The following is a 54,679-nucleotide window of genomic DNA, read 5'->3' as shown; positions in this document are numbered from 1 at the left end:
GACTCGGCCTTCGCCATGGCGTGCTGGTGCATCCCAGTGCCTACGGCGACGACCATTCGCTGCTGCTGCATGCCCTGCAGTCGCAGCCGGCGCTGCGCGGTGTCGTCGTGGTGCGACCCGGCAGCGCGCTGCCGCTCGGCGATCTGCATGCCAGGGGCGTGCGCGGCGCCCGCTTCAGTCATCGCAGCGGCGCCGGCGCCAACTTCAGCGGCAGTGCCTCCTTCGACGACCTGCGCGCCCTGGCGCCCGCGCTCGCCGATGCGGGGTTGCATGCCGAACTCTGGACCGACTGCCAGGCCCTCCCGGCGATTGCCGACGCGCTGCAGGACCTGCCCGTGCCGGTGGTGATCGACCACATGGGCGGCTTCGATGCGAAGGCCGGCGTCGACGAGCCGGGCTTCCGCGTGCTGCTGGATCTGCTCGCCAGCGGCAAGGTCTGGGTCAAGCTGTGCGCGTACCGCAACCTGCTGAACGAGGCCGACTGGGACGCGGGCCGTGCCTTCCAGCAGAAGATGCTCGAAGCAAATCCGCAGCAGCTGGTGTGGGGCAGCGACTGGCCCCACCTGCGCGTGAACCCGGTGCCGGACGCCACACAGTTGCTGGACATGTTCATGGCCTGGGCCGGCAACGACGCGCTCGTGCAGCGCGTGCTGATCGACAACCCCGAGCGGCTCTACCGCTGAAGGCCCGGGATGAGCCTCGGCAAGGTACTGGTCACGGCAGGATCCGTGAAGGGATGCGAGCCCGCGCTGCAGCTGATGCGCGATGCGGGCTGCGTGGTGCAACTCGCGACTCCGCCGCTTCCACTGCATGAGGACTGGCTGCTGACCCAGAGCCGCGATGCCGCTGCCCTGATCTTCGCGATGGAGCCCGTCTCGGCGCGGCTGCTGGCCAACGCCCCGCAGCTGCGCATCGTGGCGCGCCCGGGCGTGGGCTACGACACGGTGGACCTCGACGCCGCAACGCGGCAGGGCGTCGCCGTCACCATCGCCGAGGGCACCAACCACGAGAGCGTGGCCGACTTCACCTTCGCGCTGCTGCTCGGCGCCGCGCGCGGCCTGCTTCCGGCTGCGGGCAGCGTGCAGCAGCAGGAATGGACGCGCGTCACCGGCACCGAGGTGTGGGGCAAGACGCTGGCCCTGGTGGGCCTGGGCCGCATCGGCCAGGCCGTTGCCCGGCGCGCGCGCGGCTTCGACATGCGCGTGCTCGCGGTCAGCCGCAAGCGCGACGAGGACCTGGCGCACCGCCTGGGCCTCAGCTACGTGGACCTGGACACGGCCCTGCGCGAGGCCGACTTCCTCTCGCTGCACGCGCCGCTGACGCCGCAGACTGCGAACCTGCTGGACGCCGGTGCCATCGCGCGGATGAAGCCGGGCGCCTACCTGGTCAACACCTCGCGCGGGGGCCTGGTGGACGAGGCGGCGCTGGCGGCCGCCGTGCGTGCGGGCCACCTGGCCGGGGCCGCCGTCGACGTGCTGCGCCAGCAGGGCGCGGGCAGCACCAGCCCACTCATCGGCGTGCCCGGCATCGTGGTCACGCCGCACATGGCGACCTTCTCGCGCGAGGCCATGCACCGCGTGGCCATGGCGGCCGCGAAGGCCGTGGTGACGCGCCTGCAGGGCGGCCGGCCCGCGGGCCTGGTCAATCCGCAGGCGCTGGACGCCGCATAGCAGCTATGACGCCGCGGGGGTACCGCGGCGCGCAGGCGCTGCCCAGAATGCCGCCAGACCACGATCACAGGAGACACGCATGAAGCATTGGTTCGGCGCTGCCATGGCGCTGGCGGGCGCATTGTTTGCCGTGCAGGCGGGCGCCCAGGAATTCCCCCGCCAGCCCGTGAAGCTGGTCGTGCCCTTCGCCGCGGGCGGTCCGGCCGACATCCAGGCCCGCTGGCTCGGCGTGAAGCTCGGCGCGGCCCTGGGGCAGCCGGTGGTGATCGACAACCGCGCGGGCGCCGGCGGCGTGCTGGGTGCGCAGGCCGTGATCAATGCGCCGGCCGACGGGCACACGCTGCTCTTCGCCTCGGTGGGTGCCGTCGCCATCGCGCCCTACCTGATGGACAAGCAGCCCTACGACGTCGCGCGGGACCTGGCACCGGTGATCCGCGTCGCCACCGCGCCCATGGTGCTGGTGAGTTCGGCCACCGGCCGCCACCGCGACCTGGCCGCCCTGGTGGCCGACGCCAAGGCGCATCCCGGCAAGGTCAGCTTTGCGAGCGCGGGGCCGGGCACGACGACCCAGCTGGGTTCCGAACTGCTCAAGCGCGAGGTGGGGGCCGAGATGATCCACATTCCCTACAAGGGCGCGGCCCCGGCGCTCACCGATGTCATGGCTGGCACGGTGGACGTGATGTTCGCCGACGCGCCGGTGGTGCTGCCTTACATCAAGGGCGGCAAGCTGCGCGCCCTGGCGGTGGGCACGCCGACACGCGTCGAGGGCCTGCCCGATGTGCCCACCACGGCCGAGGGCGGCTACAGGAACGTGCTGGCCTCCACCTGGTACGGCGTGCTGGCGCCGGCCAAGACCCCGCCGGCCGTGGTCAAGCGCCTCAACAGTGCCATCGGCACCGTGCTGGCTTCGCCCGACGCCGCCAGCTTCTTCGGCAGCCAAGCGCTGATCGTCAACGGCGGCACGCCCGAGGAATTCGGCAGCTTCGTGGCCAGCGAGTCGAAGCGCTGGACCGCACTGGCCAAGGCGGCCGGCGTGCGGATGGACTGACTCCCCATGGCCATCGCATTCACGACCATCAAGCAGGTCACGGCGCAGCTGTACGACCGCTCGCTGCGCGGCATCCCCAAGGACACCGAGGCAGCCCTGCGCAGCGCCGATGCGCGCGAGCGCAACGAGACCGCGCGCCACACGCTGCGCGTCATGCTCCAGAGTGCCGAGGCGGCGCAGCGCGAGCAGCACTTCATCTGCTCCGACGCGGGCGTGCCGGTCTACTTCGTCAAGGTAGGCGTGCAGGCACAGTTCGCCGGCAACCTGCGCCGGGCGATCACCGAAGGCTTCGCGGAACTGGTGGGCACCATCCAGCCGCCGCTGCTGCCGCATGTGACGCATCCGCTGACGCTGGAGCGCGGCTACCGAGGCAAGGGCATGCCCATCGTCACCTTCGACCTGGTGGACGACTGCGACCATGTGGAGATCACCTGCTCGCCCAAGGCGCTGGGTTCGGGCCGATGGGCGGCGCTGGAGATCTTCAGCTTTCCCGACCTGAAGACCATCGAGGAATTCGTGCTGGACACGGTCATCCAGGCCGGTGCCCAGCCCTGCCCGCCGGTGGTGATTGGCGTGGGCATCGGCGGCACCTTCGACTACGCAGCCAAGATGGCCAAGGAAGCGACGCTGCGCCCCATCGGCACGGCGCACGCCGAGCCGATGGTGGCCGACATGGAGCGGCGCCTGGTGCAGGCCGTGAACCAGACCGGTTTCGGGCCCATGGGCACCGGCGGCGACAGCACCGCGATGGCGGTGCATGTGGACTACTGCGCCGGTCACGGCTTCACGCCCGTGGCCGTGGCCTTCAACTGCTGGATCAACCGGCGTACCCGCGCGCGGCTCTTCAACGACGGCCGCGTCGAGATCCTGGAGTGACGCCATGGCCGTCCGCGAACACCGACTGAGCTTTCCGCTCTCCGAAGCCGATGCCCGCAACCTGCGCGCCGGCGACCTCGTCACGCTCGACGGCGAGATCGTGATCACCGCCGGCATGCCCACGCACGAGCGGCTGCTGCGCTGCCTGGACGGGCAGGAGCCGCTGCCCATGCAGCTCCAGGAGGCCTCGGTCATGCACCTGGGTAGCTTCAGCCGCGACATGGGCGAACGCTTCGAGGTGCTGTACCTCAACCCGACGACCAGCACCCGCTTCAACCCGTTCATGCCGCGGCTGCTGCGCGGCTTCCGCTGGCATGCGGTGGGCGGCAAGGGCGGGCTGGATGCGGCCTCGGCCGAGGCGCTGCAGGAAGTCGGCGGCGTGTACCTGTCCTTCCTGGGCGGCGGATGCACGCTACTCTCGCACGCGGTGCAGGACGTGGTGGAAGTGGGCTGGCGCGACATGCTCACCCACTACCGTCTGGTGCGGCTGAAGGTGCAGGGCCTGGGGCCCGCGACCGTCGGCATCGACGCCCACGGGCGCAGCCTCTACGACGAGGAAAAGGCCGCGGTGCAGGCGCGGCGCGCGGCCATCGTCGCGCAGATGGCCGCGGCCCGAGGCTGATCGACGGGGGCCGATGCGCCCCCGCTCACACCTGCTCAGCCGTCGATGGGCTCCGTGGCCTGGAACGAGGGCCGCCGCATCAGCTCCGCATGCCAGGCCGCCAGCTGCGGCGCGGTGCTGCGCCAGCCCAGCGCATCGAAGCGGTAGTCGATGTAGCCCAATGCGCAGCCCACCGTGAGCGTGCCGATGGAGAACGGCGCCGCACGCAGGGCGGCGGCCTCGGCATCCAGCAGCAGCAGCGACGAACGCACCTTCAGCGCGAAGGCGTCGAGCAGGCCCTGCAGCGGCTGCGCACGCTCACGTTCGTTGCGCCACAGGATCAGGGCATCCAGCAGCCCGTCGCCGAAGGCATGCCAGCGCAGGGCCTGCCAGCGGGCCTCACCCTCCGCAGGGAAGATCGTGCCCCCCGCCAGCGTGTCCAGGTATTCGCAGATCACCACCGAGTCGAACAGCACCGAGCCGTCCTCCCGCACCAGCGTCGGGATCTTGGACAGCGGGTTCACCGCCATGATCTCCGGGTTGGGCTTGAGCATCGCCGCGACGGAGCGCACCAGATGCAGCCGGTCCACCAGGCCGAGCTCGTGCGCGCACACCATCACCTTGCGCACGTAGGGCGACTTGGGCGACCAGTGCAGGGTCAGTGGGCCGGTCATCAGATCACCTCCTTCTGGCGCAGTGCGGCGATGTCGGCCTGCGCATAGCCCAGCTCGGACAGGATGTCCGCGCTGTGCTCGCCCAGCAGCGGCGGGGCCGAGCGGATGGGCAGGGCCGCACCGTCGAACTGCATGGGGCTGGCCACCAGGGGCACATCCACACCGGTGGGATGCGGCACGTGCTGCAGCAGCCCGCGCGCCTTCACCTGCGGTTCCTCGAACACCTGGGCGACGTTGTTGATCGGGCCGCAGGGCACGCCTGCGGCGTCCAGGGCGGCGATCAGCGGTTCGCGCTCCCACTGGGCAAATGCCTCGCGCAGCAGCGCCGAGAGTTCGGCGATGTTGCGCACGCGTTGGGCGTTGGTCGCAAAGCGCGCGTCGGCCGCCCATTCGGGATGCGCGAACACCTGGCAGAGCTTGGCGAACTGCCCGTCGTTGCCCACCACCAGGATCACGTCGCCGTCGGCGCAGGCATAGACGTCCTGCGGCTGGATGTTCGGGTGCGCATTGCCATTGCGTTGGGGCACCTTGTCGGAGACCAGGTAGTTCATTGCCTGGTTGGCCAGCGTGGCGACCTGCACGTCCAGCATGGCGATGTCGATGTAGCCGCCCACGCCGGTCTCGTTGCGGCGGGCCAGCGCGGCCAGCACGGAGACGGCGGTGTACATGCCCGTCATCAGGTCCACGATGGGCACGCCCACTTTCTGCGGGCCGGCGCCCGGCTTGCCGTCCTTCTCGCCCGTCACGCTCATCAGGCCGCCCATGGCCTGGATCAGGAAGTCGTAGGCGGGCTGGTCGCGGCGCGGTCCGGTCTGGCCGAAGCCGGTGACCGAGCAGTAGATGAGCCGCGGGTTGATCTTGCGCAGCGAGGCCTCGTCCAGCCCGTAGCGGGCCAGCGTGCCAGCCTTGTAGTTCTCCAGCACGATGTCGGAGCGCAGCGCGAGTTCGCGGACGATCTGCTGGCCTTCTGGCTTCTCCAGGCTCACCGTGATCGAGCGCTTGCCGCGGTTCACGGCCAGGTAGTAGCCGGCCTCGCGGGTGTCGCGGCCTTCGGCGTCCTTGAGGAAGGGCGGGCCCCAGCTGCGCGTGTCGTCGCCCGCCCCGGGCCGTTCGATCTTGATGACCTCGGCGCCGAGGTCCGCCAGGATCTGGCCGGCCCAGGGCGCCGCCAGGATGCGGCTGAGGTCGAGGACCCGGACGTGCGACAACGGGCCGGCGGCGGTGCTCATGGGCAGATCTCCTTCACGATGGCCCATTCTCGGAAGGGGCCCTTCAGGCGACTACCGCGGCGGCTGCAACGCTGGGATGCGCGTGCGCGCATACCAGCCTGCGGCCCTCAGCCTTCAGACGCCCTTGGCCAGCTCCAGCTTGGCGATGGCGTTGCGGTGCACCTCGTCCGGGCCGTCCACCAGCCGCACGGTGCGCTGGTGCGCATAGGCTTCGGCCAGCCAGAAGTCCTGGCTCACGCCGCCGCCGCCGTGGGCCTGGATGGCCCAGTCCACCACCTTGCACGACATGTTGGGCGCCACCACCTTGATCATGGCGATGTCGGCGCGCGCCACCTTGTTGCCCACTGTGTCCATCTTCCAGGCCGCATTGAGCGTCAGCAGGCGGGCCTGGTCGATCATGCAGCGAGACTCGGCGATGCGTTCGTGCCACACCGACTGCTCGGCCAGCGGCTTGCCGAAGGCGATGCGCTTGCGCAGGCGATCGCACATCAGCTCCAGCGCGCGTTCGGCCGCGCCGATGGAGCGCATGCAGTGGTGGATGCGGCCTGGGCCCAGGCGGCCCTGGGCGATCTCGAAGCCGCGTCCCTCGCCCAGCAGGATGTTGTCGACCGGCACGCGCACATCCTCGAGCAGCACCTCCATGTGGCCATGCGGCGCGTCGTCGTAACCGAAGACCGACAGGTGGCGCAGTACCGTCACGCCGGGGGTGTCGCGCGGCACCAGCACCATGGACTGCTGCGCATGCCGCGGCGCGTCCGGGTCGGTCTTGCCCATCACGATGAAGATGCGGCAGCGCGGGCTGCCCGCGCCCGACGAGAACCACTTGCGGCCGTTGATCACGTAGTGGTCGCCGTCGCGGCGGATCGAGCACTGGATGTTGGTGGCGTCCGACGAGGCGACCGCGGGCTCGGTCATCAGGAAGGCCGAGCGGATCTCGCCGGCCAGCAGCGGCACCAGCCACTGCTTTTTTTGCTCAGCGGTGCCGTAGCGCTCGATCGTCTCCATGTTGCCGGTGTCCGGCGCGGAGCAGTTGAACACCTCGCTGGACCAATGGACCCGGCCCATGACCTCGCACAGCGGCGCGTAGTCGAGGTTGGAGACGCCGCCGTGGCCTTCATAGGGATGCGGCAGGAACATGTTCCAGAGGCCCGCCTCGCGCGCCTTGGGCTTGAGCTCCTCGATCAGCGGCACCGTCTGCCACGGGTCGCAGGCGCGCCGGAAGGCGTCCATCTCGCGGTGGTAGCGCTCCTCGTTGGGATAGATGTGCTGGTCGAAGAAGGCCTTGAGGCGCTGGAGCAGGTCGGCGGCTTTGGGGGATGGATCGGCGAACATGAGGATTCCTTTGGATGACCGCGCGATTGAACCGGCAGTGGCGTTTCCTGTCGATCACGCCAGCGACAGCGCGGGTGGATTCAACGACCCGTGAACACCGGCGGGCGCTTCTCGGCGAAGGCGCGCTGGGCTTCCTTGGCATCCTCGGTCCTGGCGATCTGGGCCGTCATGTCCTGTTCGTAGCGATAGCCATCGCGCAGGCTCATGTCCTCGATGGTGTTGAGCGTGTGCTTGAACATGCGCGTGGCGATGGGGCTCTTCGATGCGACGCTGCGTGCGATCGACAGGGCCTTGGGCATCAGCTCGTCGGGCGGCACGCAGGCCTCCACGATGCCCAGGCGGTACATCTCTGCGCCATCGACGCGCGTGCCCGTGAGGGCCATGAAGCGCAGGCGCGAGTGGCTGAAGAGGCGCATGGCATGGCGGCCGCCGCCGAGCAGGCCGACGTCCACCTCGGGCATGCCCAGCGTCGCCTTCTCCGATGCGACCAGGATGTCGCTGGAGGCCGCCATGGCCAGGCCCGAGCCGAGCGCTGCGCCGTTGATGGCCACCACCACCGGCTTGGCGCATTCGCGGATGGCGTGGAAGCATTCGCGGGTGCGGCGCGAATGGGCCGGCAAATCTCCGGGCCCCTTGATGACGTCCTTGCGGCCCTTGAGGTCGGCGCCGGCGCAGAACACCTTGCCGGCGCCCGTCAGCACCACGGCGCGCACTTCGTCCATTTCGGAGATGCGGTCCAGCGCCAGGGTGAGCTCGTCGTTGAGCGTGCGCGTGAGGGCATTCACCGGCGGCGCGTTCAAAGTGAGGGTGGCGACGAAGTCCTCGATCTGCACTTCGAGCTGGGTCAGGTCGTTCATGGTTGGCTCCTGGGTTGTTCGGTTCAATCGATGCGGGCACCGGAGGTCTCGATGACCTTCTTCCACTTGGCGGCCTCGCTGCGCACCAGTGCTGCCATCTCCTCTGGCGTGCTGCCCTGGGGCACCACGCCGTTGGCGGCGAACTGCTCCTTCAGCTCGGGCGACGCCAGCACGGCGTTGATCTCGCGATTCAGCCTGTCGATCACGGCGCGCGGCGTGTTCTTCGGCACCGAGATGTAGTTGACCGGGGCGGCGTCGAAGCCCTTGAGCGTCTGCGCGATCGGCGGCACGCCGGGCAACAGGGGCGACGGCTTGGCCGTGGCCACGCCGAGCGGCCGCAAGGCGCCGCTGTCGATGTGCGGCTTGTAGGCCGCGATGCTGTCGATGGCCATCTGGACCTGGCCGGAGAGCAGGTCGGCCAGCGCAGGCCCGGTGCCGCGGTAGGGAATGTGCATGATCGAGACGCCCGCGGCCTGCTTGAAGAGCTCGCCCGCCAGATGGCTGCTGGCGCCCTGGCCGGCACTGGCGAAGTTGACCTTGCCAGGGTTGGCCTTGGCGTAGGCGATGAGTTCCTCGATGGAGTGCACGGGCAGGTTCTTGTTGACCACCAGGACGTTGGGGACGATCGCCACTTCCGACACCGGCACCAGGTCATGCACCGGGTCGTAGGGCGGCCTGGCCATGAGGTAGGGACTGGTCATCTGGGGACCCGGCGTGGTGTACAGCAAGGTGTGGCCGTCGGCTGGCGCCTTGGCGACGATGTCCGCACCCAGCACGGCTCCCGCGCCCGGCTTGTTGTCGACCACCACGGGCTGGCCCAGCCGCTTGGCCAGAGGCGCCGCGATGGCCCGCGCGACGAAGTCGGCACCGCCGCCGGGTGCGAAGGGAACCACCATCCGCAGCGGCTTGGTGGGAAAGTCCTGCGCGCCTGCGCTGCAGGCAATGGCGGCGCACAACAACGCGGCGGTCCTGGCAAAAAGCTTTTTCATCGCGTTCAACGGGGCTTGTAGGTGACGCCGCAGCCCGGCCCGGGCGGCAATCGAAGTTGGCCGTGTTGCACCGGTAGCGGTGTGAAGGGGTCGTCCTGTAGGTGCAGGTGTTCCGACAGCTCGCAGGCATAGGGCAGGCGCCGAACGACGCTGGCGGCCTGCAAGGCCATGGCCTGGAGCAGCGACGGGCCGAAGGCGGCACCGACGCGGCAGCCCACCTCGCCCGCCTCGCACAGGCGCACCGCCTGCACAAAGCGCCGGATGCCGCCCAGATTGGTGACCTTGAGGTTGATGACGTCCACGGCCCGCTCGGCCACCAGCCTGAACACGTCACGCACGCTCTGCGCGCTCTCGTCGGCCTCGATGGCCACCGGCAGCGTGCGCGTGAGCAGGGCCAGGCCGGCGAAGTCGGCGGCGGGCACCGGCTGCTCGATCAGGGCGATGTCGTAGCGCTCCATGCGACGGAAGGCCGCGATCATCTGCTTGGCGTTGTACGACTGGTTGGGGTCTAGGGTGAGGGCGACCGCCTCGCCCGCGGCGGCGCGCACGGCGGCGATCCGCTGCACGTCCAGGTCGGTGTCGCCCGAGAGCTTGAGCTTGAGCTGCCCGTAGCCTTCGGCCGCCAGTCGGCCCGCCAGGACGGCCATCTCGTCGGGCGCCTTGATCGGCAGGATGCGCGACAGCGGCACCGCATCGCGCAGCTTGCCGCCGAGCAGCACGTGCACCGGCACGCCCAGGCGGCGCGCCAGCAGGTCGTGCAGCGCCATGTCGATGGCGGCCTTCACCGTCGGCTGGTAGGCGAGCAGCGCGTCGATCTCTTCCATGGTGCCGGCCAGGTCGTCCACGGCACGGCCCACCAGGCGTGGCGCCAGGAAGGCAAGCCCGGCCTGAGCTCCTGCGCCGTGCGTGGAGATGGCCGGGATGGCATGGCAATAGCCCATGCCTTCGTTCCCGTCCTCGTCCTGCAGGCGCAACACCTGCCCTTCGAGCGACGGCACCTGGGCGCGCGCGAACTTCCATTGCGGGTCGGCCAGCGCCTGGGTGCACGGTTCGACGGTGGCGGCGACGATCTTCATCGGGCCGCTGCTCATTGAATCGTGATCTTGGCCTTGGCGATGATGTCCCGCCACTTTTCCGACTCGGCCTGCATCAGCTGCTGGTACTCGTTGCCGGTGGACGTCATCGGCAAGGCGCCCTGCAGCAGGTACTGCTGCCGGGTGTCGGGCGCATCGACGGCGGCGATGAAGGCGTCGCGCAGCTTCGCCGCGATGGGCGCGGGCACGCCCTTGGGCGCCACGATGCCGTAGGTGGTTTCCATCACCACGCCGGGCAGCCCCTTTTCGGCTGTGGTCGGCACGTTCGGCAGTTGCGGCGCGCGGCTCTTGGAGGCCACCGCCAGCGCCTTGAGCGAGCCGCTGTTGACGTGCGCGAGCACCGGCAGCAGGTCGACCATGGCCACGTCGACCTCGCCGCCCAGCAGGCCGGTGATGGCGGGTGCCGCGCCCTTGTAGGGCACATGCAGCAGGCTGACGCCCGCCTGGTCGTCGAAGATCTCCATGCCGATGTGCGGCGTGGTGCCGGGGCCGGCCGAGCTGTAGCTCAGCTTGCCCGGCGCCGCCTTGGCCTTCTTGACCAGGGCGTCCAGCGAGTCGATGCCCGACTTGGTGTTGACCACGATCACGCTGGGAATGCGGGCCACGAGCGTGAGGTACTGCAGGTCGCCGAGCGTGTACGGCGCCTTCATGAGGTTGGGCATGCCGACCAGCGGGCCGGGTGCCACCAGGGCGAAGGTGTAGCCGTCGGGCGTGGCCTTGGCCGTCGCGTCGACGCCGATGGTGCCGCCGGCGCCCGCGCGGTTGTCCACCACCACGGGCTGGCCCAGGCGGGCGCCCACCTTGGTGGCGAGCAGGCGGGCGATGGCGTCGGTGGGCCCGCCCGCGGCATAGGGGACGATCAGCTTGATGGGCCGGGCCGGCCAGTCCTCGGCATGGGCGGCAGGGCTGGCAGCGAGACTGCAGGCGAGTGCCAGGGCGGCAGTCGCGCGGTACGAGGGACGGCCTTGGCCCATGATGCTTGTCTCCTTGGATTGGCTCTGCAGGCAGTCTAGGAGGCACCCTCTTCGCGAGCTATGCACCGATCGTGCAAGGCTGTTATGCGGGCGCGAGCAAGCGGGTCGATGCCCTGCTCAGGGCGCGAAGGCCGTCCCATAATCGCCGCCCATGCACAAGCCTAGAGCCACCGACTTCGCGCTGGACATCGCCGCCGACCTGCAGAAGTGGCGCTCCTTCGTGGCCATCGGCGAGCTCGGCAGCCTGACGCGGGCTGCGCTTTTTCTGGACAGCAACCAGTCCTTCCTGAGCCGTCAGGTCAATGCGCTGGAGCGCGAATGCGGCACGCGGCTCTTCAACCGCACGGGCCGTGGCGTGGAGCTGTCGGAGGCGGGTCAGCGCCTGTTCCCCCAGGTCAAGGACCTGCTGGAGCGCGCCCAGGCGCTGGAGCACGACATCCGCGCCGACCTGCGCGAGCCCGTGGGCACCGTGACGCTGGGCAGCCTGCCCTCCATCGGCACCATCCTCACGGGCCGGCTCTTCGCGGCCGTTCGCGCGCGCCTGCCGGGCGTGAGCCTCAAGGTGCTGGAAGGCTCCAGCGGCCAGGTGGAGGAATGGCTCACCGACGCGCGTGTCGACATCGCCATCCTCTACCGCTATGCCCCCACGCTGCCCGAAGGGGAAGAAGCGCTCGCGACGGTGGACAGCTACCTGATCGGCCCGCGCGACGACCGGCTCACGGCGAATGGACAGGTTCCGTTCGCGAGCCTCGATGGGTTGCCCTTCATCCTGCCCAGCGCGCCCAACGGGCTGCGCACGGCGCTCGATGCCGGCGCGCGGCATGCGCGCATCGCGCTGGCGCCGGTGATCGAGGCGGATTCACTGCCGCTGCAGAAGCAGCTCACGGCCCAGGAAGGGCTCTACACGGTGCTGCCGCTGCACGCCGTGTGGCAGGAGGTGCAGGAAGGCCGACTGCAGGCCGCGCGCATCGTCGAGCCGCCCTTCCAGCGCACCGTCGCCCTGGCCTTCTCGCGGTCCAAGGGGCCGTCGAGTGCGGTCACGGCGGTGACGGGGCACATCGTGCGCATCGTCGGCGAGATGGCGACACAGGGGATGTGGCGCTCCTGATCGGCCGGATGCCGCGCCACTGATACCCGGCGCGCGGGGCGCGGCCCTGTTCGGGGCCGAGTCCCCAGCGCCGGGCCGGCTTCAGTCGGCCTCGTCGTGCTTCGGCCGGTCCTTCGCGACCTGCACCAGATCGCGGGCCGAGAGGGCATCGCCCTGTTTCGGCACGAAGCCGACCTGCAGCCCGAAGATGCCGGCGATCTTCTCCAGCGTGTCCAGCGTCGGGTTGGCCTTGTCGGCCTCGATGCGGCGCAGGATCTGCACGCTGAGCCCGCGGTGCCGGGCAAACTCCGGCTGGGTCAGCCGGCTGATGCGGCGCATGGCGGCCACGGCCTGGCCGATGGACAGGCGACCACTGCTCACCGCTTCATAGAAGGCATCGCGGTACTGCCGCTCAAAGTCGGCGTCGGCGCGGGTGCGGCGCTTGTCCATGGCGTCACGCGATTCCGCCGCCGGCAGGCAGCAGGGCCGACAGTGCGGCGAGCTGCTCGCTCTGGCGGTCGATGGTGGCGCGGCAGGCGTCGATGACGGCGGCCTCCACGCCGCAATGCGCGGCAGTCGCAGGCAGCTCGGCGACCACGTCGGCAAAGGCCCGCAGGGCGGCCACGATGCGCGGCCGTTCGTCGTCCGGCACGTCCAGCATGGCCAGCACCTGCGTCCACGTGTCCTGCACACGGCCGGTCGAATCGCGCCAGTGGCAGCTGCGCACGATCAGCTCGCTGTCCAGGAACATGGGCGCGAAGTCGAACAGCGGCGTGAGCTGCACACGGCCATCGGCCAGGCGCTGCACCGCGGTGTTGCGCGCATGGTTGTCGGTGTTGCGCATCGCGAGGTTCAGCACGTCGCGCTTGAAGAATTCGATGGTCTCGGCCAACGGGTCGGACACCACCGCCCGCAGCGCGCGCAGCAACTGCTGCTGGTCGGCGGCGATGCCGAAGCCGCGCAGGTCGGCCAGGCTGGCGAGGCTCTCCTGGTGCAGCCGGTGCACGCGCCCGCCCTGCACCTCGCGGTCGAAGCGACGCAGCAGGAGCATGTCGCCATGCAGCACGGGCTCGGCACCGGTGCGCAGGCCGCAAGCGGCGGCCAGGCGCAGGTAGGCGGCTTCGTTGCGCAGCACGGTGCGGTCCTCCTGGGCCGGGCCCCGCGGCAGCTTGAGCAGCCAGTGGGCCTGCGCGTCCTCGTCGGGGAGCGCCATGTCGGCGAACCAGCGGCCATCGGCGTCGGTGCTCAGCAGGAACTTGGGCGCCACGCCCTGCACGCCGGTGGTGCCGGAGGCCAGCATGGCATGCATGGAGAGATGGTCCAGCACATCGGCGCTGTGGGCGTGCAGGTCCTGCAGCGCGAAGCCGCGGCTGCTCGCGGGATCCGGGTTGCGCCGCACATGCTCGGCGAAGAACGCGACTGCGCTTTGCAGGCGCAGGCAGCCGATGGGATTGAAGGCGCCGGCCATGACGAGCGGCAGCACGAGGTGCTCGTCGTCCTGCAGGTGCAGCTGCGAGAGCAGGTACTTGCGCCCCCTGCCCTGTGGCACGAGGTCGTAGAGAAAGGCGGGTGCCCGGCGGTCGGCCTCCGGGCCCGACGGTCCTTCGCGGTAGCGGTCCGGTGCCATGTTCACCGGCAGGCGCAGCGACACCGGGCAGGGGTCGGATGTGCCGAAGACGTAGTCGGGCAGGTAGTCGATGCGGCAGCGATCCGGGCCCAGGGCGCGAAGCTCCGCCGCGGGCAGCCAGCTGCCCGCACGGTGAATCTCGATGAACGTGGTCCGATCGCGCATTTTGGCGATCATGATAGTCAAAATGATCGCGTAGAACGCACATATGGCCTATCAGGATAGGGCAAATCATCGGCCTACCTCGGGCCGGTCCGCAATGCTCTTCAGCCCACCCGGCTCGCAATCAACACCGCATTGGTCCCGCCAAAGGCGAAGGCGTTGGACATCACATGCCGGATGCCGCCGGCCGCGCGCGGGGCCAGGCCATGCACCAGGTCCACGCCCAGGGCGGCATCGGGCGCGGTGGCGCTGGCGGGCAACTGGCCCAGGTCCATGGCGCGCAGGGCGCACAGCAGTTCGATGGCGCCACCGCCGCCCATGATGTGGCCGTGCAGCGTCTTGGTGGCGCTCACCGGCACGCCGCGCGCGCCGAAGATCTCTGCCAGCGTGGCGGCCTCGGCCGCGTCGCCGGCCACCGTGCCGGTGCCGTGCGCGTTCACATGGCCGATGTCGCTGGCCGCGAGGCCGGCATCCGCCAGCGCGGCCCGCACCGCGCGCACCTGGCCATCGCTGTTCGGGTTGCTGATGTGCACCGCATCGCAGCTGGTGCCGTAGCCCGCCAGCAGCGCGCGGACGTCCACGCCGCGGCGTTCGGCCGAGGCCACCGATTCGATGATGACCGCGCCCGAGCCTTCGCCCAGCGCGAAGCCGGCCCGGTCGGCCGAGAAGGGGCGGCAGGTGTGGGCGGCATGCGCCTCCAGCGGCGCCAGCACGCGCATGGCCTGCCAGCTGGCGATCACGCCCGGCGTCAGCAGCGCCTCGTGGCCGCCGGCGATGGCCACGTCCACCCAGCCGCCGCGCACGGCCCGCATGGCCTCGCCGATGGCCACCGCCGACGAGGCGCAGGCGCAGGCATAGCCGACGGCCGACGCCCGTGCGCCGAAGGCCAGGGCCAGTTCGGCCACGGCTGCATTGGGCATGGTCGTCAGCACCGTGGTGGGCCGCAGGCGGCGCTTGCGGCCGTAGAGCTGCTCGGTGGACTGGTCGAAGCTGCTCGCGCCGCCCATGCCCGTGCCCCAGAACACACCCAGGCGCTCGGGGGCCGGCTGGCGGCTGGCGTCGAACAGGCCGGCCTGCTCCGCGGCCTCGAAGGCGGCGCTCAGGGCCATGGCCGTGCCGCGGTCGAGGGTCACGCCCGAGGGCGCGCGGCTCTTGCGTTCGTCGAACTCGCTGCAGGCCGCCACGCCGACGGTGAAGCGCTCCACGCCGTCGATGACGACCTCGCGCGGTGCGATGGCGCACTGGTTGCCGGCCAGGGCCAGGTCCAGCGCCTGGACGCTGGTGCCCAGCGGGCTGACCAGCCCCATGCCGGTGATGGCGACAGGCGTGCTCATCGGTGTCCTTCTGCGCGCATGCTCAGGCGTGGGCCGGCGTGGCGTTGCCGGTCTGCTGGGCCATGTGCGCGTCGATGGCGGCGCACAGGTCGCCCAGGGTGATGCCGGCCTCGCGCGGGTCCAGCCGCTCCTCGGGCAGGCGCAGCTTGAGCGCGTCCTCGACCGAGAAGATGAATTCCATCAGCGCCAGGGAATCGAGGCCGAGGTCGGCCAGCGGCACCTCGGGGCGCAGCAGCGCGGGGTCGCAGCGGTGCTCTTCCTGGGCGATGCGGGCGATGGTCTGGAAGGTGGTCGACGGCATGGTTCAGCTCGGGTTGCAGGTGGAAGGAGCGCGGCCTTCGGCCACGGCGCGGGCGAACTCGATCGTCTCTTCGGCCACCTGGCGGCGGTCGTTGTCGATCGAGATCATGTGGTAGCTGTTCTCGAGCACCACCGTGTGCAGCGGTGCGTGCTTGAGGCCATGGGCCAGCAGATCGATGTTGGAAAGGCTGGCCACCTCGTCCTCGCGGGCGTGCAGGGCCAGCACGGGGCAGCGCACGCGGTCGAGGCTGCGGCGTACGGCCCGGCGCAGGCGGTCGTATTCGCGCAGATGGGCCACGCCGATGGCGGCGCAGCCGGCGCGGGAGATCTGGCGGTCCTTGAGCTCCTGCACGATCCACTCGCGCACGCGCTGGTTCTTGACGCCATAGGGCGCGCGCTCGCGGTAGCGCCACAGGCGGCCCAGCGGCGTGTACAGGGCCAGCGGCAGCAGCCAGCGGCTGCGGCCCACGCTCCAGCCGTCCATGCGCAGCGTGGTGGACATCAGCACCACGCCGGCCGCGGCCTGCCCCAGCCGGGCCACGGCCGCCAGGGCCAGTGCGGCGCCGGCCGAGATGCCGGCCAGCAGCACCGTGCCGTACTGCTGCCTGAGCTGCGCGAACTCGGCGCAGACCCGGTCCACCCACTGGTCGAAGCCGGTGGTGCGCTGGCCATCGGCATCGAAGGAGTAGCCCGCGATGTGGGGCGCACTCACGTGCCAGCCGCTTCGGCGCAGCGAGGACTGCAGGTGCAGCAGTTCGTCGGCGGTGCTGCACAGGCCGGGCAGCAGCAGGACGGCGCCGCGCACGGGGGACGCAGCAGCGTCGGACAGGAAGGATGCGGTCATCGTCGGCTCCACGGACCCCTGCCTCGTGCGGGCGGGCCATCCGTCGTTGGGGCCGCAGATTACGCAGCGCTGCCTGAAGAAAGTCCCAAGAAATCCTGAAGACTTCTTCAGGCGGAAAACGGGCCTGCAAAGGCATACTGCCTGCCCCATGTGCCCGCCATTGCCCACTCCCGATGCGCATCCTCCTGGTTGAAGACGACCGCAAGGCCGCCCGCGTGCTGGCGCGCGGCCTGCAGGAGGAGGGCTTCGTGGTCGACGTGGTCCATTCGGCCGAAGAGGCGGACGAAGAGGCCTTCGTCACCGCCTACGGCCTCATCGTGCTCGACCGCATGCTGCCCGGCCAGGACGGCCTGAGCTGGTGCCGCGACCTGCGCGAGCGCGGCGTGACCACGCCCGTGCTCATGCTCACGGCCCGCGATGCATTGGTGGACCGCGTGGAAGGCCTCAACCTCGGCGCCGACGACTACCTGACCAAGCCCTTCGCCTTCGACGAACTGCTGGCCCGTGCGCGGGCCCTGCTGCGCCGCTCGGACCTGGCCCGGCCCTCGGTGCTGGTCGTCGGTGCGCTGCGGCTCGATCCGCTCAGCCATGCCCTCACCGGCCATGGCCAGCCCATCGACCTCACGCAGAAGGAGTTCGCGCTGCTGCACATCCTGATGCGGCATCCGGGCGAGGTGGTGAGCCGGGCCCGCATCGCCGAGCAGATCTGGAAGGACGATCTGCTCGCCATCGACAACCTCATCGACGTGCACATGGGCAACCTGCGGCGCAAGCTGGAGGGCATCGCCGATCCTTCCATCGTCACCGTGCGCGGGCGCGGCTTCCGGCTGGACGTGGGGACGGCCGCATGACCATGCTGAGCTTCCGCCGGCGCCTGGCCATGGTGCACTTCGCCGTCGTGTCGCTGGTGATGGCGGTGGTGGCGGCCGTGGGCATCTGGGCCTTCTCGACCGACCTGCGCGGCGACCTGGACGATGCCATCCTGGCGCTGGCCGAGCTGGAGTCCGGCATGCTGGCCGTGGCCGAGCCGGGCACGCCCGCCGTCGTGCACGAGGCCGCGCGCAACCGCGGGCCTTCGTATGCGCGGGTGGATCGCCTGGTGCAGGTGGTGGACAAGGACGGGCAGGTGGTGGCACGCAGTGCCAACATGGGATCGGCCACGCTGCCGGTGCCGGCCGACCTGCGGGCCCAACTGGTCGGCGGCGGCCCGCTCTACGAGGACCTGGAGCGCTTTGCCGGCGAACCCACGCGGGTGGTGTCGGTGCCGGTGCCCAACCGGCCCGATCTGATGGCCGTGCAGGTCGCCGCCTCGCTGGAGGACCTGAACCACGCCGTGGCCAGTGCCGGCGTCATGATGCTGCTGCTGACCGTGGTGCTGATCCTGGCGCTGGGCATCGCGGGCGAACTGCTCACGCGCCGTGTCTTCAATGCCATCGACGACATCGTGGAGCAGGCGCGCCGCATCGGCCAGCGCAACCTGGCCAGCCGGCTGCCGCACCCCGGCGTGCCCGACGAGATCGGGCGGCTGGTGGACACGCTCAACGAGATGCTCGATCGCCTGGAGCGCGGCATCGAGGCGCAGCGCAACTTCACGGCCGATGCCTCGCACGAGCTGCGCTCGCCGCTGTCGCGGCTGCGGGCCGAGCTGGAGATCGCGCTGCGCCGCCCGCGCGATGCCGCCAGCTATGTGGAGACGCTGCATTCCGCGCTGGACGAGGTGGAATCGCTCACCCTGCTTGTGGAAGAACTGCTGGTGCTGGCCCGCCTGGATGCCGGCCAGGAGCGCGGCGAGATGGAATCGCTGTCGCTGGCCGACCTGGTGCGCGAGACCATGCGGCGCATGGCGCCCGTCGCACGCCAGCGCCAGGTGGTGCTGACGGTGAGCGAAGGCGCCGACGTGCAGGCCGTGTCGGCCCGCGTGCCGGTGCAGCTCGCCCTGACCAACCTGATCGACAACGCCATCAAGTACTCGCCGCAGGGCGGTGCCGTCAACGTGAGCCTGCTGGCCGATGCGTCCGCCCGCGAGGCCATCGTGCGGGTGACGGACGACGGCCCCGGCATCGAGCCCAGCGACCTGCCGCACCTGTTCGAGCGCTTCTACCGCGGCGCCCGCGCCCGCGAGGCGGCGGCCGGCCTGGGCCTGGGCCTGTCGCTGGCGCAGGCCGTGATGCATGCCCACGGCGCGCGGCTGGAGGCGGGCAATGCGCCGGGTGGCGGGGCGCGCTTCGACCTGCGGCTGCCGATGGTGGCGGCCGCCTGAGTACGTCGGCGGGCGCCATGGCTCCTGCAGACGCCGGCCTGCCGACGCTGCGGTCCTTGCGCGCGGTCATGGCGGTGGCCGCGCACGGCAGCACGACCGCCGCGGCCGGGTCGCTGCACCTGTCGCAGCCCACCGTGGCGCGGGCCATCGTGCAGATGGAAGCGGCACTGGGCCTGCGCCTCTTCGAACGCAGCCGCCAGGGCATGCGGCCGACCGCGCAGGGCGCGCCGCTCTTCGCGCGCATGCGCGAGACGCTGGCCCACCTCGCGCGTGCGGATGCCGGGCCCTGGCGGACGGCCGTCGGGGGCGGTCGCCTGGCCGCCCAGGTGAGCGAGCGCCAGTTGGACGTTGTCGTGCTGCTGGCTACGGCCGGCAGCCAGCGGCGCGCGGCGGCGCGGCTGGGCATGGCGCAGGCGTCGGTGCAGCAGGCACTGGCGCAGGTCGAACACCTGGCGGGCGAGCCGCTGTTCGACCGCCTGGCCGGCGGCCTGCGCCCGACCAGCCGCGGCGCCTGGGTGGCCCACCATGCGGCGCTGGCGTTGCGCGAGATGCAGGCGCTGGCAGAAGATGCCGCCGCCGCCCGCGGTCGCCTGCGGGGCCGCCTGGCCATCGGCACGCTGCCCTACTCCACCGGGGCCGTGGTCTCCGCGGCGCTGCAGCACGTCAGTGCGCGCTGGCCCGAGCTGCAGCTGTCGGTGGTGGACGGCACCTACGACACGCTGCGCAGCAGCCTGCAGCAGGCGCAGATCGACATCATGGTGGGCGCGCTGCGGCCCCAGGTGCCGGCGGACCTGCGGCAGGTGCAGCTCTTCCACGACCCGCTGGCGTTTCTGGTGCGCGCCGGCCACCCGCTGCTGGCGCGTCGCCGGCTGCGCCTGGCCGACCTGCGGCGTGCCCAATGGGTGCTGCCGATGGCGGGCTCGCCCGCCTGGGAGGCGCTGGCCCGTGCCTTCGATGCCCACGACCTGCCCGCCCCGAGCGGCGTGCACATCAACAGTCCGGCGCTGATCGCCACGCTGCTGCAGCAGAGCGACCGGCTGGCGGTGGCGCCGCCGAGCCAGTGGCATGGCGAGCTTCAGGCCGGGCTGCTCGCGACGCTCCAGGTCGCGCTGCCGCATCCGCCGCGGGCCATCGGCTTCACCGTGCGCACCGGCTTCGCGCCGACCCCCGCTCTCGCGGCCTTCCAGGAGGCCCTGGCCGCCGCGGCGACCCGGCAGGGGTGACAGGCAGAACGCATCGAAAGGGGCGTGCGCGCATGGTTGTGCGCGGCGCCTGACGGCATCCTGCGAAGCTCGGGCTGGAGCCCGCATCGACAGGAGACGACATGATTCCAAGCAACACCGGGTGCACACGGCAGCCCGCACAACCCGGCCGGCGGCGAGCCCTGGCGGCTGCGCTGGCCGCTGGCGCCTTGCCCTGGCTGCCATGGGCCGCGCGGGCCCAGTCCGCATCGAAGGGGCCGGTGCGCGTCATCGTGCCGCATCCGCCCGGCGGGCCGGCCGACCAGATCGCGCGGATCACGGCGCAGGGGCTGCAGCAGGCGCTCGGCACGCCCTTCCTGGTCGACAACCGCCCGGGCGGCGGCGGCATGCTCGGCGCCCAGGCCGTGGCCCAGGCGCGGCCCGATGGCGAGACGCTGCTCGTCAACGCCTCGGTGCACGTCACCTATCCCGCGCTGTTCAAGCATGTCGGCTTCGACGTGATCGAGGACTTCGCGCCCATCACGCAGCTCACCCGCGTGCCGATGCTGCTGCTGGTGAATCCGCAACTGCCGGTGCGCGATGTGCGGGGCCTCATCGCCTATGCCAAGGCGCATCCGGGGGCGCTCTCCTTCGGCTCTTCGGGCAACGCGGGCGCCGCCCATCTGGCGGGCGAACTGCTCAAGCAGCTCGCGGGCGTGGACATGGTGCACGTGCCCTACCGGGGCGCGGCGCCGGCCCAGACCGACCTCATCGGCGGGCAGATCCAGGTGATGTTCGACTCGGCCTCCTCGTCGATGCAGCAGGTGCGCGCGGGCCGGCTGCGGGCGCTTGCCGTGACCTCGCAGGCGCGCATGGCGCTGCTGCCCGACCTGCCCACCATGGTCGAGTCCGGCCTGCCCGGCTATGTGCTGACCAACTGGTACGGGCTGTGGGCGCCGCGCGGCACGCCGGCCGCCACGGTGCAGCAACTGCAGGCCGCCACGGCCCGGGCGCTGCACACGCCGGAGGTCGAGGCGCAGATCCGCCCGACCGGCGCCGAGGTGGTGGCCAGCACACCGGAGGAGTTCGGCCGCTTCGTGGTGGCCGAGAAGGCACTGTGGGCCGGCATCGTCCTCAAGTCGGGAGCCAAGCTTGACTGAGGCCGCCGACGCCATGCAGCCGTCGGCTCGGCCGGCGCTGCTGCTGATTCCCGGGCTGCTGTGCGACGAGGCCGTGTGGCAGGCGCAGGTGCAGGCCCTGGCACCGGTGGCCGACTGCGTCGTGGCGCGGCATGGCATGGCCGACACCATCGAGGGCATGGCCCGGCAGGCGCTGGCGCTGCTGCCTGCCGAGCGGCCCTTCAGCGTGGCCGGCCACAGCATGGGCGGCCGCTGCGCGCTCGAGATCTGGCGCCAGGTGCCCGAGCGCGTGCAGCGTCTTGCGCTGCTGGACACGGGCTACCAGGCGCGCCCCGCCGGCACGACCGGCGAGGCCGAGGCCGCCCAGCGCATGGCCTTGCTGGCCCTGGCCCGCGCGGAGGGCATGCGCGCCATGGGCCGCCAGTGGGCCCGCGGCATGGTGCACCCGGCGCGTTGGGATTCGCCGGTGTTCGCGCAGATCCTGGACATGATCGAGCGCTTCACGCCCGCGCAGTTCGAGGCGCAGATCCACGCCCTGCTCCACCGGCCCGAGGCCACCGGTCTGCTGGCCCGCATCACGGCGCCGACCCTGCTGCTGTGCGGCCGCGAGGACGGCTGGAGCCCGCTGTCGCGGCACGAGGAGATGCTGCGCCACATTCCGAAGGCGCAGCTGGTGGCGGTGGAGGACTGCGGCCACATGAGCACCATGGAGCAGCCGGATGCCGTGACAGCCGCGTTGCAACGGTGGCTCGATGAACGGCCCTCGCAAAGCCAGAGCCGCCCGAAGTAGCCAGGCGCCCGGCAGCGGGCGCGTCAGGCCGCAGGCGCGGCAAGCCGACGCAGGGTGACCTCGAACTGCGCGCCGCCCGCAGCGAGGTTCTGCGCCCGCAGCACCCCGCCGTGCCGCTCCACGATCCCGTAGCTGATGGACAGGCCGAGCCCCGTGCCCTTGCCCACGGGCTTGGTCGTGAAGAAGGGCTCGAAGATGTGGGACAGATGGGCGGTGGAGATGCCGGGGCCGTTGTCGGCCACGCGCAGATGCACATGCTCGTCGGAGCTCACGATCTCGATGCGCAGCTCGGGCGCCTGGCCCGGCAGCTCGGACGTGGCATCGAGCGCGTTCTGCAGCAGGTTCATGACCACCTGCTGAAGCTGCCCCGCATTGCCGTGCACCCAGCAGGGCGCCTGCGGCTGCCAGTGCAGTGTCAGGCTACTGGGCGCGCCCTTCGTGACCCAGAGCACGGCGCGGTCCACCACCTCGTTCAGGTCGATGTCCTGGCGGGTCTCGGGGTCGATGGCCGAGAAGCGCTTCAGGCCGTTGACGATGTCGGCGGTGCGCTGCGCGCCCTCCAGCGTGCCTTCCAGCAGCGAGGGAAGGTCGTCCAGGATATGGTCGACGCGCAGCCGGGTCCGCATGGCCTGGAGCTCGTCGGCGTCGCGGCCTTCGTGCGCGGCCTGCAGGTAGTCCCGCAGCCGGTCGCTGTAGCGGCCCAGGGCGTGCACGTTGCCCAGCACGAAGCTGATCGGGTTGTTCAGCTCGTGCGCCACGCCGGCCACCAGGCGCCCGAGCGACGCCATCTTCTCGGAATGCAGCAGCTGCTGCTGCGTGCGCTTGAGCGCCTCGTGGGCGGTGCGCAGCTCCTCGTAGGCGCGGCGGATCTCGGCCGTGGGGCGGGCCACCAGCACGGTGCCCACACGGCGCTGCGAGGCGGCGAAGCGCGGCGTGCAGTTGGCATCCACCGGCACGGCCTCGCCGCCGGCACCCCGCAGGTTCAGTTCGATCGATTCGCCGCGGCGCGTCGGGCTGCGGTTGGCCATCACCGAACGGGCGGCCGCCACGCTGCCGTCGTCGGCCAGCAGGTCGTAGAGCGACGTGCCGCGCAGCTGCTGGTCGGTGCGGCCCACCAGCTCGCACAGCGCGGCGTTGGTCTCTTCGATCAGCCCCTGGGCATCGCAGACGACCAGCACGTCCGACATCGCCGACAGCACGCTGAAGATGAACTGTTGCGACTGCTCCAGCTCGGCGTTCTTCTTCTCCAGCTCGATCTCGTCGGTGACCAGCTGGGAATAGACCTCGTCCATCTTCTGGATCACGTCGACCCAGGCAGCGTCGTCCATGCCTTGCGGGGGCAGGGGCGGCGGGGCGTCCATGCGGCGGCGAGGGGCCATCAGTGCACCGTGCAGACCATGCAGGGGTCGAAGGAGCGCACGATGTGCTGGACGGCCGCCGGCGTGTCCTCGCCGTCCTGGACAGGCGCGTCGACCAGGGCCTGCTCCAGGGCGCCGGGCGTGCCGGCGGCGTCGCGCGGCGAGAAGTTCCAGCTGGTGGGCGCCACGATCTGGTAGTTGGCGATGCGGCCATCGCGCACGGACACCCAGTGGCCCAGCGCGCCCCGTGCCGCCTCGTTCAGGCCCATGCCCTCGCCATCCGCCGGCAACCGCACCGGCACGCAGTACGGCTGGCCGGGCTGCAGCGCCTGCAGCCAGCGCTCGATCTGCGGCACCACGCGCGCCAGCTCCAGCACGCGGGCCAGCACGCGCGTGAACACGGTGCCGCCGTGGCGGCCTACGGCGTCGTGCACCAGGGCATGGCCCGCGGCCAGCTGGCGGGCGATGGCCCCGGTCTCCACCACCTGCCCGGCCAGGCGCGGCGCCTTGTTCCAGGTATAGGCGCCGGGCTTGTCGGCGTCGGGCTCGGTCATGCCGTCGCGCGGATGGCGGGGGCCGCCGGTCGCCAGCAGCCAGGCATGCGTGGCGTCCTCGGTGATGGCGGCGGTGTCCAGCGGCTGCAGGGCATCGTGCGACGCATCCCACAGGCCCGCCGCGAAGCTGTGGCCGCCCTCGGGCTGGGGGTAGGCGCCATAGCTCAGGTAGCGCCCCGGGCCGGGGCCAAGCGCCGCGAGCGCCGGGTCCAGCATGGCGCTGAGGAAGAGGCGGAAGTCGCCGCGCGCGGGCTGCTCGGCATGCCAGGCCCACAAGGCCGGCTCGCCCGGCAGCGCATCGAAGGCCTCCAGCGCCGTGCCGCCGAAGAGTTCGCGTTCCAGGAAGTTGCGGAACTCGCGCACCCGCGCCAGCAGCCGCGTGCGCTCTGCGGGCTCGATGGCCCGCGAGGAGCCCCCCGGCTCCAGGCTCTGCGTGTGCGGCCATTTGCCGGCCAGCGTGCCCAGCAGCTCGAACCAGCGCTGGCGCGCCGCGATGGCCTTGCGCACCTGCTCGCCGTGCCCGGCCGTAAAGCGCTCCACCGCCTCGGCATGCCAGGGCCGGCCCGCGTAGGCGGCGCGCGCGAAGTCGGGCATGAAGAACAGGTAGAAGTGCGTCAGGTGGTCGGCCAGGTTCTCGATGGCGAGGATGGCGTTGGTCACGTGGCGGCCGTTGGGCGGCATCGCGACGCCCGCCAAGTCGGCCAGCGCATGGGCTGCGGCGACCGACTGCGAGACCGAGCAGATGCCGCAGATGCGCGGCACGTAGACCAGGGCGTCATGCGGCGCCTTGCCGTGCAGGATCTGTTCGAAGCCGCGGTACATCGGCGCATTGACGCGGGCCGAGCGCACCCGGCCATCGGCGACGTCCAGCGTCACTTCCAGGTCGCCTTCGACACGGTTGAAGGGGCCGACGAGCAGGCGCTTCATTTCAGCCTTGTCTTGCGGATGGACGGCGTGACGACGCGGTGGTCGGCCGTGGCGTTGAGCTTGACCCGCTGCGGCGTGGCCGACTTGGACAGCGAGGCCAGCGCCACGAACCAGGCCTTGGGCATGTCGGTGGGCAGGCCGATGGGAATGCCGGCGATCTTCGGCGTCTCGTGGAAGCGATGGCCCGGCTCCTGGAAGCCGGGCTCGGTGCAGGCGATGCAGGCATAGCCACCGCGCGTGCAGGAGCCCTCGCCGTTCCACAGCCGCGTGTTGCAGTCCGCATGCACCTGCGTGCCCTTGCAGCCCATGTGCTCCATCATGCAGCCCAGGTCCGAGGGCTTCTCCGCACTCGCCTTGAACTCGTAGAACTCGTTGCGGGTGCAGCCATGGTGGACCAGCTGGTCCGCATACAGCCGCGGCCGGCCCAGCGCGTCCAGCGCATCGGCCGTCAACTCGCCCGCAGCCATGGCCATGAGGGTGTCGATCACCCAGCCGGGATGGGTCGGGCAGCCGGCCACATTGACCACGGGCAGCCCGCCGCGGGACCGGAAGCCGGCCCCGAGCAGGCCGCCGGGGCGGTCGTCTTCGTACTGCAGGCCGCAGGCATCGGTCGGATTGGCGCCGCCTGCCGTGATGCCGCCCCAGGCCGCGCAGCTGCCCATGGCCGCGACCACACCGGCCTGCCCGGCCAGGCGCTGCACCCAGTGGATCATCGGCAGGCCGGTGCCCGCCAGCACATGGAAGCGCCCCGTGCCGTTGGGGCCGCGCAGCAACGCCCCTTCCACGCACAGCGCATCGAGCCGCACCCGCCCTTCCAGCACGTCGTTCAGGATCGCCACCACGTCGCCGCCCGTCTCCAGCGACAGCGAGGGATGCCACAGCAGCCGGATGCCGGCGTCGCGCAGCAGGCCGTGAAAGTCGGTGGTGTCGGCACACAGCAGCGACATGCTGCAGCCGCCGCAGCCGCCCGACTGCAGCCAGAGCACGTTGAAGGGTTCGGTTCGCGCCACGTCGCTCTCCTTCGATCAATCCTCGAGGCCGAAGCGCTTCATCTTGCCGCGCAGGCCCACGCGCGACAGGCCGAGTTCCAGCGCCGCCCGGGTCTTGTTCCAGCGGTGGCGCAGCAGCGTCTCGCGCAGCAGCATGGCCTCCACGGCATCCAGCCGCTCGGCCAGGGTGCCGCTGGACGGCAGCGCCTGCGCCTGGGCCGGGACGCTGCGCCCGGCCTGGCCCTGCAGCACCCGCGACGAGAAGGCGGCCGCGCCCATCTCCTCGCCCTCGCTCAGCGCCACGGCCCGCGAGATCTCGTTGCGCAGCTCACGGATGTTGCCGGGCCACGGATAGGCCAGCAGCGCCGCCAGCGCGTCGTCGCCCAGCCGGACCTGCCCGCGGCCGAGAGCAGGCGCGATCTCGGCCAGCAGGCGGCGGGCGATGGGCCCGATGTCGCCGCTGCGTTCGCGCAACGGAGGCACGGTGAAGGTGACGCAGGCGATGCGGTAGTAGAGGTCTTCACGGAACAGGCCGTCGCGCACGCGCTGCTCCAGGTCGCGGTGGGTCGCCGCGATCACCCGCACGTCCACCGGCACCACGCGCGTCGCACCGACGGGGCGCACCTCGCCTTCCTGCAGCACGCGCAGCAGGCGCAGCTGGAAGGCGGGCGAGGTCTCGCCGATCTCGTCCAGGAAGATGGTGCCGCCATGGGCGCGCTGGAACAGGCCCACGTGGTCTTCGAAGGCGCCCGTGAAGGCGCCCCGCTTGTGGCCGAAGAGTTCCGATTCGAGCAGCGTGTCCGTCAGGGCCGCGCAGTTCTCGACCACGAAGGCGCCCGCGGCGCGCGGACTGGCGTAGTGCATGGCGCGGGCCAGCAGCTCCTTGCCCGTCCCCGATTCGCCCTGCACCAGCACGCTCAGGTCCACGCGGGCGATGCGCTCGGCCAGCGCGCAGACGGCGTCCATGGGGCTGCCGGGCAGGCGCTCGATGCGGTCGAAGTCGAAGGTGGCGCGCGCGCGGTCGAGCTTGCGTTCGGCCCGCTGGCGCAGCACCGGCGTGCTGGTGCGCAGCTCCAGGTCGAGCCGGTTCATGTCGCGCTGCAGCGTGCGCGCCTCGGCCGCATTGCGCACCGTGCCCAGCAGGTGCTGGGGGATCCAGGGCTTGAGGATGTACTGGTAGATGCCGGCGTCGTTGATGCCGGCAATGATGTCCTCGGAATCGGTATAGCCCGAGATGACGATGCGCACCGTGTCGGGCCAGCGCTCGCGCACCTCCTTCAGGAAGGCCACGCCGGTGAGGCCGGGCATGCGCTGGTCGCACAGGATGACGCTCACCTCCTGCCGCTCCAGGTGGACGCGCGCCTGGTCGGCCCCGCTGGCGGTGAGCACCACGAAGTCTTCGTCCAGCGTGCGGCGCAGGGCGTCCTGCGAGCGCACCTCGTCGTCGACGACCAGCACGACGGGCAATGGCTGCGCGGGGCTCATACGCGACGGTGGGAGTCGAGACCGAAGAAGTGGCGGTGCATGCGGGGCGTGGATCCTGGCGACGGTGGCGATGGGGGCGATGCGCCTTGTGCCTGGCGGCGCGCCGGATTGTGCGACAGGGCCCGGGTGCGCGCCCGTCGCGGCGGGGTCAGCAGATGCGCGGCAGCTGCTCGCCGCTGAGCCAGTCGACGACGCGGCGGCCGCCGAAGCGGGTGGCCATCTGCACGAAGTGGTGCGGGTCTTCCGTGACGCTGCCGATGCGGGCCGCCGCCGTGCCGTGCGGATGCGCCCGCATGGCCGCGAGCACCGCCTCGGCCGCCTCGGGTGCGCAGACGGCCACCAGCTTGCCCTCGTTGGCCACGTAGAGCGGGTCCAGCCCCAGCAGCTCGCAGGCCGCGTCCACCTGCGGCTTGACCGGGATGGCGGCCTCCTCCAGCAGCATGCCCACTCCGGACTGGCGGGCGATCTCGTTCAGCGTCGTCGCCAGGCCGCCGCGCGTGGGGTCGCGCAGCACCCGCACGCCGCCCGGCGCCGCGGCCAGCATGTTGGCCACCAGGCCGTGCAGCGCGGCGGAGTCCGACTCGATGGTGGTCTCGAACTCCAGCGACTCGCGCTGGGACATCACGGCCACGCCGTGGTCGCCGATGGTGCCGGACAGCAGGACGACGTTGCCTGGCCGCGCATTGGCGCCCGAGACGTCCACGCCCGCCGGCACGACGCCGATGCCGGTCGTGCTGATGAAGACGCCGTCGCCCTTGCCCTGCTCCACCACCTTGGTGTCGCCGGTGATGACGGGCACGCCTGCCTCCCGGGCGGCGGCGGCCATGGCGTCGACCACGCGCTTGAGCTCGGCCAGGGGAAAGCCCTCTTCGAGGATGAAGCTGGCCGAGAGGTACAGCGGCCGGGCGCCGCACATGGCCACGTCGTTGATCGTGCCGTGCACGGCCAGAGAGCCCAGGTCGCCGCCGGGAAAGAAGAGCGGCGAGACCACATGGGCGTCGGTGGCCATCACCATGCGGGCGCCCACCGGGATGGCGAAGGCGGCGCCGTCGTTGCCCTGGGCGAGCCATTCGTTGGCCAGCGCCGCCTGGAACAGCTCCTCGATGAGCTGGGCCGAGGCCCGTCCGCCTGCGCCGTGGCTCATGTCCACCCGGCCATGGCGGATGTCCAGCGGGCGGATGTAGCCCTTCTTCGTTGGGGCGCTCACGCGACGGCCTCCACGCGCACCGGGATGTCCCGGAAGCGCCCGTACGAGTAATGCGCCGCGCAGGCGCCCTCGGACGACACCATGCACGAGCCCACCGGGTTCTCGGGCGTGCAGACGGTGCCGAAGATCCTGCAGTCGGTCGGCTTCTTCACGCCTCGCAGGATGGCCCCGCACTCGCAGGCCTTGTTGTCGGGCACCGCGCGGTAGTCCAGACCGAAGCGCCGCTCGGCGTCGAACTCGGCATAGCCCGGCCGGATCTTCAACGCGCTGTGCGGCACCTCGCCCAGGCCGCGCCACTCGAAGCTCGGACGCAGTTCCAGCACCTCGTCCACCAGCGCCTGCGCATGGCGGTTGCCTTCGCGGGTGACGGCGCGGGTGAACTCGTTCTCCACCTCCGCGCGGCCCTCGTTGACCTGGCGAACCAGCATCAGCACGGCCTGCATCACGTCCAGCGGCTCGAAGCCGGCGATGACCACCGGCTTGCGGTAGGCCGCGGCAAAGGGTTCGTAGGGTGCGGAGCCGATGACGATGCTCACATGCGCGGGGCCCACGAAGCCGTCCAGCGGCACGGTGCCGTACTGCCGCACCTCGGGCGATTCGAGGATGTGGGTGATGGCCGCGGGCGTCAGCACATGGCAGCACAGCACGCTGAAGTTCTTCAAGCCCTCGTCGCGGGCGCGCTGGAGGGTGAGGGCCGTGGGCGGGGTCGTGGTCTCGAAGCCGATGGCGAAGAAGACCACCTCGCGGCCCGGCTCGCGGCGCGCGATCTCCAGCGCATCGGCGCCGGAATAGACCATGCGGATGTCGCCGCCCCGCGCCTTGGCCCGCACGAGCGACAGGCCGTCTGAGGCGGGCACGCGCATGGTGTCGCCGTAGGTGCAGACGATGGCGCCGCGCTCCTGCGCCAGCTGGATGGCCAGGTCGATGCGCCCGATGGGCAGCACGCACACCGGGCAGCCCGGGCCATGCACCATGCGCACGTTGGCCGGCAGCAGCTCGGCGACGCCGTAGCGCGAGATGGCATGCGTGTGGCCGCCGCAGAACTCCATGAAGCTGTACTGCCGGTCGGGCCGGGCTTCGGCCTGCAGCCGGTCGGCGATCTTGCGGGCGATGTCGCCGTCGCGGAACTCGTCGATGTACTTCATGTCACTGCGCCTCCTGCGCGGCGAGTTCGCCGAACAGACGCAGCGTGCGTTCGGCCTCCTCGGGGTCGATGCGGCCGATGGCGTGGCCGACGTGGACGATGACGTAGTCGCCGACCGTCGCCTCGGGCACGAGGGCGATGGAGATCTGCTTGCGGATGCCGCCGAGGTCGACGAGGGCCTGCGCGCCGGGGCGGATCTCGATCAGGCGGGTGGGAATGGCTAGGCACATGGGGCGGCCTCGGTCAGGTTGCCAGTTGTTGGGCGGCGACCCAGGCCTGGCCCAGGGCCAGGCCGGCATCGCCGCAGTTCGTGGAGCGCGGCGCGAACACGCGCAGGCCGTGCGACGCAAGCCGCGCGCCGAGCTGCGCCGTCAGCACCGCATTGAAGAAGCAGCCCCCGCCGAGGCAGACGGTGCGGGTGCCGGTTTCGCGTGCGGCTGCGGCAGCCCAGTCCGCCAGCGCTTCGGCAAGCGACACATGGAACCAGGCGGCGGCCTCGCCGGGCTCGGTCGCGTCCAGCAGGCGGGCGAGCAGGGGCCGCAGATCCAGGCGCGCCAGCGCATGAGGGTCGACCAGATCGCGCCGCGGTGGCACGCCGGCCTGCGCCAGGTGCTGTGCGGCCAGCGTCTCCAGCGCGATGGCCGCCTCGGCCTCGTGCGCCTGCCTGACGCTCAGGCCGAGCGCACCCGCGGCGGCGTCGAACCAGCGTCCGGCGCTGCTGGTGACGGGGCAGTTCAGTCCTGCGGCCAGCATGCGCTGCACGGCCCGGGCTGCCGGCGCGCCGACGGCGGGGCCGAAGCGCGCCTCGATCTCGTCGCCGCGCCCAAGGGCATGCAGGGCCGACGCGGCCATGCGCCAGGGCTCGCGCGCGGCCACGTCGCCGCCGGGCAGCTGCAGCGGCCACAGCCCGCCGATGCGGCGCCAGTCGCGCGGCGCCACCCACAGCAGCTCGCCGCCCCAGGCCGTGCCGTCGGTGCCCAGGCCCACGCCGTCGAGGGCCAGGCCGACGACGGGCTCCTGCAGGCCATGGTCGGCCATGACGACGCCGATGTGCGCATGGTGGTGCTGCACCGGCACGGCCGGCACACCCCAGGCCGCGGCCAGTTCGACGGCCAGGCGGGTGCTGAAGAAGTCGGGGTGCAGGTCGTGCGCGACGCCAGCCGGGGGCCGGCGCGATTCGGCAGCCAAGCGCCGCACCGAGGCATCCAGCGCGCGGCAGGCCTCGGGGTCGCCGAGGTCGCCATGCACGGGCGACCACTGGGCGTCGCCGCCGTCGAGCAGGCAGGCCGCGTTCTTCAGCCAGGCGCCGAAGGCGAGCACGGCCGGCATCAGCTTTCCAGCGCGGCGCGGGCCTGGGCCAGCTCGGCCTCGAGCGCGGCGACGCGGGCGCGCAGCGCATGCGGGCTGGCGTCCCGGGGCGCCGTCCATTCGAGCAGCCAGTCGAGCCAGGCATCCATGCCCTGGCCCGTCGTCGCCGAAAGCTGCAGCACCTGCAGCGTCGGGTTGACGCGCCGGGCCATGTCGATGCAGCGCTGCACGTCGAAACGCAGGTGCGGCAGCAGGTCGACCTTGTTCAGCACCATCAGCTCGGCGGCGGCGAACATGTCGGGGTACTTGAGCGGCTTGTCCTCGCCCTCGGTCACCGACAGCACGACCACCTTGGCGGCCTCCCCCAGGTCCCACAGCGCCGGGCAGACGAGATTGCCGACGTTCTCGATGAAGAGCAGGCTGCCGGCCGCATCGCCATGGTGGTGGTGATCGTGGCCGTGCAGCTGGCCGAAGGCCTCGGCCACCATCGGTGCATCGAGGTGGCAGCCCTTGCCGGTGTTGACCTGCACGGCCGGCGCGCCGGTGGCGCGGATGCGGTCGGCGTCGAAGCTGGTCTGCTGGTCGCCTTCGATGACGGCCACGTCCACATGCGGTGCGCGGTGCTTGAGCGCCTCGATGGTGGCGCACAGCAGGGTGGTCTTGCCCGAGCCGGGGCTGGACAGCAGGTTGAGCGCCGTCACGCCATGGGCCTGGAAGTGGCCGCGGTTCTGCCGGGCGATGCGGCGGTTCTCCCCGAGGATGTCGGCCTCCAGCTTGACCGTGCGGGCCTGGCTCATGCCCGGCACCGACACGCGCGCCGCGCCGGCACCGAAATGCAGGTCGCCATGCTTCGGGTCCACGTGGACATGGCCGTGATCGTGGCCGTGCTCATGGGCATGACCATCACCGTGCCCATGGCCTTCTTCGTGCCCATGGCCGTGGGCCTGGGTCGCTCCGTCGCCGCCGTCGGCGCATCCGCACACCACACACATCGTCGTCTCCTCAATCGTCTACCAACAGGTCCAGCACCCGCAGCTCGGTCCCGTCCGTGGGCTGGAGCTGATGGCTGCCGCAGTGCGGGCAAGGGTCGCCGCGGCGGGCCAGCGGCACGGTCGCGGCGCAGGGCAGGCACCAGGCCTGGCCATCGGTTTCTTCGATGGCGATCTCGGCGCCCTGCAGAACGGTGCCGGGGGCGATGGCCTCCAGCGCAAAGCGCAGGGCCCGCACCTCGACGCCGGCCAGCCGTCCGGCTTCCAGCCGCAGCACGGTCACGCGCCCGAAGGCCTCGCGCTGCGCGGCGTCTTCCACGAGCTTCAGGATGCCTCCGGCAAGGCTGGCTTCATGCATGGGCGCGTTCCTCTTGCGTGGGCTGCGCCTCGACCTCGAAGCGCACGCAGGGATCGTAAGCCGCCACCAGCGCCGCGATGCGACGCTGCGCCAGGGCGCCCTGCGCCGGATGCAGCTGCTCCAGCGCCGTGGCGACGGGGCCGTGGGCGTGGAAGTTCCATTCCGTCGGCGCGAGCACCTGGTAGGCCGCCACGCGCCCCGCCTCGTCCAGGATGACGTGGTGGACGAGCAGGCCGCGCGCCATCTCCGCCCACGCCAGCCCTTCGCCGGGCGCGACCTGGCGCGCGCCGAACGCCAGCCAGCCGCTGCCGCTGCGGCCCGATTCGTCGGGCAGGCTCAGCCGCACCAGCTCCGCGATGCGCGCGCCCAGCCGCTGCCAGGGCGTCGCCGGCATGGGACGGGCGGCGTCGTTCACGCGGGTCCAGCTGCCGGTTTCGGCCTCATGGTCCTGCCAGCGCGGCTGGCGGGTGAAGCCGGGCGTGCCGCGCAGGCTGGCGGCGAGCCGGTGCAGCGATGCGGCGTCGGCATGCACATGCAGCGGTGCGGCCGCGCGCACCGGCCAGTCGGCGGCCCGGCGTGCGTCGCGCGCCAGCGCGGGCAACCAGCCCGGGCTGCCGTCGCTCCAGTCGGCCCACCAGCCGGGCGAGGATTCCCAGCCGCGCAGCCAGTCGGCGGGCGGCATGGCCAGCAGATGCTGCTGCAGCCACAGGCGGGTGTCGCGCGGGTCGGCCTCTCGCAGGCGCAGGGCCGGGCAGGACTGCAGCGAACGGGTCGCGCCGGGCGCTGCGTCAGGCGCCAGCGCGGCGGGCCAGTCCAGGCCGATGCGGCGCACGTGCTCGCACAGCGTCTCGTGCTGCAGCGTGCGGGCCGCCGCGGCATCGACGGGTGCGTCGCCGTGCTGTGCCGCGTGCAAAGCCATCTGCGCGCACAGCCGGTGGGCATGCCCGCACAGGCTGTAGAGGCTGGCCAGCAGCCCCGGCACCTCGGCCGGCGCCTTGCCCTGCGCTAGCCTGCCGGCCCAGTCGGGCCGGTCGTTGCGCAGGTTCTGCGGCCGAGGCGCACCCGGCCGCAGCCGCAGCACACCGGCCAGGCCGTCCAGGCCGGTCACGGCCGCGCCTCGACGGCCGAGCGGCCGAGCAGGAAGCCGCGGCGCCCTTTCGAGACCGCCGGCGCGGGCGGCCGCAACGCGTCCAGCACCGCCCGCGCGGTCGCGCGGGCCTGGGCCTGGTCGGCGAACTCGAACATGGGCGAGGCGAGGGAGCAGGCTTCGTAGGCGCCCAGACCGGCCTCGCAGGCGCCGATGAATTGGAAGCGCGTGTTGCCGACTGCTCTCAACCGCGCCTGCCCCACCCCGTCGGTCCGTGCGTCGGGCTGCAGCGGCAGCCACACGAGGTTCATGAACCAGGGCGTCAGCAGCACCCCCACCGTGGCCGGCGGCTCCTGCGGCTCGACCGGCACGGGCTCGAAGCCCACGGCCTCGACCTGCAGCGCGGCATGGAGCACCGGCACGCCCGCCATGCGGGTGCGCTCGACATGGCGGAACAGCGCCACCAGCGCCTGCACGCGCGCCGCCAGGTCGCTCATGGCGCCAGCACCATGAACTGGTCGGCATCGCCATCGCACTGGGGGCAGCGCCACCAGGCCGGCAGGTCGGCGAAGGCGGTGCCGGGCGGCACCTGCCAGACTTCGTCGCCCAGGGCCGGGTCGTAGACCCACCAGCAGATCTTGCATTCGAGCCGCGCCTCGGCCGGCAGGCGCGCGGCGTCGCCCAGGTAGCTGCCTTCGAAGCTCATGCCCGCCCCTCGCCCACCACCACGGCGGTCGGTCCCCCGAGGGGATGCGTGGCGGCCTGGGAGCGTCCCGGCGCCCGGCACGCCCTCATGCCTGCTCCACCCACGCCAGCACCTCCTTCAGGCGCTCCAGCGAGTCCTCGAGGTCCTCGGCGGCCGCCTGGGCCACCTCGGGCAGTTCGCTGATCTCGACGGTGTTGAGGATGACCACGTCCTGCGAGTTGTAGTAGACGACCCGCCAGGTGTGGGGCCGCAGCGTGTTGGTGATGCGGCAGTTGCCGTAGCCGCGCGACAGGATCAGCACGCGCCCGGTGCCCAGGTGGTGGTCGAGGAAGCCGATGTCCTCCACCGACATGGGCAGCAGCGTGAGGTTGACCACGTGCGCCGCCTGGCCCGGGCGCCAGACGCGCCATTGGTCCTCGATCTCGGCGAGCAGGGCCGGCGCGTTCTGCACGTTGGGCGGCAACGCGCCCTGCCAGCGCGGCACGACGGGGTCGACGTCCTGCCGGGCCACCTGCTTGAGCACCTCGGGGATGGCGCCGAGCTCGATGGCATCGGCCACCACGCGGCCCTGGGCCGTGGTCACCACGCGCCAGACGCCGGCGAACACGGCCTCCTGCACCTGCACGGCCAGCCCGGCCTCCTGCACCTGCACGGCCAGCCCGGCCTCACCGGCGGGGTGCACGACGGCGCTGACCTCGCCCTCGCCCAGCACCTGGTTGACCAGCGCGAGGTCGGCGGCGTCCAGACCGGCAAGGTCGACCTGGCGCGTGCCGGCGCCCTGGCAGACGGCCTCCAGCTGGGCCAGCGCCTCGCGCAGCGCCGCATGCGCGCGCTCGCGGCCGGCGAGCTGCTCGGGTTCCGGGAGCAGTGGCGCGCGGAAAGTCTCCATGCCCTGGGGCATGGGCATGTAGTCGAGCACCTCGTCCTCGACCTGGCTGCCGGGGCCGATGCTGCGCACGGGGATGGGGAAGTCTTTCATGGGGTGTCCGCAGTCGAGGGGTTCAGTGGCAGCCGGCGCCATCGGCGGCGGCGGAGACCAGGGGAATGCCGATGCCCGGCGGGCGCGAGACGGGTGCGGCGAGCGCCTCCTCGGTCTTGCGCAGGAAGACGTCCCAGTCGTGCATGCCGGGCAGCGTCGTCACGTACTGGCCGTCGCGCAGGAAGAGCAGCGTCGGCCAGCGCTGTGCGCCATAGCGGCGGGCCACGGCCTCCTCGTCGTGGCGGCGGACCACACCGATCGCGAAGCGGCCCGGCAGGCTGCGCTGCAGCTCGGGCAGCACGACGGCCACGTCCAGTCCTTCCGGATGGCGCACCGGGTCGCCCGCGAGCAGGACGACCCGGTCGCCGCCCTCGGCGGCCCAGGCGTCGAGGGTGTCGGCATCCACCCAGGTGGCGCCGCAGGATTCGGCCAGGCGGCGCACCAGCGGCGAGGTGTCCGGCACGGACTTGGGGGCCTGCACGGGCAGGCTCAGCAGGGATTCGGTGCTCATGGGGTGGTCTCCGTGATGGGGGTGGCGCCCGTCAGCGCGGACAGGTCCGCGGCGCTCAGTTGCGAAGGCAGGGCGAAGGCGGCGTCCAGCCCGGCGCTGCCGCCGTTCTGCGCCGCGGCCAGCAGGTCCAGCGTGGCGTTCACTTCCGCGGCGCGTTCCGGCGAGATGCGCTCCTGCGCGCTGTCCAGGAACACGAGCAGCCAGTCGCCGATCCGCGGCTCGCCGATCAGCGCGGTGCGCACGCGGCGGCGCTCGCCGCGGCCCTCGCACAGGGCATGACCGGGCTCGAGCGCCAGCACCTGCATGGGAATGCCGATGCACATGGTCAGGACGCCTCCCGCGTGGGCATGAAGCGCTCGTCGCCGGTGCGGCAGGCCAGGTCTTCGCCCGGCCGCTGCGACTCGTAGCGGCCGAGGGCCAGTTCGGCGAAGGTGACGCTCTCGACCTCGCTCAGCGGCCGCTGCCGCGGCGCGGGCTGTGCGCCCCAGCGGCGCAGCGTGTCCACGCCGAGCGCGAGCGCGTCCTCCAGCGCCTGCCGCACCGCCGGGCGCAGGCTGCCGCCGTAGTCCTCGATCTCCTCGGGCTGGCAGCCGATCAGCAGCACCTCCTGCGGGTACTTCTCGGTCAGCAGGGCCAGCATCAGCACTTCCTGGAAGCCGGTCTGGTGCAGGCTCATCTTCTTGGCGCCCATGAAGCGGGGCACGTCCTCGTTCTCGACCCGCCGGAGTTCGCCCGGCGCCAGGCCGTAGTCGATGGCGTCGAAGATCAGCAGCCGGCCGGCCTGCTGCACATGCTGCATCAGGTACAGGCCCTGGGTGCCGCCGTCGATGAGCTGCACATGGGATGCGAATTCGTAGCGCTGCTGCAGGGCCTCGACGCAGCGCACGCCGAAGCCTTCGTCGGCCCAGAGCACGTTGCCGATGCCCAGCACGCAGATCGTCTCGGGCCTGTCACCCGAGGGGTGACAGGCGTTTTCGGGCGCAGTGGGGCGTAGCGGGTCCATGGCGGGGCGGATCAGGGGTGGGTGCCCGGGCGCGACTGGGCGCGCATCTGCTTCCAGAGGTGGAAGCTGTCCCAGGCGGACTGCATGGCGAGCAGGAAGGCGGTGTCGCTGCCGAACACCAGGGCGCAGCGCAGGGCGGTGTCGGGCGACACGGCGCGCTGGCCATGCACGATCTCGTGCAGGCGCCGCCGCGACATGCCCAGGCGCCGCGCAGCGTCGCTCTGGTTGATGGCCAGCGGCGCGAGGTAGTGCCGCTGCAGGAAGCGGCCCGGGTGGGTCGGCAGGCGCACCGGCACGCCCGCAGGCGGGCGCCGCGGCAACGGGTCGGTGCGCTGCACGAGGCTCATGGCCGGTTCAGTCCTTGAACGTCCGGTGGCCGGAGATCATGGTGCTCACCACGCTGGAGCGGCCCATGATGTCTTCGCGGATGGCCGCGTAGATGTGCAGGATGATGAAGCAGACCAGCGCCCACATGCCCACGTGGTGCCAGGTGTGCACGTCCTGCGACTGGCCGAACAGCGGGATCACCCAGCCGAAGAGCCGGTCCTGCCAGGAGTCGCGCTGCGCGCCTTCGGCATACAGCGCGAAGCCGGTGACGATCATGAACAGCGTCAGCAGAAGGAAGCCGAAGAACATCGCGAAGCGCGCCAGCGGGTTGTGGCCCACATAGCGCCCGGGCCGGGCGGCCACGAAGGCATACCACTTGATCATGCCCCACATCTCGGCCCAGTAGGCGCGCTGGAACAGCGGTACCCAGAAGAGCTCGCGGGCATGGTGGTTGCCCACCAGCGCCCAGTAGAGGCGGCCGATCAGCCCCACCGCCAGCACATAGCCGGCGGCGAAGTGGGCGAAGCGGATGTAGCCCATCAGGTAGTTGGCGCTGGCCTCGCCGGGCTGCGTGGGCAGCGGCGAGCCGATGAAGTAGCCCGTCAGCGCCAGCACGGTGATGGCCGCGGCGTTGACCCAGTGCCAGATGCGCACCGGCGCTTCGTAGACGTAGACCGACTTGATCGAGCGTGCAGCGGCGACCTCGCCGGCATCGGTGATGTCGTCGCGCGAGAGGCCGTGATGGGAGGTGCTGGTATGGGACATGGCAGCGTCCTTCTGCGGTGACCGGTTCAGAGGCGCCCGGCCAGCAGCACCAGGCCGCTCAGGCCCATCAGGCCCGCGGCCGTGCGCCACGCCCAGCCGCGACCCGCCTGCAGCCAGCTGCCCGCGGCAAGGCCGGCACCATGCAGCAGGGCCGAGGCCGTCATGAAGCCGATCGCATAGCCGGCGAAGGAATGGCCTGCGCGCAGCTCGGCGCCGTGCGCCATGCCATGCAACAGCGCCGCCAGGCCCACCAGCGCCAGGCCCGCGGGGACGGGCAACCGCAGCGTCGTCGAGCGGGCCGCGATCATCAGCGCACCCAGCGCGACGACGCTCAGCGCGACACCGGCCTCCACGCCCGGCAGTTGCACGCCGAACTGCGGCAGTGCCGCGCCCACGAGCAGCATCGCGAGGAAGACGGCCGGCCCGGCCAGCCGCCGCCCCGCCGGCAGCGCCGCCGCCGACCACAGGCCCACGGCCAGCATGGCCAGCAGGTGGTCGAAGCCGGAGAAGGGATGGGCCAGGCCATCGACGAAGCTTTCCGTGCCGTGTCCCGGGTGGGCCTGGGCGGCACCCGCCGCCAGCAGGGCCAGCACGGCCAGGCCGCCGCGGCAGGCCTTCGTGTTCGAGCGTTGCATGGTGTGTCTCCTGTTCTTGTGGGGGTCAGCGCACCTTGACGGTGGTGAGTTCCTGGCCGTCGGGGCTCATCACATGCGTGGAGCAAGCCAGGCAGGGGTCGAAGGAATGCAGCGTGCGCAGGATCTCCACCGGCTGCTCCGGGTTGACCATGGGCGTGTTCATCAGGCTGGCCTCGAAGGCGCCGATCTGGCCCTTGGTGTCGCGCGGCGAGCCGTTCCAGGTGGTGGGCACCACGCACTGGTAGTTCTCGATGCGGCCGTCCTTGATGCGGATCCAGTGGCCCAGCGCGCCGCGGGGTGCCGCGACCGTGCCCACGCCCTTGGCCTCCTTGGGCCAGGTGGCCGGGTCCCATTTCTCGACGTTGGCGGTCGCGAGGTCGCCGGCCTTGATGTTGGCGATGAGTTCCTTGTAGTCGTCCAGCATCATCTCGCCGCAGTATTGCGATTCCAGCGCCCGGGCCAGCGTGCGACCGATGGTGGTGGGCAGCAGCTGTTTGGCGGTGTAGTCGGTCGTCGGCAGGCCCAGGGCCTTGGGGAAGTCGGTGTTGATGATGCGCGCCGAGCTTTCGACCTGCTCCTTCACGCGCTGCGAGTACTTGTGGCCCTTGAGTGCATGGGCGTAGCCGAGGATGTAGCGCGACAGCGGCCCCACCTCCACCGCATGGCCGCGCCAGCGTGGCGACTTGATCCAGGAGTACTTGGCGCTTTCGTCCAGCTCCTGGATGTGGGTGCGCGTGCCCTTGGTCTTGGCACCCAGCTCGTAGTTGGGCTCGGTGACGCCGTCCCAGGGATGCAGGCCCTTGGTCTCGTCGGCGTACTTGTACCAACTGTGGGCCACGAACTCCTGCACCTGCTCGGGGTCGCGCGGGTCCACCGGCTGGATCGCGTCCCAGTTGCCGCCGATGATGGCGCCGCCGGGCAGCTGCTGCGTTCCGGCCTGGCCCATCACCTTCTCGTAGGTGCCGTAGTCCATCACGTTGGTGGCCGACAGGCCGCCGCCGTGCAGCCAGCCCGCCTGCTTGTAGAGCGTGCCGATGGCCAGCACGTCCGGGATGTAGACGTTGTTGTTGAACTCGATCATTTCCCGGATGCGGGCCTCGACGAAGTTGAGGCGCTCCATGTTGATGGGCGCGCCCGCGGCGCCCGTGCCGTCGAGGTTGATCGCGCAGGGCACGCCACCCACCAGGTAGTTGGGGTGCGGGTTCTTGCCGCCGAAGATGGTGTGCACCTTGACCCATTCCTTCTGCAGGTCCAGCGCCTCCAGGTAGTGGGTCACGGCCATCAGGTTGGCCTCGGGCGGCAGCACATAGGCCTTGCTGCCCCAGTAGCCGTTCATGAAGGGGCCGAGCTGGCCGCTCTCGACGAACTTCTTGAGGCGGTTCTGGATGTCGCGGAAGTAGCCCGGCGAGGACAGCGGGTGCGAGGGCGACACCGTCTGCTGCAGCTCGCTGGTCTTCCTGGGGTCCGCCTTCAGGGCAGACACCACGTCCACCCAGTCCAGCGCATGCAGGTGGTAGAAGTGCACGGCATGGTCGTGCACCTGCAGCGTCTTGGCCATGATCTCGCGGATCAGGTAGGCGTTCTTTGGGATGGTGATGCCCAGCGCGTCCTCCACCGCCCGCACCGAGGTCAGCGCGTGGCAGCCGGTGCACACGCCGCAGATGCGCTCCACGAAGGCCCAGGCATCGCGCGGGTCGCGGCCCTTGAGGATGACCTCCAGCCCGCGCCACATCGTCCCGGTGGAGACGGCATTGCGGATCACGTTGTTGCTGTCGACGTTGACCTCGCAGCGCATGTGGCCCTCGATGCGGGTCACCGGGTCGACGACGATGCGCCGCCCGGAGTTGTCCATCTTGAAGCCTTGAGTTTCGTAGGCACCCATGTCGTGTCGTCTCCGTCTCAGACCCTGGAGGTCGTGTCCGTGCTCTGCTCGCGCTTCTGCGAGGCGCGCTTGATGGCCGAGGCGGCCGCGTGGGCCACCGCGGCGGCGCCCACCACGCCGGCTGCCGTGGCGCCGACCTTGTCGGCGTTCGCCTCGATGCCGAACTGGTGGATGTCGGTCAGGCGGTTGTAGAACGAGCCCTTGTCCCAGAAGCCGTCCTCGGAGCAGCCGATGCAGCCGTGGCCGGCCTTGATCGGGAAGCTCGTACCCTCGTTCCACATCACCGTGGAGCAGGCGTTGTAGGTGGTCGGGCCCTTGCAGCCGACCTTGTAGAGGCAGTAGCCCTTGCGCGCGGACTCGTCGTCGAAGGCCTCGACGAACTGGCCGGCGTCGAAGTGCGGCCGGCGGTAGCACTTGTCGTGGATGCGCTGGCTGTAGAACATCTTCGGGCGGCCCTGGCGGTCCAGCTCGGGGATGCGGTCGAAGGTCAGCATGTAGGTGATCACGCCCGTCATCACCTCGGCGATCGGCGGGCAGCCCGGCACCTTGATGATGGGCTTGTCGAAGATGACCTTGTGCACCGGCGTGGCCTGCGTCGGGTTGGGCTTGGCGGCCTGCACGCAGCCCCAGCTGGCGCAGGAGCCCCAGCTGATGATGGCCTTGGCGTCCTTGGCGACATGCTTCAGCTGGTCGATGAAGGGCTTGCCGCCGATGATGCAGCTCATGCCGTCCTGGTTGAGGGGCGGGTTGCCCTCCACGGCCAGGATGTAGTTGCCCTTGTACTTGGTCATGATCTCTTCGAGGATGGCCTCGGCCTGATGGCCGGCAGCAGCCATCAGCGTGTCGTCGTAGTCCAGCGAGATCATCGAGAGCACCACGTCCTTGGCCAGCGGGTGCGCGGAGCGGATGAAGGACTCGGAGCAGCAGGTGCACTCCAGCCCGTGCAGCCACAGCACCGGCGTGCGCGGCTTGGTTTCCATGGCGTGCGCGATCTGCGGCACGAAGGCCGGGCCGAGGCCGAGCGATGTGGCGGTGAGCGAGCAGTACTTGAGCAGGCTGCGGCGCGAGATGCCTTGCCGGCGCATGACCTCGTAGAAGGTTTCCATCTGGGCTTGTCTCCTTGACCTGTGCGGCCTCGTCGTGGGACCGCTCCTCGGCGGCAGGAGCCTTCTTACAAGTCGCGCGCCAGTTCCCGGTCGCTCAGGGAAAACACCGAACGGGGGCGCTTAAGTCGTTGCCACGGCTTGACTTGAAGCCGCGCCCGCGGCGTTGAAACCGGACGCTGCCGAAAGCCGCGCTTCCAGTCGTCGGTCCACACTGGAAGGCCGGCGTCCAGCGTCAGTGCGTCGACGCGAGGTGACGCCGCAGCCGCCGCAGGTTCCACATCACGACCCCCACCACCACCGGCACCAGGGCACCGACCACCCACACCTCGTTGATGCCTGCCATCTTGGCGAGCGGTTTGAGGGCATAGCCCGCCAGGCCCACGCCGTAGTAGCTCATCGCGATGACGGACAGGCCTTCCACCGTCTCCTGCAGCCGCAGCTGCATGCCCTGGCGCCGGTCGAGCGAGGCGAGCAGGGCCTGGTTCTGGCGCTCGCGCTCCACCTCGGAACGCGTCTGCAGCAGCTGCGCGGCGCGGGCGATGCGCCCGGACAGTTCCGCCTGGCGCGCAGCCGTCGCGGCGCAACTGTCGACGGCGGGGCGGAAGCGCCGGTCCAGGAATTCGGACAAGGGCTGGAGGCCGGGCAGCAGCACCTCGCGCAGCTCCGCCATGCGGCGGTCCACGATGCCGCTGTAGGCCCGTGTGGCGGAGAAGCGGGCCCCATGATCGGCCAGCGCCTGCTCCACGCGTGCGGCCAGGCTCACCAGTTCTGCGAGCAGGGCCTCGTCGCCTTCTGCGGCCCCACGGAAGCGCTCCATCAGCGAGGCGAGCTGGGACTCTTCCGCGCCCAGCTCTCCCATGCGGCGCGCGGCCAGCGGCAGGCTCAGCAGGGCCATCATGCGGTAGGTGTCGATCTCCACCAGCCGCTGCACGGTGCGGCCCGCGCGGCGGCGGTTGAGCCGGTGGTCGAACACCAGGAAGCGGGTCACACCGTCCACGGTCCGCAGGTCGGTCATCACGGTGGCGGCGCCCTCGGCGATGCGGTTGCCGACGACCGGCTCGCCGCCGAAGAGGGGCGCCACCTCGCGCACATGCGGCGGCTCGCCCGCGCAGGGCTGCAGCGCCACCAGGGTGGCCGACACCATCTCGCCCGGCAGCCGGGCCAGCCAGCCCGGTGGCAGCACATCCAGCCAGCCGGTGTCGAAGGTGCCGCCCAGGCCATGTTCACCGCGCTCGCAGAAGATGCTCAGGCTGAAGAACTCGGTATGCCGCTCCCACTTGATGCGCAGGCCGCGCCATTGCAGGCGGACGTGGGTCGTGCCCATGGCGTCCGGCGCCGCCGGGTCCAGCTCGGCCAAGTGGGCCAGGCATTGCGCGTCCTGCGCGACGCCGGCCCGCAGCGTGGCCACCGACAGTACCCGGCCCGGGCTGGCCAGCGTCTCGAAGGGCCGCGCGTGGAGTTCGTCGGCCAGGCGCTGGCGCTGCGGGAGTTCGCGCGGGAGGGGCAGTGTCTGCGTGGAGGGCAGGAGGCTCATGGCGCCTTCTGCCGCACATTGCGTGCCTGCCGCGCAGGCCGCCCCTTGCGCGGACGGGCGGCTCAGCGGCTCTGGGCCGGGTCGGCGGCGCAGCGATCGCCGGCCGCCGCCTGCTCATGCGGCAGCACCAGGCCCCACCGCATCGACACCGTTCGCGTGCTGCCCTCGGCCCACGGCACCTCGATGCGGCCCTGGCAGTCCGTCTGTGCCAGCCGGGTTTCCAGCGTGGGCCATTCCGACTGGAAGGGCTGCGTGTCCAGGATCACCACCATGCCGCCCTCGCGTTCCAGCGCACCGGGCGCGATCCAGGGCGAGGTGCGCTCCTCCCCGTCGATCCACAACTGCACCGGCGGACCCAGCTTCAGCGCCACCGCGCCGGCGAACCAGGTGTCGCCCACCAGCAGGGGCAGCGGCCGGTCGGGCACATGGGCATGCCAGACGGCCTGCAGCCGGTCCGCGATCTGCTGCGAGGGCAGGCTGCCGCGCGTGATGTGGCCCCGGCGCGCCTCGCCGCCGCCCTCGGCCCAGGCGCCGCCGATGGCGCCCACCGCGTGGAACAGGCCGGCGGCGGCCAGCAGCACCGCCCAGCGTCGCGGGCGCCAGTGCTCGGCGTCGAGCCCCGGCACGCGCATCGCCAGCCACAGCGGCAGGGGCAGGAAGAAGGTGGTGAACCAGTGGCCGTGCGCCTTGGTGCCCAGCAGGGTGATGGTCACGAGCACCAGCACCACCGGACCGAAGGCCGCCCAGGCCAGGAAGCGCCGGTCCTCGGCCCGGAGCGCGTCGGACGCCGCCGTCCCGTTCGAGGCCGGGGGCGCGCTGGCCCTCGGCCGCAGCGCGAAGGCCAGGGCCACCACCACCAGCATCGGCAGCAGCCGGCCGATCTGCATGCCCAGCTGCTGGCGCAGCTGCAGGGTGCGGTGGTGCCGGTGTCCGTGGCCTTCGACCGAAGCGGCGGCGTAGCCCAGGGTCTGGTCGGTGTGGGTCAGGGCCCAGTAGAGGTGGGGCGACAGCAGCACCAGGGCCACGGCCGCCGCCAGGGCCAGGCCGCGCCAGATGCGCGGCTCACGCCAGCGACCGGCCTGCATCAGCAGCAGGGCGCCCACCGCGAACTGCACCACGGCGCTGTATTTGGTCAGCAGCGAGAGCGCGGCAAACACCCCCAGTGCGATCCAGTGCCGCGGGCGGGCGTCGCCGCGGCACAGCGTGCGCCACAGCATCCACCAGTAGCCGGCCAGCGGCAGCAGCTGCACGGTGTTGTGGTTGAAGACGACGGTGCGCGGCAGGTGGTAGGCCACCAGCGAGGCCAGCACCACCGCCAGCAGCGCCCGCTGCGGCGGCATGCATTCGCGCGCCCAGCGCCACAGCAGGTAGAGCGCGCCGGCCCCGCAGCCCACGCCCGCCACGTAGGTCAGCCAGGGCTCAGGGCCCGCCAGGCGCACCAGCACCGCCATGATCCAGGTGGGCAGCGGCGGGTGCTTGTAGTAACCCCACTGGAAGCGCTGGGCCCAGAACAGCTCTTCCACGTTGTCCCACGGCGGCGACTGGTAGGCGAGCACAGGCGGCAGCGCCCACAGCAACACCAGCGCGGCCAGCACCAGCGCCACGGCGCCGCGCGGCAGTACCTCGCGGGCAGGGATGGCTGGGGCCGTGGGACGGGCGGCAAAGACCGGGAGGGACGACATGGGCGGCGGTTTGTACGACGTTCTGCTTCACCAGCGTCTGACGCACCCGGAGGATGTAGGGCCATTCCGGGCGCCTGTAGGCCTCCCGCATACTGGCGCCCCTTTTCGCTCCGCCACCCTGCCCCGCGCCCCCACATGAGATCGCTGCGCCTGCAACTTGCCGTGTTCTGGGCGCTGCTCATCGCCATCTGTCTGCTGCTCGGCGTGGTGCTGCTCGGGCTGTACCGCCTGAGCCCCGCGATGCAGATGAAGGTGGGCCGCGCCCGGGTCGAGCAGGCCTGCGGGCAGCTCGCCCAGCGCTACACCCAGTCCGCGCCGCCCGCGCCCGACCTGCAGGCCGACCTGGCGCGGGTGCTGCTGCAACTGGTGCTGACCGAGGCGCCCTACGTGGAAGGCGGCATCTGGAGCCGCGACGGCGGCATGGTGGGCTATGCCTACCCCACCTATGAAGGCGCCGGCGTCAAGACCGACGTGCCGCCGGCCGAACGCCCGCTGCTCGAACAACTGGCCCGGCAGGCCGTGGACACCGGCCGCGACCAGGCCCAGCAGGTTCGCGGCAGCCGTGAGCTGCTGATCGTGGCCGCCTGCCCGCTGAACGCCGGCGGTGCCGCTGCCTGGACCATGACCCGCACCCAGCTCGGCGCCGTTGCGGCCGAGGGCGGCCTGCGTGCGGGTGTGGCGGCGCTGGTGGCCGCCATCGTCTTCTCGGGGCTGTGGCTGGGGCTGCTGCTCTACCGCGGCCAGGCCCGGCTGCGGCGGCTGGAGCTCGCGCTGGCCGCCGCGCCGGCCGACGCCATGCCGGTCCTGCCGCGCACGGGTCTGGAAGAGCTGGACCGCATCGTCGCCAGCTACAACGGCTTTGCCGGCCGCTTCGAGGAAGCCCGCGCCGCCGCCCGCGACGCCCAGGCGCAGCGCAGCCGGGACATGCGCCTGGCCGCGCTCGGCCGCATGAGTTCGGCCGTGGCGCACGAGATCCGCAACCCCATCGCCGCGATGCGCCTGAAGGCCGAGAACGCGCTGGCCGGCGACGCGCCGGCGCAGGGCCGCGCGCTGCAGACCATCGTCGGCCAGATCGACCGGCTCGATGCCGTGGTGCAGAGCCTGCTGGCGCTGGTGCAGCCCCTGGAGCTCAAGCCGCAGCCCGTCGACCTGCCCGCCTGGCTGGACGAGCGCCTGGCCGCCGCCACGCCCGCCGCCGCGGCCCGGCAGGTAAGGCTGGTGCTGGCCGAAGGCGCCCCGGCCTGCGCCGTCTTCGACCCCATGCACCTCGCCCGCGCCATCGACAACCTGCTGGACAACGCCGTGCGCCATGCCCGCAGCCCCGGCGGCCAGGTGCGGCTGGTCGCCCACGCCGATGCGGCGCGCGGCCAGTTGGCGATCACGGTCAGCGACGACGGCGAGGGCGTGCCCGAGACCCTGCGCAGCCGCCTGTTCGAGCCCTTCGGCACCGGCCGGGCCGACGGCACCGGCCTGGGCCTGGCGCTGTCGCGCGAGGTGGCCTTCGCCCACGGCGGCGAGCTGCGCCACGAACCCGACGCGCCCGGCGCCCGCTTCATCCTGGAGATGCCATGGCAGACCTGCTGATCGTCGACGACGACGCGGCCTTCGCCGATTCGCTGCGCGAGACGCTCGAGAGCCTGGGCCATGCCGTGCAGACCGCGCCCGGCGGCGAAGAGGGCCTGGCGCTGCTGGGCGCGCACCGCTTCGACCTGGTCTTCCTCGACCACCGCATGCCCGGCATGGACGGCCTGCAGACCCTGGCTGCGATGAACGCGCGGCTGGCACGCCGGCCGCCCGTCATCGTGCTCACGGCCCATGCCGGCAGCGCCGGCACCATCGAGGCCATGCGCCTGGGCGCCTTCGACCACCTGGCCAAGCCGATCAGCCGCGACGCGGTCGTCGACGCCGCGCGCCGCGCGCTGGCCTCGGCCACGCCCGCCTCGGCGGCGCCGGCCCCTCAGCCCGTGGCGGACGACGGTGAGCTGATCGGCGTGAGCGAGGCCATGCGCGAGGTGCACAAGCGCATCGGCCTGGCCGCCGGCAGCCGCGCGCCGGTGCTGGTGATCGGCGAGACGGGCACCGGCAAGGAGCTGGTCGCACGCGCCCTGCATCGCCACTCCGACCGGGCCGACGGGCCCTTCGTGGCCGTCAACTGCGCCGCCATCCCCAAGGACCTGCTGGAAAGCGAGCTGTTCGGCCACGTCAAGGGCGCCTTCACCGGCGCGGTGGCCGAGCGGGCCGGCTGCTTCAAGGCCGCCAACGGCGGCGTGCTGCTGCTCGACGAGATCGGCGACATGGCGCTGGAGGTGCAGGCCAAGCTGCTGCGCGTGCTGCAGGAAGGCGAGGTCACGCCCGTGGGCAGCCACCGCGTGCAGAAGGTGGACGTGCGCGTGGTGGCCGCCACCCACCGTGACCTGGCCCAGGCCGTGCGCGACGGCCGATTCCGCGAAGACCTGCGCTACCGGCTCGACGTGCTGTCGGTGCGCCTGCCGCCACTGCGCGAGCGGCTGGCCGACATCGTGCCGCTGGCCGAGCACTTCCTGCGGCTGGCGGCGGCACCCGGCCCGGCCAAGCGGCTGTCGGCCGAGGCGGCCCGCGCCCTGCTGGCCTACGACTGGCCCGGCAACGTGCGCGAGCTGCGCAATGCCATGGAGCGCTGCCACGCGCTGCAGCGCGGCGCCGTGATCGCGCAGGTCGAGCTGCCGGGAGCGGGAAGCGTGGGCAATGCGGCCGAGGGCATCGGCGGCCTGCCGGCCGACTGGTACGACGGCACCCTGCCCGAGGCCGTGGAGCGGCTGGAGAAGCTGCTGCTGCAGCATGCCCTGGCCGCGGCCGGCGGCAACCGTTCGATGGCGGCCCGGCAACTGGGCATCCATCGGCAGCTGCTCTACACCAAGCTCGCGCAGTACGGGCTGGAGTGACGCCAGGCGCGGGCCGCTGTCCTGTTCCCGGACAGCCGCTGTCCGCCACGCGGCCAACCCACGGCGCCCACCCGCAGCCAAGTCCTTGATCTGCAAGGCAAGCGCGGCTGGCACGTCTTTTGGGACGAGTCAGGCATCCGTCAACAGGAGCCTTCCATGACCTTGACCCGATTCCCCCTTCGCGCCGGCCTGCTCGCCGGCCTCGTCGTCGCCTCCGGCATCGCGGGCGCCCAGCCGGCACCGCAGGCGGTGCCGCCCGCCGCACCCGTGTTTCCGATGACCGATGCGGCCCCGCGGCCCATGGCCGCACCGCGCGCCGGCGCCCTGGCGGCGCCCCTGCCCGAACCGCGTCCGATGCCCGTCGCCGGGCCGATGGCCCTGCCGCCGCCCGCCCAGGCCCAGGCCAGCGTGTCGGGCCCGCTGGCCCGCTGGCTGATCAACCCCAACGGCGAAGCCGACGGCCTGCTGCTGCAGGACGGCACGCAGGTGAGCTTTCCCCCGCACCTCTCGGCCGAGCTGACGGCCCTGGCCCAGCCCGGCGAGCGCATCGACGTGAGCGGCTGGCGGGCCACCGACGGCGGCGTGCTGCAGGCGCAGCAGATCGGCGCGCGGGGACGCACGGTGGTCGACCAGCCGCCGGCGCCGGGCGCCGTGCCGCCCGCACCGCGCGCCATGGGCGCCCTGGCCGCGATGGACGCCGGGGGCCGCATCGTCCGCGTGCTCTCCACCGGCCGCGGCGACGTCAACGGCGTGCTGCTGCAGGACGGCACCATCGTGCGCTTTCCGCCGCATGTGGGCCGCATGATCGGCGGCCTGCTGCAACCCGGCGCACCGCTGTATGCGCAGGGCTGGGGCACCCGTGGCCCTCTGGGCACGTCGCTGGAGGCCACGCGCCTCGGCACCTCGCCGCAGGCCCTGCAGGACGTGCTCTCGGGCAGCGTCGACATGCCGGCACCCCGCCCGGGCCCGGCGCCGGGCCCGCAGCGTCGGCCGGTCTGACGTCTTCTTGCGCGGCGCGTTGGCGCCGCGCCACCTTTCCTTCCCTTGTCCAAGAACCCGGAGCATCCATGCCTCATCCCGAAGAAATGATCGACGTCTATGCCGTCGAAGGCCAGTTCCAGCACCTCATCTACAGCCCGCGCGGCGGCTACGAAGGGCTGCTCATCGACACCCACGGCATTCCCACGCAGTTCGTGTTCGACAAGCACGACGAGACCGCCGCCGATGCCTTCGCGAACGTCAAGCCGGGCCAGTCGGTCACGGTGGAAGGCAGCCTGCGCCTGCCTTCCGACAAGGGCGAAGGCGACCACGTGGTCTACGACTTCCACCGACTGAGCCATGTGGCCGGCAGGCCCGTGGACGCGGCAAGCACCGACGGCCCCGTGCGCGGGCGGGTGGTGCGCATCAACCATGCGAAGCACGGCGCGCCCAACGGCGTGGTGCTGGACAGCGGCGACTTCGTGCACCTCAAGCCCGATGGTTTCGTGCATGCCGGCCTGAAGGTCGGCGACGCGGTGGAGGCCGAAGGCCCCGCGCGCCCGCTCGCCGGCGGCAAGGGCCGGGTGATGGAGGCCCGCACCGTCAACGGCCAGCCGCTGCCGCAGCGCTGACGCGGCCACAGAGGCGCGGCATGACCACCACCCCCACGCTGGCGATGCCCATGGCCGCCGCTTCGTGCCCGGCCCCGGCCACCGCCACCGCCACCGCCACCGCCACCGCCACCGCGGGGTCGCTCACGGCACTGGCGTGGATGGCCTTCTTCCTGGCCGACGTGCGCGACGGGCTCGGGCCCTTCCTGGCCACCTACCTGCAGAGCCAGCGGGTCGCGCAGTCGCTGATCGGCCTGACGCTGACCGCGGGGGGACTGGCTGCCGTGGTGATGACACCGCTGGCGGGTGCGTGGGTGGACCGGTCCGCCGCCAAGCGGCTGCTCCTGGTCGTCGCGGTGGTGCTGGTGCTGGCCGGCAGTGCCTGCGCCTTCACCACGCGCTCACCCGCGCTGCTGATCGCCTCGCAGGCCGTGGCGGGTGCGGCCGGGGCGCTGCTGGCCGCGGCGCTGGCCGGCCTCACGCTCGGCCTGGCGCGCCGCGAGGGCCTGCGCCGGCAGACCGGCCGCAACGAGGCCTGGAGCCATGCGGGCAACATCGTCTCGGCGCTGGGCGCAGGCGTGGTGGCCCACCTGTTCGGCGCGCCGTGGATGATGGCCGTCATGCTGGCCATGTCGGTGGGCGCGCTGCTGTGCGTGGCGGCCATCCGTGCGCAGGACATCGACCATGCCGCGGCCCGCGGCGTCGATGCCACCGCGGCGCCCACCAGCAGCCAGCCGGTGCAGGCCGCGCCCGAAGGCTTCGGTGACCTGCTGCGCCACAAGGCCCTGTGGTTCTTCGCGCTGACCTGCGCCCTCTTCCACCTGGGCAACGCGGCCATGCTGCCGCTGCTCAACCAGCGTCTGGCGGCCACTCAGCCCGACGCGGCCCCGCTGCTGTGGACGGGCGTCGCCATCGTGGTGGCACAACTCACCATGGTGCCGGTGGCGCTGTGGGTGTCGCGCAGCCGGCGCTGGGACCTGTCGGCCTTCGTCTACCTGGCCATCCTGATCCTGCCGGTGCGGGGGCTGCTGGCCTGGGCCTTTCCGAGCGTGTGGGCCAACCTGCCGGTGCAGGTGCTGGACGGCATCGCTGCCGGCGCCCTGGGCGTGGCCACCCCGCTGATGGTGGAGCGCTATGTGCGCGGCTCGGGCCGCTACAACCTGGCCCTCGGCCTGGTGCTGACGATGCAAGGCGTGGGCGCAGCCTTCAGCGCCGGCCTGGCCAATGGCATCGTGGGCCGCGCGGGGCACTTCGGGCTGGCCTTTGCCGTGCTCGCCGGTTGCGCGCTTCTGGCGCTGCCGGCCTTCGTGCTGGCCCAGCGGACGGGCGGGCGCGTCCACGACGGCGCCGCCATTCCGGCCCACGCGGGCGCTCTGCCGCGCGTGCCGGATCTCCGCGCCTGAGTGGCACTTGGCGCGGCCACTCCTCCGCCGGTGCCGCGACAAGGTGATGCGGCGGGGGAAGCCGAGCCCGTCCGCACCGCGCCCTGCGCACAATCCGGGGCCATGGTCGCCTCTGCTCCCACCATCCTCGACGCCAAATGGCGGCTCTTCGTGCACGTGGCCCAGGCTGGCAGCGTCACGGGGGCCGCGGGGACGCTGGACATGCCGGCGTCGGTCGTCAGCCGCAACATCGCCCAGCTGGAGACCGAGGCGGGCACCCGGCTCTTCCGGCGCACGGGTCGCGGCGTCGTGCTCACCGAGTTCGGCGCGCAGGTGCTGCCGCGCATCCAGGCGCTCATGCGCGAGGCCGAGCAGCTGGCGGACGACATGCGCACCCGCAGCGGGCTGCCCATGGGCGATGTCCGGGTCGGCATGCTGCCTTCCACCGTGGGCGTGCTCGCCGGTCCGCTGTTCACCGAGGCCCGGCGCCGCTGGCCGGAGGTGCGCCTGCACCTGACCGAGGGCGCCAGCGGCCAGCTGGAGGAATGGCTGGGCCAGGGCCGGCTCGACATGGCCACGCTGCTGCGCGAGACCGACACGCCGGACGACGCCACCGAGCCGGTGCTGGCGCGGCTGCACCTGAACCTCGTGATGCCGCGCCAGCATCCGCTGGCCGGGCGCAAGACCGTCTCCTTCGATGAGCTGGCCGGCCTGCCGCTGGTGCTGCCGAGCGACCCGCATCCGCTGCGGGCCCGGCTGGTGAAGCTGGCGCGGGACCGTGGCGTCGCGCTGACCTGCGCGCTCGAGGCCGATTCCATCCGGCTCCAGCACCAGATGGTGGCCAGCGGCGGCGGCGTGGCCATCACCGCCGGCACGCTCGACGCGCCGCTCGCGCGCCAGCTTGCCGTGGTGCGCATCGCGCGCCCCACGCTCACCCGCGCGGTCGTGCTCGCCGAGACGGCCCAGCGGCCGAGCACGCTGGCCACGCGCTCGGTGGCGGCGCTGCTGCGCACGCTGGCGCCGGGCGTGCTGCGACTGCACGGCTGAGTCCGTCCGCTTTGCATTTGCGCGAATGCTGCTTTCGCGCCGATGCGCTCGCCTGGGAGGCAGGCGCTCCCTAGCATCGGGTCTCTTTCCAAGGAGACACCATGGGCTCGTCCCACCCAGAAGCGGCTTCTGCGCCGCCGCCGACCCTGTTCCTCAGCGACGAGGACGTGGCCGAACTGGCCGATTGGCCGGCGGCCATCGCGGCCCTGCGCCAGGCCTACGCCCAACCGACCGCAGCGGCCGCGGTGCCCCCACGCTCCATGGCCCGTGGCGACGGCCTGTGGCTGCGCGGGCTGAGCGCGGTCTCGCCCACCGGCGCACACATGGGCTGCAAGCTGATCGCGGCCTCGATGACGGCGCGACGCGCCAGCTACCTGGTGTCGCTGTTCGACCAGCGCAGCACCGCGCTGGCGGCGCTCATCGACGGCAACCGCATCACCGGCATCCGCACCGCCGCGACGGCCGCCCTGGCGGTGGACGCCGCGGCGCCCCGGCGTCCGCTCGCGGTGGCCGTGATCGGCGCCGGCTTCGAGGCACGCGGCCTGCTGTCTGCGCTGGCGGCGGTGCGTGCGCTGTCGCGGGTGCGGGTCTACAGCCCCACGCCGCAGCGCCGCGAGGCCTTCGCGGCGGACTTCCACCGGCAGCTGTGCGACGACGTCCAGGGCAGCCCCAGTGCCGAGGCCGCCGTGGCCGAGGCCGACGTGGTGCTGTGCGCCGCCCGCAGCCGCGACGAAACGCCCGTGCTGCAGGGCCGCTGGCTGGCCGCGGGCGCCACCGTGGTCTCCATCGGCTCCACGCTGCCGGAGCAGCGCGAGGTCGACGTCGACACCCTCGCCCGCAGCGCGCTCATCGTGGCCGACATGCCCGATGAGGTGGCGCACGACACCGGCGACATGCTGGCCGCCCGCGCCGCTGGCGTCGCCTTCGAAGACCGGCTGCATGCGCTCACCGACCTCGTCGCCGGCCGGCTGGTGCGTGGCCCGTCGGACATCGTGCTCTACAAGTCCGTCGGCTCGGCGCTGCAGGACGTGGTGGTGGCCGAGATGCTGTTCGAACGCGCCCGGGCCGGCGGCCGGGGCGATGCGCTGGCGCGGTCCATCGTGCCCGTGGCCAAGTGAGCCCTTCCCCTTCATTCCCTCGGAGCAACGCCATGCCTTCCTATGCCCGCAAAGACGCCCGTGCCTGGGCGCGCGACCATCTCACCGGCTGCTCGGCCGTCACCATTCCCAGCTACTCCGCCGACCTCAAGCGGCTGAACGAACGCGGCATCCGCCATGACGTGGCCCTGGCGCGCGAACTGGGCTACCGCTACACGCTGCTGTGCAGCGAGGTGGCGATCACGCCCGAGGAGAACGCCCAGTTCACCGCCTGGGCCCGCGACACGGTGGGCCAGGACATGGGCCTGTTCTTCCATGCCGCCTTCGGCACGCTGGCGGAGAACATCGAGGCGGCGCAGCTGGCGCAGAAGGCCGGCGCCGACATCGTGCTGCTGTCGTACCCGCCGCAGTTCTGGCCCACGACCGAGCAGGAGATCTACGACTACACCCGCGCCTTCTGCGAGGCGACCGACCTGGCGGTGATGCTCTTCCCCATTCCCCTGTGGGGCTTCGAGCGCGTGCACCCGGCGGGCATGTCGGTGGCCCTGGTGCGCCGCCTGCTCGACGACTGCCCCAACATCGTGGCGATCAAGTCCGAGCAGGGCTTTCCGCTCATCGCCGGGCTGTGCGAGATGTACCACCACTTCCGCGACGAGGTGGTCATCAGCTGCCCGATCGAGGGTGATGCGATTCCCATGATGAGCCTGATGCAGCTGCAGTTCTCGGGCACCAGCAACACGCAGTGGATGAGCCACTATTACCCGCGCGCCTTCGAGCTGGCCCGCCGCGGCGAATGGGACGCCGCCATGGAAGCCTACTGGCGCGTGGGCCCGGCGCGCAATGCCAACGGCGCGGCGGCCCAGACCTACGCAGGCGGCACCGGCGTGCTCAACCGCACGATGTGGAAGTACCAGGACTGGCTGGCCGGCTTCAACGGCGGGCCGCTGCGCGGGCCGGCCATGCGTGTGCCCGACCGCCTGATGAAGATGCTGCGCCAGGGCCTGGTGGCCGCGGGCCTGCCGGTCACGGCCGACCCGGACAGCGCCTACATGACGGGCCGCCATCCATGCTGAGCGCCTTGCCCATCGCATCGCTGCTGCAGGACGCCAGCCTCCTGCGGTCCGCCGCCTTCGTGGATGGCCGCTGGATCGAGGAGACGCCCCATGGCCGCTCGCCCGTGCACAACCCGGCCGATGGCGCCTTGATCGCCGAGTTGCCGCGGCTGCGCGAGGCCGAGACCGAGGCCGCCATCGAGGCCGCCCAGCGCGCCTTCCTGGCCTGGCGCGCCACCACGGCGCGCGAACGGGCCGACGTGCTGCGGCGCTGGTACGAAGGCATGGTGACGCACCGCGAGGACCTCGCGACGCTGATCACGCTCGAAGGCGGCAAGCCGCTGGCCGAGGCGCGCACCGAGGTGGACTACGCCGCCTCCTTCCTGCGCTGGTTCTCCGAAGAGGCGACCCGGGTGGCCGGCGAGGTGCTGGCCGGGCCACGCACCACGGCGCGCATCGTCACGCTGCGCGAGCCCATCGGCGTGTGCGCGGCCATCACGCCCTGGAACTTCCCGGCGGCCATGATCACCCGCAAGGCCGGACCGGCACTGGCGGCCGGCTGCACGATGGTGGTCAAGCCCGCGAGCCAGACACCCCTCACGGCGCTGGCACTGGCCGAACTGGGCCGGCGTGCCGGGCTGCCCGATGGCGTCTTCAACGTGCTCACGGGGCATGACACACGGGCCATCGGCAGCGTGCTGTGCAGCCATCCGCTGGTGCGCAAGATCACCTTCACCGGCTCCACCGAGGTGGGCCGGCTGCTGCTGGCGCAGGCCGCCGGCACCGTCAAGAAATGCTCGATGGAGCTGGGCGGCAACGCGCCTTTCCTGGTCTTCGACGACGCCGACCTGGACGCGGCCGTGGAAGGCGCCGTGGCCGCCAAGTTCCGCAACACCGGGCAGGCCTGCATCAGCGCCAACCGTCTGCTGGTGCAGTCGGGCGTGCACGATGCCTTCGTCGAGCGGCTGGTGCGGCGCGTGGCGCAGC

General features: G+C 71.8%; 56 protein-coding genes (2 of these 56 running past the window's edge). 20 read left to right on the top strand and 36 right to left on the bottom strand.

Annotation, left to right across the window (positions count from 1 at the left end; all coding sequences use genetic code 11):
- From L0984_RS23420 to L0984_RS23400, 5 genes are all read left to right on the top strand, one after another.
- Positions 1 to 683, top strand: partial view of an amidohydrolase family protein gene (locus tag L0984_RS23420; RefSeq protein ID WP_234196753.1) — the 3' portion only. It extends 205 nt beyond the left edge of the window; 683 of the gene's 888 nt are visible here — the last part of the coding sequence; its start codon lies off the left edge, out of view; it ends in the stop codon at positions 681 to 683.
- Positions 684 to 692: 9 nt separating this feature from the next.
- On the top strand, positions 693 to 1,670 hold the full coding sequence (locus tag L0984_RS23415; RefSeq protein WP_234196752.1) for an NAD(P)-dependent oxidoreductase: 978 nt from the start codon (positions 693 to 695) through the stop codon (positions 1,668 to 1,670).
- A gap of 79 nt (positions 1,671 to 1,749) precedes the next feature.
- Complete coding sequence (locus tag L0984_RS23410; protein ID WP_234196751.1) at positions 1,750 to 2,718, top strand: Bug family tripartite tricarboxylate transporter substrate binding protein; 969 nt, start codon at positions 1,750 to 1,752, stop codon at positions 2,716 to 2,718.
- A 6-nt stretch (positions 2,719 to 2,724) separates the two neighbouring features.
- The gene (locus tag L0984_RS23405; protein WP_234196750.1) at positions 2,725 to 3,594 is read left to right on the top strand and encodes a fumarate hydratase; all 870 of its coding nucleotides are present in this window, start codon (positions 2,725 to 2,727) and stop codon (positions 3,592 to 3,594) included.
- Between the two features lie 4 nt (positions 3,595 to 3,598).
- On the top strand, positions 3,599 to 4,216 hold the full coding sequence (locus L0984_RS23400; protein ID WP_234196749.1) for a fumarate hydratase C-terminal domain-containing protein: 618 nt from the start codon (positions 3,599 to 3,601) through the stop codon (positions 4,214 to 4,216).
- A 35-nt stretch (positions 4,217 to 4,251) separates the two neighbouring features.
- Here the strand turns inward: L0984_RS23400 and L0984_RS23395 are convergent, their stop codons facing one another.
- The 7 genes from L0984_RS23395 to L0984_RS23365 form a co-directional block, all read right to left on the bottom strand.
- Positions 4,252 to 4,869, bottom strand: coding sequence for a glutathione S-transferase family protein (locus L0984_RS23395; RefSeq protein WP_234196748.1), 618 nt, complete (start codon positions 4,867 to 4,869; stop codon positions 4,252 to 4,254).
- Complete coding sequence (locus tag L0984_RS23390) at positions 4,869 to 6,098, bottom strand: CaiB/BaiF CoA transferase family protein (protein WP_234196747.1); 1,230 nt, start codon at positions 6,096 to 6,098, stop codon at positions 4,869 to 4,871. Before L0984_RS23390 ends, L0984_RS23395 begins: the two co-directional genes overlap by 1 nt.
- Positions 6,099 to 6,212: 114 nt before the next feature.
- Complete coding sequence (locus L0984_RS23385; RefSeq protein ID WP_234196746.1) at positions 6,213 to 7,430, bottom strand: acyl-CoA dehydrogenase family protein; 1,218 nt, start codon at positions 7,428 to 7,430, stop codon at positions 6,213 to 6,215.
- Positions 7,431 to 7,510: 80 nt separating this feature from the next.
- Positions 7,511 to 8,287: an enoyl-CoA hydratase/isomerase family protein gene (locus tag L0984_RS23380; protein ID WP_234196745.1), complete on the bottom strand. Its 777-nt coding sequence runs from the start codon at positions 8,285 to 8,287 to the stop codon at positions 7,511 to 7,513.
- Positions 8,288 to 8,310: 23 nt separating this feature from the next.
- Positions 8,311 to 9,276, bottom strand: coding sequence for a Bug family tripartite tricarboxylate transporter substrate binding protein (locus L0984_RS23375; protein ID WP_234196744.1), 966 nt, complete (start codon positions 9,274 to 9,276; stop codon positions 8,311 to 8,313).
- Between the two features lie 5 nt (positions 9,277 to 9,281).
- Complete coding sequence (locus L0984_RS23370) at positions 9,282 to 10,352, bottom strand: mandelate racemase/muconate lactonizing enzyme family protein (protein ID WP_234196743.1); 1,071 nt, start codon at positions 10,350 to 10,352, stop codon at positions 9,282 to 9,284.
- Between the two features lie 11 nt (positions 10,353 to 10,363).
- Positions 10,364 to 11,344 (bottom strand): Bug family tripartite tricarboxylate transporter substrate binding protein, encoded by a 981-nt coding sequence (locus tag L0984_RS23365; RefSeq protein WP_234196742.1) that lies wholly within the window; start codon positions 11,342 to 11,344, stop codon positions 10,364 to 10,366.
- A 151-nt stretch (positions 11,345 to 11,495) separates the two neighbouring features.
- Here L0984_RS23365 and L0984_RS23360 point away from each other — a divergent pair, with 151 nt between their 5' ends.
- On the top strand, positions 11,496 to 12,452 hold the full coding sequence (locus tag L0984_RS23360) for a LysR family transcriptional regulator (RefSeq protein WP_234196741.1): 957 nt from the start codon (positions 11,496 to 11,498) through the stop codon (positions 12,450 to 12,452).
- Positions 12,453 to 12,533: 81 nt separating this feature from the next.
- Here the strand turns inward: L0984_RS23360 and L0984_RS23355 are convergent, their stop codons facing one another.
- The 5 genes from L0984_RS23355 to L0984_RS23335 form a co-directional block, all read right to left on the bottom strand.
- Positions 12,534 to 12,881 carry a helix-turn-helix domain-containing protein gene (locus L0984_RS23355; RefSeq protein ID WP_234196740.1) on the bottom strand — a complete coding sequence of 116 codons (348 nt, stop codon included), beginning with the start codon at positions 12,879 to 12,881 and terminating at the stop codon, positions 12,534 to 12,536.
- A gap of 4 nt (positions 12,882 to 12,885) precedes the next feature.
- Positions 12,886 to 14,223, bottom strand: coding sequence for a type II toxin-antitoxin system HipA family toxin (locus L0984_RS23350; RefSeq protein ID WP_234196739.1), 1,338 nt, complete (start codon positions 14,221 to 14,223; stop codon positions 12,886 to 12,888).
- A gap of 101 nt (positions 14,224 to 14,324) precedes the next feature.
- Positions 14,325 to 15,554 (bottom strand): beta-ketoacyl-[acyl-carrier-protein] synthase family protein, encoded by a 1,230-nt coding sequence (locus tag L0984_RS23345; protein WP_234196738.1) that lies wholly within the window; start codon positions 15,552 to 15,554, stop codon positions 14,325 to 14,327.
- A gap of 22 nt (positions 15,555 to 15,576) precedes the next feature.
- The gene (locus L0984_RS23340) at positions 15,577 to 15,855 is read right to left on the bottom strand and encodes an acyl carrier protein (protein ID WP_234196737.1); all 279 of its coding nucleotides are present in this window, start codon (positions 15,853 to 15,855) and stop codon (positions 15,577 to 15,579) included.
- A gap of 3 nt (positions 15,856 to 15,858) precedes the next feature.
- Positions 15,859 to 16,698, bottom strand: a complete 840-nt coding sequence (locus L0984_RS23335) for an alpha/beta hydrolase (protein ID WP_234196736.1) — start codon at positions 16,696 to 16,698, stop codon at positions 15,859 to 15,861.
- Positions 16,699 to 16,871: 173 nt separating this feature from the next.
- On the opposite strand from L0984_RS23335, the gene L0984_RS23330 reads away from it, so the two are divergent.
- The 5 genes from L0984_RS23330 to L0984_RS23310 all read left to right on the top strand — a co-directional run bounded on the left by L0984_RS23330 (position 16,872) and on the right by L0984_RS23310 (position 22,068).
- Entirely contained in the window at positions 16,872 to 17,549 is a 678-nt protein-coding gene (locus L0984_RS23330; RefSeq protein WP_234196735.1) for a response regulator transcription factor, read from the top strand.
- Positions 17,546 to 18,958, top strand: a complete 1,413-nt coding sequence (locus L0984_RS23325; protein WP_370646157.1) for an ATP-binding protein — start codon at positions 17,546 to 17,548, stop codon at positions 18,956 to 18,958. Before L0984_RS23330 ends, L0984_RS23325 begins: the two co-directional genes overlap by 4 nt.
- 17 nt (positions 18,959 to 18,975) lie before the next feature.
- Positions 18,976 to 20,181, top strand: coding sequence for a LysR family transcriptional regulator (locus L0984_RS23320; protein ID WP_234196734.1), 1,206 nt, complete (start codon positions 18,976 to 18,978; stop codon positions 20,179 to 20,181).
- A 188-nt stretch (positions 20,182 to 20,369) separates the two neighbouring features.
- Entirely contained in the window at positions 20,370 to 21,299 is a 930-nt protein-coding gene (locus L0984_RS23315; protein ID WP_234196733.1) for a Bug family tripartite tricarboxylate transporter substrate binding protein, read from the top strand.
- A gap of 13 nt (positions 21,300 to 21,312) precedes the next feature.
- Positions 21,313 to 22,068, top strand: coding sequence for an alpha/beta fold hydrolase (locus L0984_RS23310; RefSeq protein ID WP_234196941.1), 756 nt, complete (start codon positions 21,313 to 21,315; stop codon positions 22,066 to 22,068).
- Positions 22,069 to 22,091: 23 nt separating this feature from the next.
- Here L0984_RS23310 and L0984_RS23305 read toward each other — a convergent pair whose 3' ends face one another.
- From L0984_RS23305 to L0984_RS23190, 24 genes are all read right to left on the bottom strand, one after another.
- The gene (locus tag L0984_RS23305; protein WP_370646155.1) at positions 22,092 to 23,396 is read right to left on the bottom strand and encodes a sensor histidine kinase; all 1,305 of its coding nucleotides are present in this window, start codon (positions 23,394 to 23,396) and stop codon (positions 22,092 to 22,094) included.
- Between the two features lie 50 nt (positions 23,397 to 23,446).
- Positions 23,447 to 24,907 (bottom strand): nickel-dependent hydrogenase large subunit, encoded by a 1,461-nt coding sequence (locus L0984_RS23300; RefSeq protein ID WP_234196731.1) that lies wholly within the window; start codon positions 24,905 to 24,907, stop codon positions 23,447 to 23,449.
- The gene (locus L0984_RS23295) at positions 24,904 to 25,917 is read right to left on the bottom strand and encodes a HupU protein (protein ID WP_370646154.1); all 1,014 of its coding nucleotides are present in this window, start codon (positions 25,915 to 25,917) and stop codon (positions 24,904 to 24,906) included. Before L0984_RS23295 ends, L0984_RS23300 begins: the two co-directional genes overlap by 4 nt.
- Before the next feature lie 15 nt (positions 25,918 to 25,932).
- Positions 25,933 to 27,381: a sigma-54-dependent transcriptional regulator gene (locus tag L0984_RS23290; RefSeq protein ID WP_234196730.1), complete on the bottom strand. Its 1,449-nt coding sequence runs from the start codon at positions 27,379 to 27,381 to the stop codon at positions 25,933 to 25,935.
- Positions 27,382 to 27,529: 148 nt separating this feature from the next.
- Positions 27,530 to 28,525: a hydrogenase expression/formation protein HypE gene (hypE, locus tag L0984_RS23285; RefSeq protein WP_255697603.1), complete on the bottom strand. Its 996-nt coding sequence runs from the start codon at positions 28,523 to 28,525 to the stop codon at positions 27,530 to 27,532.
- A gap of 59 nt (positions 28,526 to 28,584) precedes the next feature.
- A complete protein-coding gene (gene hypD, locus L0984_RS23280) occupies positions 28,585 to 29,733 on the bottom strand; it encodes a hydrogenase formation protein HypD (RefSeq protein WP_234196728.1) in 1,149 nt (382 codons plus the stop codon).
- 1 nt (position 29,734) lies between these two features.
- Entirely contained in the window at positions 29,735 to 29,962 is a 228-nt protein-coding gene (locus L0984_RS23275; protein WP_234196727.1) for a HypC/HybG/HupF family hydrogenase formation chaperone, read from the bottom strand.
- Between the two features lie 13 nt (positions 29,963 to 29,975).
- Entirely contained in the window at positions 29,976 to 31,061 is a 1,086-nt protein-coding gene (locus L0984_RS23270) for a Kae1-like domain-containing protein (protein WP_234196726.1), read from the bottom strand.
- Positions 31,061 to 32,032 carry a hydrogenase nickel incorporation protein HypB gene (gene hypB, locus L0984_RS23265; RefSeq protein ID WP_234196725.1) on the bottom strand — a complete coding sequence of 324 codons (972 nt, stop codon included), beginning with the start codon at positions 32,030 to 32,032 and terminating at the stop codon, positions 31,061 to 31,063. Before hypB ends, L0984_RS23270 begins: the two co-directional genes overlap by 1 nt.
- A gap of 10 nt (positions 32,033 to 32,042) precedes the next feature.
- Positions 32,043 to 32,387, bottom strand: a complete 345-nt coding sequence (locus L0984_RS23260; protein ID WP_114803267.1) for a hydrogenase maturation nickel metallochaperone HypA/HybF — start codon at positions 32,385 to 32,387, stop codon at positions 32,043 to 32,045.
- A complete protein-coding gene (locus L0984_RS23255) occupies positions 32,380 to 33,495 on the bottom strand; it encodes a hypothetical protein (RefSeq protein WP_234196724.1) in 1,116 nt (371 codons plus the stop codon). The genes L0984_RS23260 and L0984_RS23255 overlap by 8 nt, the downstream gene beginning before the upstream one ends.
- Positions 33,492 to 33,971, bottom strand: a complete 480-nt coding sequence (hybE, locus tag L0984_RS23250; RefSeq protein ID WP_234196723.1) for a [NiFe]-hydrogenase assembly chaperone HybE — start codon at positions 33,969 to 33,971, stop codon at positions 33,492 to 33,494. The genes L0984_RS23255 and hybE overlap by 4 nt, the downstream gene beginning before the upstream one ends.
- Positions 33,968 to 34,180, bottom strand: coding sequence for a rubredoxin (locus L0984_RS23245; RefSeq protein WP_234196722.1), 213 nt, complete (start codon positions 34,178 to 34,180; stop codon positions 33,968 to 33,970). Before L0984_RS23245 ends, hybE begins: the two co-directional genes overlap by 4 nt.
- A gap of 85 nt (positions 34,181 to 34,265) precedes the next feature.
- Positions 34,266 to 35,159 (bottom strand): hydrogenase expression/formation protein, encoded by an 894-nt coding sequence (locus L0984_RS23240; RefSeq protein ID WP_234196721.1) that lies wholly within the window; start codon positions 35,157 to 35,159, stop codon positions 34,266 to 34,268.
- A gap of 22 nt (positions 35,160 to 35,181) precedes the next feature.
- Positions 35,182 to 35,670: a hydrogenase gene (locus L0984_RS23235; protein WP_234196720.1), complete on the bottom strand. Its 489-nt coding sequence runs from the start codon at positions 35,668 to 35,670 to the stop codon at positions 35,182 to 35,184.
- Positions 35,667 to 35,993 (bottom strand): HypC/HybG/HupF family hydrogenase formation chaperone, encoded by a 327-nt coding sequence (locus L0984_RS23230; protein WP_234196719.1) that lies wholly within the window; start codon positions 35,991 to 35,993, stop codon positions 35,667 to 35,669. Before L0984_RS23230 ends, L0984_RS23235 begins: the two co-directional genes overlap by 4 nt.
- 2 nt (positions 35,994 to 35,995) lie before the next feature.
- Positions 35,996 to 36,673 carry a HyaD/HybD family hydrogenase maturation endopeptidase gene (locus tag L0984_RS23225; protein WP_234196718.1) on the bottom strand — a complete coding sequence of 226 codons (678 nt, stop codon included), beginning with the start codon at positions 36,671 to 36,673 and terminating at the stop codon, positions 35,996 to 35,998.
- A gap of 11 nt (positions 36,674 to 36,684) precedes the next feature.
- The gene (locus L0984_RS23220; protein ID WP_234196717.1) at positions 36,685 to 37,020 is read right to left on the bottom strand and encodes a HigA family addiction module antitoxin; all 336 of its coding nucleotides are present in this window, start codon (positions 37,018 to 37,020) and stop codon (positions 36,685 to 36,687) included.
- A 7-nt stretch (positions 37,021 to 37,027) separates the two neighbouring features.
- Positions 37,028 to 37,765 carry a Ni/Fe-hydrogenase, b-type cytochrome subunit gene (cybH, locus tag L0984_RS23215; RefSeq protein ID WP_234196716.1) on the bottom strand — a complete coding sequence of 246 codons (738 nt, stop codon included), beginning with the start codon at positions 37,763 to 37,765 and terminating at the stop codon, positions 37,028 to 37,030.
- Between the two features lie 26 nt (positions 37,766 to 37,791).
- On the bottom strand, positions 37,792 to 38,400 hold the full coding sequence (locus L0984_RS23210) for a HupE/UreJ family protein (RefSeq protein WP_234196715.1): 609 nt from the start codon (positions 38,398 to 38,400) through the stop codon (positions 37,792 to 37,794).
- A gap of 25 nt (positions 38,401 to 38,425) precedes the next feature.
- Positions 38,426 to 40,282, bottom strand: a complete 1,857-nt coding sequence (locus L0984_RS23205) for a nickel-dependent hydrogenase large subunit (RefSeq protein ID WP_234196714.1) — start codon at positions 40,280 to 40,282, stop codon at positions 38,426 to 38,428.
- Positions 40,283 to 40,299: 17 nt separating this feature from the next.
- The gene (locus L0984_RS23200) at positions 40,300 to 41,388 is read right to left on the bottom strand and encodes a hydrogenase small subunit (protein ID WP_234196713.1); all 1,089 of its coding nucleotides are present in this window, start codon (positions 41,386 to 41,388) and stop codon (positions 40,300 to 40,302) included.
- Between the two features lie 232 nt (positions 41,389 to 41,620).
- Positions 41,621 to 42,922 carry a DUF3422 family protein gene (locus L0984_RS23195; RefSeq protein WP_234196712.1) on the bottom strand — a complete coding sequence of 434 codons (1,302 nt, stop codon included), beginning with the start codon at positions 42,920 to 42,922 and terminating at the stop codon, positions 41,621 to 41,623.
- A gap of 62 nt (positions 42,923 to 42,984) precedes the next feature.
- Complete coding sequence (locus tag L0984_RS23190; protein WP_234196711.1) at positions 42,985 to 44,604, bottom strand: glycosyltransferase family 39 protein; 1,620 nt, start codon at positions 44,602 to 44,604, stop codon at positions 42,985 to 42,987.
- Between the two features lie 135 nt (positions 44,605 to 44,739).
- Here L0984_RS23190 and L0984_RS23185 point away from each other — a divergent pair, with 135 nt between their 5' ends.
- From L0984_RS23185 to L0984_RS23145, 9 genes are all read left to right on the top strand, one after another.
- Positions 44,740 to 46,188: a sensor histidine kinase gene (locus L0984_RS23185; protein WP_234196710.1), complete on the top strand. Its 1,449-nt coding sequence runs from the start codon at positions 44,740 to 44,742 to the stop codon at positions 46,186 to 46,188.
- Complete coding sequence (locus L0984_RS23180) at positions 46,173 to 47,525, top strand: sigma-54-dependent transcriptional regulator (RefSeq protein WP_234196709.1); 1,353 nt, start codon at positions 46,173 to 46,175, stop codon at positions 47,523 to 47,525. The genes L0984_RS23185 and L0984_RS23180 overlap by 16 nt, the downstream gene beginning before the upstream one ends.
- 156 nt (positions 47,526 to 47,681) lie before the next feature.
- Positions 47,682 to 48,524, top strand: coding sequence for a hypothetical protein (locus L0984_RS23175; protein ID WP_234196708.1), 843 nt, complete (start codon positions 47,682 to 47,684; stop codon positions 48,522 to 48,524).
- A gap of 68 nt (positions 48,525 to 48,592) precedes the next feature.
- Positions 48,593 to 49,135 carry a hypothetical protein gene (locus tag L0984_RS23170; protein ID WP_234196707.1) on the top strand — a complete coding sequence of 181 codons (543 nt, stop codon included), beginning with the start codon at positions 48,593 to 48,595 and terminating at the stop codon, positions 49,133 to 49,135.
- A gap of 20 nt (positions 49,136 to 49,155) precedes the next feature.
- A complete protein-coding gene (locus tag L0984_RS23165) occupies positions 49,156 to 50,517 on the top strand; it encodes an MFS transporter (protein WP_234196706.1) in 1,362 nt (453 codons plus the stop codon).
- Between the two features lie 102 nt (positions 50,518 to 50,619).
- Positions 50,620 to 51,543: a LysR family transcriptional regulator gene (locus L0984_RS23160; RefSeq protein WP_234196705.1), complete on the top strand. Its 924-nt coding sequence runs from the start codon at positions 50,620 to 50,622 to the stop codon at positions 51,541 to 51,543.
- Positions 51,544 to 51,644: 101 nt separating this feature from the next.
- Positions 51,645 to 52,661: an ornithine cyclodeaminase family protein gene (locus tag L0984_RS23155; protein ID WP_234196704.1), complete on the top strand. Its 1,017-nt coding sequence runs from the start codon at positions 51,645 to 51,647 to the stop codon at positions 52,659 to 52,661.
- 32 nt (positions 52,662 to 52,693) lie between these two features.
- Entirely contained in the window at positions 52,694 to 53,713 is a 1,020-nt protein-coding gene (locus L0984_RS23150; protein WP_234196703.1) for a dihydrodipicolinate synthase family protein, read from the top strand.
- Positions 53,707 to 54,679, top strand: the 5' portion of a protein-coding gene (locus L0984_RS23145) for an NAD-dependent succinate-semialdehyde dehydrogenase (RefSeq protein WP_234196702.1). It continues 521 nt past the right edge of the window; only the first 973 of its 1,494 coding nucleotides appear in the window; it begins with the start codon at positions 53,707 to 53,709; its stop codon lies off the right edge, out of view. The genes L0984_RS23150 and L0984_RS23145 overlap by 7 nt, the downstream gene beginning before the upstream one ends.

It is taken from the genome of Pseudacidovorax sp. NFM-22, assembly GCF_021401245.1.
GTDB lineage: Bacteria > Pseudomonadota > Gammaproteobacteria > Burkholderiales > Burkholderiaceae_C > Xenophilus.
This window is presented reverse-complemented; position numbering and strand designations above follow the sequence as displayed.

Bases quoted from the DNA above. Each gene is read 5' to 3' on its own strand.
- L0984_RS23415 (WP_234196752.1), top strand. From the start codon at position 693: ATGAGCCTCGGCAAGGTACTGGTCACGGCAGGATCCGTGAAGGGATGC.
- L0984_RS23410 (WP_234196751.1), top strand. From the start codon at position 1,750: ATGAAGCATTGGTTCGGCGCTGCCATGGCGCTGGCGGGCGCATTGTTT.
- L0984_RS23405 (WP_234196750.1), top strand. From the start codon at position 2,725: ATGGCCATCGCATTCACGACCATCAAGCAGGTCACGGCGCAGCTGTAC.
- L0984_RS23400 (WP_234196749.1), top strand. From the start codon at position 3,599: ATGGCCGTCCGCGAACACCGACTGAGCTTTCCGCTCTCCGAAGCCGAT.
- L0984_RS23395 (WP_234196748.1), bottom strand. From the start codon at position 4,869: ATGACCGGCCCACTGACCCTGCACTGGTCGCCCAAGTCGCCCTACGTG.
- L0984_RS23390 (WP_234196747.1), bottom strand. From the start codon at position 6,098: ATGAGCACCGCCGCCGGCCCGTTGTCGCACGTCCGGGTCCTCGACCTC.
- L0984_RS23385 (WP_234196746.1), bottom strand. From the start codon at position 7,430: ATGTTCGCCGATCCATCCCCCAAAGCCGCCGACCTGCTCCAGCGCCTC.
- L0984_RS23380 (WP_234196745.1), bottom strand. From the start codon at position 8,287: ATGAACGACCTGACCCAGCTCGAAGTGCAGATCGAGGACTTCGTCGCC.
- L0984_RS23375 (WP_234196744.1), bottom strand. From the start codon at position 9,276: ATGAAAAAGCTTTTTGCCAGGACCGCCGCGTTGTTGTGCGCCGCCATT.
- L0984_RS23370 (WP_234196743.1), bottom strand. From the start codon at position 10,352: ATGAAGATCGTCGCCGCCACCGTCGAACCGTGCACCCAGGCGCTGGCC.
- L0984_RS23365 (WP_234196742.1), bottom strand. From the start codon at position 11,344: ATGGGCCAAGGCCGTCCCTCGTACCGCGCGACTGCCGCCCTGGCACTC.
- L0984_RS23360 (WP_234196741.1), top strand. From the start codon at position 11,496: ATGCACAAGCCTAGAGCCACCGACTTCGCGCTGGACATCGCCGCCGAC.
- L0984_RS23355 (WP_234196740.1), bottom strand. From the start codon at position 12,881: ATGGACAAGCGCCGCACCCGCGCCGACGCCGACTTTGAGCGGCAGTAC.
- L0984_RS23350 (WP_234196739.1), bottom strand. From the start codon at position 14,223: ATGCGCGATCGGACCACGTTCATCGAGATTCACCGTGCGGGCAGCTGG.
- L0984_RS23345 (WP_234196738.1), bottom strand. From the start codon at position 15,554: ATGAGCACGCCTGTCGCCATCACCGGCATGGGGCTGGTCAGCCCGCTG.
- L0984_RS23340 (WP_234196737.1), bottom strand. From the start codon at position 15,855: ATGCCGTCGACCACCTTCCAGACCATCGCCCGCATCGCCCAGGAAGAG.
- L0984_RS23335 (WP_234196736.1), bottom strand. From the start codon at position 16,698: ATGACCGCATCCTTCCTGTCCGACGCTGCTGCGTCCCCCGTGCGCGGC.
- L0984_RS23330 (WP_234196735.1), top strand. From the start codon at position 16,872: ATGCGCATCCTCCTGGTTGAAGACGACCGCAAGGCCGCCCGCGTGCTG.
- L0984_RS23325 (WP_370646157.1), top strand. From the start codon at position 17,546: ATGACCATGCTGAGCTTCCGCCGGCGCCTGGCCATGGTGCACTTCGCC.
- L0984_RS23320 (WP_234196734.1), top strand. From the start codon at position 18,976: ATGGCTCCTGCAGACGCCGGCCTGCCGACGCTGCGGTCCTTGCGCGCG.
- L0984_RS23310 (WP_234196941.1), top strand. From the start codon at position 21,313: ATGCAGCCGTCGGCTCGGCCGGCGCTGCTGCTGATTCCCGGGCTGCTG.
- L0984_RS23305 (WP_370646155.1), bottom strand. From the start codon at position 23,396: ATGGACGACGCTGCCTGGGTCGACGTGATCCAGAAGATGGACGAGGTC.
- L0984_RS23300 (WP_234196731.1), bottom strand. From the start codon at position 24,907: ATGAAGCGCCTGCTCGTCGGCCCCTTCAACCGTGTCGAAGGCGACCTG.
- L0984_RS23290 (WP_234196730.1), bottom strand. From the start codon at position 27,381: ATGAGCCCCGCGCAGCCATTGCCCGTCGTGCTGGTCGTCGACGACGAG.
- hypE (WP_255697603.1), bottom strand. From the start codon at position 28,525: ATGAGCCACGGCGCAGGCGGACGGGCCTCGGCCCAGCTCATCGAGGAG.
- hypD (WP_234196728.1), bottom strand. From the start codon at position 29,733: ATGAAGTACATCGACGAGTTCCGCGACGGCGACATCGCCCGCAAGATC.
- L0984_RS23275 (WP_234196727.1), bottom strand. From the start codon at position 29,962: ATGTGCCTAGCCATTCCCACCCGCCTGATCGAGATCCGCCCCGGCGCG.
- L0984_RS23270 (WP_234196726.1), bottom strand. From the start codon at position 31,061: ATGCCGGCCGTGCTCGCCTTCGGCGCCTGGCTGAAGAACGCGGCCTGC.
- hypB (WP_234196725.1), bottom strand. From the start codon at position 32,032: ATGTGTGTGGTGTGCGGATGCGCCGACGGCGGCGACGGAGCGACCCAG.
- L0984_RS23260 (WP_114803267.1), bottom strand. From the start codon at position 32,387: ATGCATGAAGCCAGCCTTGCCGGAGGCATCCTGAAGCTCGTGGAAGAC.
- hybE (WP_234196723.1), bottom strand. From the start codon at position 33,971: ATGAGCGACCTGGCGGCGCGCGTGCAGGCGCTGGTGGCGCTGTTCCGC.
- L0984_RS23245 (WP_234196722.1), bottom strand. From the start codon at position 34,180: ATGAGCTTCGAAGGCAGCTACCTGGGCGACGCCGCGCGCCTGCCGGCC.
- L0984_RS23240 (WP_234196721.1), bottom strand. From the start codon at position 35,159: ATGAAAGACTTCCCCATCCCCGTGCGCAGCATCGGCCCCGGCAGCCAG.
- L0984_RS23235 (WP_234196720.1), bottom strand. From the start codon at position 35,670: ATGAGCACCGAATCCCTGCTGAGCCTGCCCGTGCAGGCCCCCAAGTCC.
- L0984_RS23230 (WP_234196719.1), bottom strand. From the start codon at position 35,993: ATGTGCATCGGCATTCCCATGCAGGTGCTGGCGCTCGAGCCCGGTCAT.
- L0984_RS23225 (WP_234196718.1), bottom strand. From the start codon at position 36,673: ATGGACCCGCTACGCCCCACTGCGCCCGAAAACGCCTGTCACCCCTCG.
- L0984_RS23220 (WP_234196717.1), bottom strand. From the start codon at position 37,020: ATGAGCCTCGTGCAGCGCACCGACCCGTTGCCGCGGCGCCCGCCTGCG.
- cybH (WP_234196716.1), bottom strand. From the start codon at position 37,765: ATGTCCCATACCAGCACCTCCCATCACGGCCTCTCGCGCGACGACATC.
- L0984_RS23210 (WP_234196715.1), bottom strand. From the start codon at position 38,400: ATGCAACGCTCGAACACGAAGGCCTGCCGCGGCGGCCTGGCCGTGCTG.
- L0984_RS23205 (WP_234196714.1), bottom strand. From the start codon at position 40,282: ATGGGTGCCTACGAAACTCAAGGCTTCAAGATGGACAACTCCGGGCGG.
- L0984_RS23200 (WP_234196713.1), bottom strand. From the start codon at position 41,388: ATGGAAACCTTCTACGAGGTCATGCGCCGGCAAGGCATCTCGCGCCGC.
- L0984_RS23195 (WP_234196712.1), bottom strand. From the start codon at position 42,922: ATGAGCCTCCTGCCCTCCACGCAGACACTGCCCCTCCCGCGCGAACTC.
- L0984_RS23190 (WP_234196711.1), bottom strand. From the start codon at position 44,604: ATGTCGTCCCTCCCGGTCTTTGCCGCCCGTCCCACGGCCCCAGCCATC.
- L0984_RS23185 (WP_234196710.1), top strand. From the start codon at position 44,740: ATGAGATCGCTGCGCCTGCAACTTGCCGTGTTCTGGGCGCTGCTCATC.
- L0984_RS23180 (WP_234196709.1), top strand. From the start codon at position 46,173: ATGGCAGACCTGCTGATCGTCGACGACGACGCGGCCTTCGCCGATTCG.
- L0984_RS23175 (WP_234196708.1), top strand. From the start codon at position 47,682: ATGACCTTGACCCGATTCCCCCTTCGCGCCGGCCTGCTCGCCGGCCTC.
- L0984_RS23170 (WP_234196707.1), top strand. From the start codon at position 48,593: ATGCCTCATCCCGAAGAAATGATCGACGTCTATGCCGTCGAAGGCCAG.
- L0984_RS23165 (WP_234196706.1), top strand. From the start codon at position 49,156: ATGACCACCACCCCCACGCTGGCGATGCCCATGGCCGCCGCTTCGTGC.
- L0984_RS23160 (WP_234196705.1), top strand. From the start codon at position 50,620: ATGGTCGCCTCTGCTCCCACCATCCTCGACGCCAAATGGCGGCTCTTC.
- L0984_RS23155 (WP_234196704.1), top strand. From the start codon at position 51,645: ATGGGCTCGTCCCACCCAGAAGCGGCTTCTGCGCCGCCGCCGACCCTG.
- L0984_RS23150 (WP_234196703.1), top strand. From the start codon at position 52,694: ATGCCTTCCTATGCCCGCAAAGACGCCCGTGCCTGGGCGCGCGACCAT.